Source organism: Mesorhizobium argentiipisi (SeqCode), assembly GCF_037179585.1.
Classification (GTDB): Bacteria; Pseudomonadota; Alphaproteobacteria; order Rhizobiales; family Rhizobiaceae; genus Mesorhizobium; species Mesorhizobium argentiipisi.
The window spans coordinates 55,812-110,555 of the sequence record NZ_JAPYKO010000009.1 but is presented as its reverse complement, the minus strand read 5'-3'; the positions used below and the strand labels follow the sequence as shown (position 1 = coordinate 110,555).

General features: G+C 63.5%; 60 protein-coding genes and 2 pseudogenes (2 of these 62 running past the window's edge). 17 read left to right on the top strand and 45 right to left on the bottom strand.

Annotated features, from left to right (window positions below):
- The 5 genes in view from ptsP to O7A05_RS14980 are tightly spaced (at most 53 nt apart) and all read right to left on the bottom strand, a layout consistent with a single transcriptional unit that may run on beyond the window.
- A protein-coding gene (ptsP, locus tag O7A05_RS15000) for a phosphoenolpyruvate--protein phosphotransferase (RefSeq protein WP_337093851.1) crosses the window boundary here: on the bottom strand, positions 1–289 show its beginning. 1,691 nt of this gene lie to the left of the window's left edge; only the first 289 of its 1,980 coding nucleotides appear in the window; it begins with the start codon at positions 287–289; its stop codon lies beyond the left edge, outside the window.
- A gap of 47 nt (positions 290–336) precedes the next feature.
- Positions 337–717 carry a PTS glucitol/sorbitol transporter subunit IIA gene (locus O7A05_RS14995; protein WP_337093850.1) on the bottom strand — a complete coding sequence of 127 codons (381 nt, stop codon included), beginning with the start codon at positions 715–717 and terminating at the stop codon, positions 337–339.
- A 26-nt stretch (positions 718–743) separates the two neighbouring features.
- Positions 744–1,748 (bottom strand): PTS glucitol/sorbitol transporter subunit IIB, encoded by a 1,005-nt coding sequence (srlE, locus tag O7A05_RS14990; RefSeq protein WP_337093849.1) that lies wholly within the window; start codon positions 1,746–1,748, stop codon positions 744–746.
- A gap of 15 nt (positions 1,749–1,763) precedes the next feature.
- Positions 1,764–2,531, bottom strand: a complete 768-nt coding sequence (gene srlA / locus O7A05_RS14985; protein WP_337093848.1) for a PTS glucitol/sorbitol transporter subunit IIC — start codon at positions 2,529–2,531, stop codon at positions 1,764–1,766.
- A gap of 53 nt (positions 2,532–2,584) precedes the next feature.
- A complete protein-coding gene (locus O7A05_RS14980; protein WP_337093847.1) occupies positions 2,585–3,022 on the bottom strand; it encodes a transcriptional regulator GutM in 438 nt (145 codons plus the stop codon).
- A 190-nt stretch (positions 3,023–3,212) separates the two neighbouring features.
- On the opposite strand from O7A05_RS14980, the gene O7A05_RS14975 reads away from it, so the two are divergent.
- Together O7A05_RS14975 and O7A05_RS14970 are read left to right on the top strand one after the other, a co-directional pair.
- Positions 3,213–3,854 carry a hypothetical protein gene (locus O7A05_RS14975; protein ID WP_337093846.1) on the top strand — a complete coding sequence of 214 codons (642 nt, stop codon included), beginning with the start codon at positions 3,213–3,215 and terminating at the stop codon, positions 3,852–3,854.
- A gap of 91 nt (positions 3,855–3,945) precedes the next feature.
- Positions 3,946–4,620, top strand: a complete 675-nt coding sequence (locus O7A05_RS14970) for an HAD family hydrolase (protein WP_337093845.1) — start codon at positions 3,946–3,948, stop codon at positions 4,618–4,620.
- 83 nt (positions 4,621–4,703) lie between these two features.
- On the opposite strand, the gene O7A05_RS14965 is transcribed toward O7A05_RS14970, so the two are convergent.
- The 7 genes from O7A05_RS14965 to O7A05_RS14935 form a co-directional block, all read right to left on the bottom strand.
- Entirely contained in the window at positions 4,704–5,867 is a 1,164-nt protein-coding gene (locus tag O7A05_RS14965; protein WP_337093844.1) for a DUF930 domain-containing protein, read from the bottom strand.
- A 134-nt stretch (positions 5,868–6,001) separates the two neighbouring features.
- On the bottom strand, positions 6,002–7,423 hold the full coding sequence (locus tag O7A05_RS14960) for a pyruvate dehydrogenase complex dihydrolipoamide acetyltransferase (protein WP_337093843.1): 1,422 nt from the start codon (positions 7,421–7,423) through the stop codon (positions 6,002–6,004).
- Positions 7,424–7,426: 3 nt separating this feature from the next.
- Positions 7,427–8,425, bottom strand: a complete 999-nt coding sequence (locus tag O7A05_RS14955; protein WP_337093842.1) for an alpha-ketoacid dehydrogenase subunit beta — start codon at positions 8,423–8,425, stop codon at positions 7,427–7,429.
- A complete protein-coding gene (locus O7A05_RS14950; RefSeq protein ID WP_337093841.1) occupies positions 8,425–9,456 on the bottom strand; it encodes a thiamine pyrophosphate-dependent dehydrogenase E1 component subunit alpha in 1,032 nt (343 codons plus the stop codon). Before O7A05_RS14950 ends, O7A05_RS14955 begins: the two co-directional genes overlap by 1 nt.
- A 2-nt stretch (positions 9,457–9,458) precedes the next feature.
- Positions 9,459–10,787, bottom strand: coding sequence for an NAD(P)H-dependent oxidoreductase (locus O7A05_RS14945; RefSeq protein ID WP_337093840.1), 1,329 nt, complete (start codon positions 10,785–10,787; stop codon positions 9,459–9,461).
- A gap of 250 nt (positions 10,788–11,037) precedes the next feature.
- The gene (locus O7A05_RS14940) at positions 11,038–11,496 is read right to left on the bottom strand and encodes a YbaK/EbsC family protein (RefSeq protein ID WP_337093839.1); all 459 of its coding nucleotides are present in this window, start codon (positions 11,494–11,496) and stop codon (positions 11,038–11,040) included.
- A 255-nt stretch (positions 11,497–11,751) separates the two neighbouring features.
- On the bottom strand, positions 11,752–12,018 hold the full coding sequence (locus O7A05_RS14935) for a helix-turn-helix domain-containing protein (RefSeq protein ID WP_041006389.1): 267 nt from the start codon (positions 12,016–12,018) through the stop codon (positions 11,752–11,754).
- Positions 12,019–12,312: 294 nt separating this feature from the next.
- On the opposite strand from O7A05_RS14935, the gene O7A05_RS14930 reads away from it, so the two are divergent.
- The 3 genes from O7A05_RS14930 to O7A05_RS14920 all read left to right on the top strand — a co-directional run bounded on the left by O7A05_RS14930 (position 12,313) and on the right by O7A05_RS14920 (position 14,157).
- Complete coding sequence (locus O7A05_RS14930) at positions 12,313–12,921, top strand: hypothetical protein (protein ID WP_337093837.1); 609 nt, start codon at positions 12,313–12,315, stop codon at positions 12,919–12,921.
- A gap of 222 nt (positions 12,922–13,143) precedes the next feature.
- Positions 13,144–13,320, top strand: coding sequence for a hypothetical protein (locus tag O7A05_RS14925; protein ID WP_337093835.1), 177 nt, complete (start codon positions 13,144–13,146; stop codon positions 13,318–13,320).
- Positions 13,321–13,896: 576 nt separating this feature from the next.
- Positions 13,897–14,157 (top strand): hypothetical protein, encoded by a 261-nt coding sequence (locus O7A05_RS14920; protein ID WP_337093834.1) that lies wholly within the window; start codon positions 13,897–13,899, stop codon positions 14,155–14,157.
- 76 nt (positions 14,158–14,233) lie between these two features.
- Here O7A05_RS14920 and O7A05_RS14915 read toward each other — a convergent pair whose 3' ends face one another.
- The 7 genes from O7A05_RS14915 to O7A05_RS14885 all read right to left on the bottom strand — a co-directional run bounded on the left by O7A05_RS14915 (position 14,234) and on the right by O7A05_RS14885 (position 19,010).
- Positions 14,234–14,536 (bottom strand): glycine zipper domain-containing protein, encoded by a 303-nt coding sequence (locus tag O7A05_RS14915; RefSeq protein WP_337093833.1) that lies wholly within the window; start codon positions 14,534–14,536, stop codon positions 14,234–14,236.
- 91 nt (positions 14,537–14,627) lie between these two features.
- A complete protein-coding gene (locus O7A05_RS14910; protein WP_224582182.1) occupies positions 14,628–15,167 on the bottom strand; it encodes a MerR family transcriptional regulator in 540 nt (179 codons plus the stop codon).
- 130 nt (positions 15,168–15,297) lie between these two features.
- The gene (locus O7A05_RS14905) at positions 15,298–15,621 is read right to left on the bottom strand and encodes an integration host factor subunit alpha (protein WP_040983242.1); all 324 of its coding nucleotides are present in this window, start codon (positions 15,619–15,621) and stop codon (positions 15,298–15,300) included.
- 104 nt (positions 15,622–15,725) lie between these two features.
- Positions 15,726–16,697, bottom strand: a complete 972-nt coding sequence (locus O7A05_RS14900; RefSeq protein ID WP_337093832.1) for a beta-ketoacyl-ACP synthase III — start codon at positions 16,695–16,697, stop codon at positions 15,726–15,728.
- A 9-nt stretch (positions 16,698–16,706) separates the two neighbouring features.
- Complete coding sequence (gene plsX / locus O7A05_RS14895; RefSeq protein WP_337093831.1) at positions 16,707–17,777, bottom strand: phosphate acyltransferase PlsX; 1,071 nt, start codon at positions 17,775–17,777, stop codon at positions 16,707–16,709.
- A gap of 130 nt (positions 17,778–17,907) precedes the next feature.
- Positions 17,908–18,456: a YceD family protein gene (locus O7A05_RS14890; RefSeq protein ID WP_337093830.1), complete on the bottom strand. Its 549-nt coding sequence runs from the start codon at positions 18,454–18,456 to the stop codon at positions 17,908–17,910.
- A gap of 11 nt (positions 18,457–18,467) precedes the next feature.
- Positions 18,468–19,010, bottom strand: a complete 543-nt coding sequence (locus tag O7A05_RS14885; RefSeq protein WP_337093829.1) for a ubiquinol-cytochrome C chaperone family protein — start codon at positions 19,008–19,010, stop codon at positions 18,468–18,470.
- A gap of 117 nt (positions 19,011–19,127) precedes the next feature.
- Here O7A05_RS14885 and O7A05_RS14880 point away from each other — a divergent pair, with 117 nt between their 5' ends.
- From O7A05_RS14880 to O7A05_RS14870, 3 genes are all read left to right on the top strand, one after another.
- A complete protein-coding gene (locus O7A05_RS14880; RefSeq protein ID WP_337093828.1) occupies positions 19,128–19,652 on the top strand; it encodes an outer membrane protein assembly factor BamE in 525 nt (174 codons plus the stop codon).
- A gap of 138 nt (positions 19,653–19,790) precedes the next feature.
- Entirely contained in the window at positions 19,791–20,336 is a 546-nt protein-coding gene (locus tag O7A05_RS14875) for a dTDP-4-dehydrorhamnose 3,5-epimerase family protein (RefSeq protein ID WP_337093827.1), read from the top strand.
- A gap of 1 nt (position 20,337) precedes the next feature.
- Complete coding sequence (locus tag O7A05_RS14870; RefSeq protein WP_337093826.1) at positions 20,338–21,333, top strand: glycosyltransferase family 2 protein; 996 nt, start codon at positions 20,338–20,340, stop codon at positions 21,331–21,333.
- A 91-nt stretch (positions 21,334–21,424) separates the two neighbouring features.
- Here the strand turns inward: O7A05_RS14870 and O7A05_RS14865 are convergent, their stop codons facing one another.
- The 5 genes from O7A05_RS14865 to osmF all read right to left on the bottom strand — a co-directional run bounded on the left by O7A05_RS14865 (position 21,425) and on the right by osmF (position 27,793).
- Positions 21,425–23,566, bottom strand: coding sequence for a sodium-translocating pyrophosphatase (locus tag O7A05_RS14865; RefSeq protein ID WP_337093825.1), 2,142 nt, complete (start codon positions 23,564–23,566; stop codon positions 21,425–21,427).
- A gap of 256 nt (positions 23,567–23,822) precedes the next feature.
- A complete protein-coding gene (locus tag O7A05_RS14860) occupies positions 23,823–24,572 on the bottom strand; it encodes an ABC transporter permease (protein WP_337093824.1) in 750 nt (249 codons plus the stop codon).
- Complete coding sequence (locus tag O7A05_RS14855; protein WP_337093823.1) at positions 24,569–25,507, bottom strand: ABC transporter ATP-binding protein; 939 nt, start codon at positions 25,505–25,507, stop codon at positions 24,569–24,571. Before O7A05_RS14855 ends, O7A05_RS14860 begins: the two co-directional genes overlap by 4 nt.
- Positions 25,504–26,667 carry an ABC transporter permease gene (locus O7A05_RS14850; RefSeq protein WP_337093822.1) on the bottom strand — a complete coding sequence of 388 codons (1,164 nt, stop codon included), beginning with the start codon at positions 26,665–26,667 and terminating at the stop codon, positions 25,504–25,506. The genes O7A05_RS14855 and O7A05_RS14850 overlap by 4 nt, the downstream gene beginning before the upstream one ends.
- Before the next feature lie 214 nt (positions 26,668–26,881).
- The gene (gene osmF / locus O7A05_RS14845) at positions 26,882–27,793 is read right to left on the bottom strand and encodes a glycine betaine ABC transporter substrate-binding protein OsmF (protein WP_415927014.1); all 912 of its coding nucleotides are present in this window, start codon (positions 27,791–27,793) and stop codon (positions 26,882–26,884) included.
- Positions 27,794–28,031: 238 nt separating this feature from the next.
- On the opposite strand from osmF, the gene O7A05_RS14840 reads away from it, so the two are divergent.
- A complete protein-coding gene (locus tag O7A05_RS14840; protein ID WP_337093821.1) occupies positions 28,032–28,604 on the top strand; it encodes an NADPH-dependent FMN reductase in 573 nt (190 codons plus the stop codon).
- 53 nt (positions 28,605–28,657) lie between these two features.
- Here the strand turns inward: O7A05_RS14840 and O7A05_RS14835 are convergent, their stop codons facing one another.
- The 14 genes and pseudogenes from O7A05_RS14835 to O7A05_RS14770 form a co-directional block, all read right to left on the bottom strand.
- Positions 28,658–29,878, bottom strand: a complete 1,221-nt coding sequence (locus tag O7A05_RS14835) for an MFS transporter (RefSeq protein ID WP_337093820.1) — start codon at positions 29,876–29,878, stop codon at positions 28,658–28,660.
- Entirely contained in the window at positions 29,875–30,369 is a 495-nt protein-coding gene (gene nusB, locus O7A05_RS14830; protein WP_095767684.1) for a transcription antitermination factor NusB, read from the bottom strand. The genes O7A05_RS14835 and nusB overlap by 4 nt, the downstream gene beginning before the upstream one ends.
- Positions 30,366–30,860 (bottom strand): 6,7-dimethyl-8-ribityllumazine synthase, encoded by a 495-nt coding sequence (ribH, locus tag O7A05_RS14825; protein ID WP_337093819.1) that lies wholly within the window; start codon positions 30,858–30,860, stop codon positions 30,366–30,368. Before ribH ends, nusB begins: the two co-directional genes overlap by 4 nt.
- Before the next feature lie 139 nt (positions 30,861–30,999).
- Positions 31,000–31,701, bottom strand: a complete 702-nt coding sequence (locus O7A05_RS14820; RefSeq protein WP_337093818.1) for a methyltransferase — start codon at positions 31,699–31,701, stop codon at positions 31,000–31,002.
- A 106-nt stretch (positions 31,702–31,807) separates the two neighbouring features.
- A pseudogene (locus O7A05_RS34600) lies at positions 31,808–31,966 on the bottom strand (methyltransferase family protein); the annotation flags it as partial.
- 122 nt (positions 31,967–32,088) lie between these two features.
- Entirely contained in the window at positions 32,089–32,706 is a 618-nt protein-coding gene (locus O7A05_RS14810; RefSeq protein ID WP_337093816.1) for a riboflavin synthase, read from the bottom strand.
- 61 nt (positions 32,707–32,767) lie between these two features.
- Positions 32,768–33,895: a bifunctional diaminohydroxyphosphoribosylaminopyrimidine deaminase/5-amino-6-(5-phosphoribosylamino)uracil reductase RibD gene (gene ribD / locus O7A05_RS14805; RefSeq protein WP_337093815.1), complete on the bottom strand. Its 1,128-nt coding sequence runs from the start codon at positions 33,893–33,895 to the stop codon at positions 32,768–32,770.
- Positions 33,896–33,897: 2 nt separating this feature from the next.
- Positions 33,898–34,377 carry a transcriptional regulator NrdR gene (gene nrdR / locus O7A05_RS14800; RefSeq protein ID WP_337093814.1) on the bottom strand — a complete coding sequence of 160 codons (480 nt, stop codon included), beginning with the start codon at positions 34,375–34,377 and terminating at the stop codon, positions 33,898–33,900.
- Positions 34,378–34,521: 144 nt separating this feature from the next.
- A complete protein-coding gene (locus O7A05_RS14795) occupies positions 34,522–35,109 on the bottom strand; it encodes a hypothetical protein (protein ID WP_337093813.1) in 588 nt (195 codons plus the stop codon).
- Positions 35,110–35,215: 106 nt separating this feature from the next.
- Positions 35,216–36,529 (bottom strand): serine hydroxymethyltransferase, encoded by a 1,314-nt coding sequence (glyA, locus tag O7A05_RS14790; RefSeq protein WP_337093812.1) that lies wholly within the window; start codon positions 36,527–36,529, stop codon positions 35,216–35,218.
- A 296-nt stretch (positions 36,530–36,825) separates the two neighbouring features.
- Positions 36,826–38,079 (bottom strand): L,D-transpeptidase family protein, encoded by a 1,254-nt coding sequence (locus tag O7A05_RS14785; RefSeq protein ID WP_337093811.1) that lies wholly within the window; start codon positions 38,077–38,079, stop codon positions 36,826–36,828.
- A 475-nt stretch (positions 38,080–38,554) separates the two neighbouring features.
- Positions 38,555–39,070 (bottom strand): transcriptional regulator LdtR, encoded by a 516-nt coding sequence (gene ldtR, locus O7A05_RS14780; RefSeq protein WP_040983294.1) that lies wholly within the window; start codon positions 39,068–39,070, stop codon positions 38,555–38,557.
- A gap of 301 nt (positions 39,071–39,371) precedes the next feature.
- Positions 39,372–39,794 carry a DUF6163 family protein gene (locus tag O7A05_RS14775; protein ID WP_337093810.1) on the bottom strand — a complete coding sequence of 141 codons (423 nt, stop codon included), beginning with the start codon at positions 39,792–39,794 and terminating at the stop codon, positions 39,372–39,374.
- Positions 39,791–40,834, bottom strand: a complete 1,044-nt coding sequence (locus O7A05_RS14770) for an enoyl-CoA hydratase/isomerase family protein (protein WP_337093809.1) — start codon at positions 40,832–40,834, stop codon at positions 39,791–39,793. Before O7A05_RS14770 ends, O7A05_RS14775 begins: the two co-directional genes overlap by 4 nt.
- 163 nt (positions 40,835–40,997) lie before the next feature.
- Here O7A05_RS14770 and O7A05_RS14765 point away from each other — a divergent pair, with 163 nt between their 5' ends.
- From O7A05_RS14765 to O7A05_RS14755, 3 genes are all read left to right on the top strand, one after another.
- Positions 40,998–41,810 carry a DUF2066 domain-containing protein gene (locus O7A05_RS14765; protein WP_337093808.1) on the top strand — a complete coding sequence of 271 codons (813 nt, stop codon included), beginning with the start codon at positions 40,998–41,000 and terminating at the stop codon, positions 41,808–41,810.
- 128 nt (positions 41,811–41,938) lie between these two features.
- Complete coding sequence (gene hemB, locus O7A05_RS14760; RefSeq protein WP_337093807.1) at positions 41,939–42,970, top strand: porphobilinogen synthase; 1,032 nt, start codon at positions 41,939–41,941, stop codon at positions 42,968–42,970.
- Between the two features lie 149 nt (positions 42,971–43,119).
- A complete protein-coding gene (locus tag O7A05_RS14755) occupies positions 43,120–43,764 on the top strand; it encodes a dihydrofolate reductase family protein (RefSeq protein WP_337093806.1) in 645 nt (214 codons plus the stop codon).
- Between the two features lie 191 nt (positions 43,765–43,955).
- Here O7A05_RS14755 and ppk2 read toward each other — a convergent pair whose 3' ends face one another.
- The gene (gene ppk2 / locus O7A05_RS14750; RefSeq protein ID WP_337093805.1) at positions 43,956–44,876 is read right to left on the bottom strand and encodes a polyphosphate kinase 2; all 921 of its coding nucleotides are present in this window, start codon (positions 44,874–44,876) and stop codon (positions 43,956–43,958) included.
- A 262-nt stretch (positions 44,877–45,138) separates the two neighbouring features.
- On the opposite strand from ppk2, the gene O7A05_RS14745 reads away from it, so the two are divergent.
- Entirely contained in the window at positions 45,139–46,182 is a 1,044-nt protein-coding gene (locus O7A05_RS14745; protein WP_337093804.1) for an aldo/keto reductase, read from the top strand.
- Between the two features lie 5 nt (positions 46,183–46,187).
- Here O7A05_RS14745 and O7A05_RS14740 read toward each other — a convergent pair whose 3' ends face one another.
- Entirely contained in the window at positions 46,188–47,159 is a 972-nt protein-coding gene (locus O7A05_RS14740; protein ID WP_337093803.1) for a glycosyl transferase family 90, read from the bottom strand.
- A gap of 116 nt (positions 47,160–47,275) precedes the next feature.
- Positions 47,276–47,941 (bottom strand): GntR family transcriptional regulator, encoded by a 666-nt coding sequence (locus tag O7A05_RS14735; RefSeq protein WP_337093802.1) that lies wholly within the window; start codon positions 47,939–47,941, stop codon positions 47,276–47,278.
- A gap of 116 nt (positions 47,942–48,057) precedes the next feature.
- Between O7A05_RS14735 and O7A05_RS14730 the strand changes: the two genes are divergently transcribed.
- Together O7A05_RS14730 and O7A05_RS14725 are read left to right on the top strand one after the other, a co-directional pair.
- On the top strand, positions 48,058–49,305 hold the full coding sequence (locus O7A05_RS14730; protein ID WP_337093801.1) for an MFS transporter: 1,248 nt from the start codon (positions 48,058–48,060) through the stop codon (positions 49,303–49,305).
- Positions 49,306–49,342: 37 nt separating this feature from the next.
- Entirely contained in the window at positions 49,343–49,717 is a 375-nt protein-coding gene (locus O7A05_RS14725) for a DUF423 domain-containing protein (protein ID WP_337093800.1), read from the top strand.
- Positions 49,718–49,736: 19 nt separating this feature from the next.
- On the opposite strand, the gene O7A05_RS14720 is transcribed toward O7A05_RS14725, so the two are convergent.
- Both O7A05_RS14720 and O7A05_RS14715 read right to left on the bottom strand, forming a co-directional pair.
- Entirely contained in the window at positions 49,737–49,868 is a 132-nt protein-coding gene (locus tag O7A05_RS14720) for a hypothetical protein (protein WP_337093799.1), read from the bottom strand.
- 58 nt (positions 49,869–49,926) lie between these two features.
- Positions 49,927–50,070: a hypothetical protein gene (locus O7A05_RS14715; RefSeq protein ID WP_337093798.1), complete on the bottom strand. Its 144-nt coding sequence runs from the start codon at positions 50,068–50,070 to the stop codon at positions 49,927–49,929.
- A gap of 173 nt (positions 50,071–50,243) precedes the next feature.
- Between O7A05_RS14715 and O7A05_RS14710 the strand changes: the two genes are divergently transcribed.
- Complete coding sequence (locus O7A05_RS14710; protein WP_337093797.1) at positions 50,244–51,323, top strand: LacI family DNA-binding transcriptional regulator; 1,080 nt, start codon at positions 50,244–50,246, stop codon at positions 51,321–51,323.
- A 28-nt stretch (positions 51,324–51,351) separates the two neighbouring features.
- Here O7A05_RS14710 and O7A05_RS14705 read toward each other — a convergent pair whose 3' ends face one another.
- Positions 51,352–52,569, bottom strand: a complete 1,218-nt coding sequence (locus O7A05_RS14705) for an OpgC family protein (RefSeq protein ID WP_337093796.1) — start codon at positions 52,567–52,569, stop codon at positions 51,352–51,354.
- Between the two features lie 198 nt (positions 52,570–52,767).
- Between O7A05_RS14705 and O7A05_RS14700 the strand changes: the two genes are divergently transcribed.
- Entirely contained in the window at positions 52,768–53,433 is a 666-nt protein-coding gene (locus O7A05_RS14700; RefSeq protein WP_337093795.1) for an alpha/beta hydrolase, read from the top strand.
- Between the two features lie 118 nt (positions 53,434–53,551).
- Here O7A05_RS14700 and sthA read toward each other — a convergent pair.
- Positions 53,552–54,744: pseudogene (gene sthA, locus O7A05_RS14695) on the bottom strand (Si-specific NAD(P)(+) transhydrogenase) (it continues 195 nt past the right edge of the window).

Below are 54,744 nucleotides of genomic sequence, written 5' to 3'. Positions count from 1 at the left end.
CCTCATCACCCGCCTCGTTCTGGTCGTCGAGGCCGGCGCGGGGGTTCTCAAGATAGCCGATCAGCGCCTCGATCGCCTCGATCGCGTCGGCACCGTTGGCGCGCACGGTGACTTCCTGGTTCTCCTTGACCGCCAGGAGCATCAGCTTGACCGAGCTCTTGGCGCTAACCGCCTTGCCGTCCTTGACCAGCTCGACATCGGATTCGAAACCCTTGGCGAGTTTCACGAACCGCGTGGCGGGACGGGCGTGCAAACCTTCGTGCACTCTGACGATGGTCGAGCGTTCCATGGCAATACTCTAGGTTTGGGCGCCGTCGACAGACAGCACGGATATTATCAGGCGACGATGGTGATGACAGCGCCTGGCGTCAGCGCCGCCATGAGCGCCCCGGTATCGACCGCGGATGCGCAAACCTCGCCCGGCCTTTCGGCCTCGGATGCTCCGTTGAAGGAGATCACGACATGACCCATTTCGCGGACCTTGCTCCAGGCCGTGGAGCCGACCGCCGTTATCGTCGCCGAAACCGGTCCGAGCGTGATCGAGGCGCCTGTCGCCGGCGCATCGTCGCTCGGGCCTTCTTCCGTCTTATGCAGCACCGAAACTTCCGCCAGTTCGGGAGGCGAGCCATCCGCGAAAAGGATGACCACGCCGCCCTCGGCGAGGTCCGCCACCTCGGGTCCTATTGCTGTGACCCGTGTCTTGAGAAGAACCGACATATGGCGAACCTCGTTGTTACGCGTTTTTAGAACACGATCAGGGAGACGATCCATGCGATCAGCACGGAGACCGGGCCCATGATCTGGCGGCTGATGAGCACCGCCGGCACGCCGATTTCGATCGTCTTCGGCTTGGCCTCACCGAGCGCCAGACCGACGGGAACGAAGTCGCAGCCCACCTGGGTGTTGTAGGCAAACAGCGCCGGCAGGGCCATTGCGGGCGAGATGGTGCCGTTGGCGATCTGCGGGCCGATGATGGCGACGCCGATGACCTGGGCGATAACCGCGCCCGGTCCCAGGATGGGCGACAGGAACGGCAGGCCGCAGATGGCCGAGATGACCAACAGGCCGACGATGTTGTTGGCTAAAGGCCCCATCGGCTGCGCCAGCACATCGCCGATGCCGGTATAGAGGATCAGGCCGATCAGCATGGTCACGAAGGCCATGAAGGGCAGCACGTTGCGGACGACCTGATCGATGGTGCGGCGGCCGGAATTGAAGAAGATGCCGACCACACGGCCCATGACGCGGCCGATCGAGCTGATCAGGCCGATAAGCCCGCCTTCGCTCGGCAGCGGCTCGGCCGCCCTGGCAGTGGTGTTGTTGCTTGAACTCATCGATGCTGCTCCCCCCGCAGTGGTGACCGCTTCGGATCCGTCCGCCATTGTGACGTTGGCCGGCTTCACGCCCGAAACGTAGATGTCTTCCGTGATGAATTGAGCGAGCGGACCCGCCTGGCCGACCGGCGTCAGGTTGACGGTCGGGATACGCTTGCGCGGATAGACGCCGCAGCGGGCGGTGCCGCCGCAGTCGACGACGACGACCGCCATCTCGCTTTCGATCGGCGGCGACTTGAAGCCGTCGACGGCCTGGGCGCCGGTCATGTCGGCGATCAGCTGCGCCACCGGATGAATGCCGCCGCCGGTTACCGACACGACCTTATTGCGCCGTTCGGTCGGCTCGATCACCAGAGGCCCGCCCCAGCCGGTCGAACCCTTCGAGATCTTTACTGCCTTGTATGTAGTGGCCATGGTGTCCTCCCGCCCTTAGAGCTCGACGCCCTGGCGGCGTGCCATGATGGCCGTGATGCGCTCGGTCAGGATGCCCTTGAGCAGGATGACGACGAGGCCGACGATGGCGTACCAGATCGCCACCTTGATGTGATAGCCGTTGGCGATGACGCCCCGCTTCTCGAGGTCGAGCAGCGCGACCAGCATACCGCCCCAGACGAAATATTCGCCGGGGTTGATGTGCGGGAAGAGGCCGAGCGGCGGATGCACGTAGGACACTGCCGCATCATAGAAGGCAGGCTTGTGCTTTTCCTCCAGGAAGGAGCCGAAGGTGTAGGCCATCGGGTTGGTGAGGAAGAACACCGACAGCACAGGCAGCACCGTGTAGCGGGTTAGGGCGATGCGGCCGGCGCCGCGCGCCAGGCCGTGGACACGCTCTTCGCCGACCAGTTCGGTGACAGCGTAGAAGGCGGTCATCAGCACGACCAGGGTCGGGATGATGCCGGTGACGAAGCCGGCGAACACTTCGCCGCCCTTCTGGAAGATGCCGATGAAATACTTGCCGATCGCGGTCAGCCAGCCGAGCTGCTCTTCCTGCTGCACGTTCTTCAGCTGTTCCTTGAGCTGATCGGCGGTGACCGGCGCGTTGTCGGTCGTCGCCTGCGCCAGGACCACGAGATGATCGGTGGCATGCTCGACGCCGAGCTTGCCGTGCCAGGCAGCATCCGAGACCATGGTGCCTGCGACATGCAGGTTATGCACCGCCAGGTCGGCATGCTGCGCCAATAGTGCAATTACAGACATTTCTCCTCCTTATGACCCCTGCCGGTCATTCCCAGCCGGCTGCCGGCGTCCGTTTAAGCCCTTGCTACGTTCAAGCCGGACAGGCCCAGCTTCTTCCCCGGCTCCGACCGCGCGCGGTCGATCTGCTCGATCGCCCGTTTCACGGCCTCGGCCACACCGGGTTCCCCCTCCCCCATGATCGCAGGGTTGGACCGGAGTCGATCGAGGGGGATGCCCTCGAATTCGTCATGTCGCTTGAACTTGGTCAGCACCGAACGACCGCTCATGACCATCATGCGGCGCACGATGAGGTCCGGCGTCACGACAATCAGCGCAATCGTGCCCTTGGCCAGCCGCCCGCGGAAATTACCAGCGCCGACGAAGCCGTCCTTGAACTCTCCCGTGACACCTTTGAAGACGTCCGAATAATGCCGCATCTGCAGCCAGACACCGAGCGATTGCAGCGCCCAGACAACAAACAGCAGAAGCAGCGCCCACTGCCAGATCGCCATTTCGGTTTCCTCCCGATTCTCTTCCTCCGGCACATATTGGACGGAGGCGAGATGACCCGAAAGTGAGAACATTTGTTTCCTGGAATGTCAACATGTATTATATTAGCCGCCGTAACGCTCCACAGGCGGGCTGACCGATTTCGGCATCGGCAGCGCCTGTGCTAGCCTGTCGTCAAACGGGATTAGAGACATGGATCTGCCTTTCAGGCACGAACTCGCGCTTATGCCGGACCTTCGTCACCGGCTGCGGCAGCTGCGCTGGTTCCGCGCCACCTTCCGCAGCAGCGCGAAGGTGGTGTCGGAAACCTTCGGCGTTCGTTTCGAGATCGACGAGGCCAAGCTGACGCGCGCCTTTCTCGACTGGATCGAAGTCATGGAGGCGCAGAAGCGATTCGCGGCGATAGACCGCGCCGACTTCATCGTCTTCGCCGCCGGGCTGGTTCTGCGCGAGCTGATCCGGCAGGCGCCGGCGCGGGAGATCTCAGGACTCACCGAAATGATCGAGACCGAAACCAATGCCGGCACGGCGGAAATCGTGCGCTTCTGGCCGGAGGGATTTCTCTATACCAACTATTGCGTGTCGGCGATCCTGGCCGTGCACGAGCAGGAGTTCGGCACGGCGCCCAGCATCGACAAATGCGCCGACGACCTGCGCACCTGGTGGTCCTACCGAGAGAACGCGACGGAAATGCCTGCCTATGCCGTCGCCTTCCTCGACCGCTTCCTCGGCGCCGAGCCCAACTGGATCACGCCCGATCGCGCGCAATCGCGCCAGGCCATGCAGCGCGCGCTTGGATCCTCGCCGGTCAGCGAGGCGCTGCGTCAGCTCTGAAGCGTTGGGGACGTAGCCGCCTTACTATTGAACATCTGACTTTTTATCGATAGCGATGTGCAACATCTGACATCGAAGCCGGGAGAGGCGCGTGGCGCGATCCAGACTGATGATTTTCGACTGTGACGGCGTTCTCGTCGACAGCGAGCCGCTGGCCGCCAAGGCCTACGAGCGGGTTTACGAAAAACACGGCATGCCCGGCGTCCACGGCGGCATCATCGCGCAATGCATCGGCATGAAGCAGTCCGACATCATCGTCAAAATCAAGGAACTGACGGGACATCAGTTCCCGCCCGCCGCCGACGGTGACATCTGGGCCGAGACCAAGCTGCTTTTTTCCGAGGAACTGAAGCCGACACCGGGGATCGTGCCATTCTTCAGCGCGCTTGCCGGCGACCGCTGCGTCGCCTCGTCGTCCTCGGTCGAGCGCATCAACCACAGCCTTTCGGTGACCGGACTGTCACGCTTCTTCGGCGAGGCGATCTTTTCCTCTTCCATGGTGAAGAACGGTAAGCCGGCGCCCGACATCTTCCTCTACGCCGCCGAGAAGATGGGCGCGAAACCGGCCGATTGCATTGTGGTCGAGGATTCGCCGTTCGGCGTCCAGGGCGCGGTCGCGGCCGGCATGATAGCGATCGGCTATACTGGCGGCGGGCATACCTATCCCGAGCACGGTGCGCGGCTGAAGGCTGCCGGTGCCGATTTCGTCTGCGCCGACTGGCACGAAGTCGGCCGGGAGTTGGCGGGGCTTGGTGTCCCGGCCTGAGCTAACTCTTGTTGGAGCATGATCTTCTGCGAAAACCGGTTCCCACTTTTTGCATTCGCTGACCTTCGGTTCGGGATCATGCCCTAGCGAAGACTGGGAAAGCGACGCCGGGTCCAGTCACCGGGCGGGACCAATCCCCCCACGCGGAAGTTGAAGGACAGGACCCGCGTTGCATCGGCGTCGACCTCGCAGCGGAAGCTCAGATCATACCACTGGGTCATCGTGCTGAAGGCGGCCTGCGGAGGGTTAAGAACATTGCCTTGCTTCAGGGGAATGGTCGGCAGCCATTTCGGCGAGTAGTCGGCACTTTGCAATTCCTGGTTCAGAACATTGGCGCAAAGATTGGCAATGCGCTGATCGCGCGGCACGTTCTCCATTGAGCTTGTGGCCAGCGCGTTGCCGGTTGCACCCGGCGAGTAGAGCTTTCTGACACCCGGCAGGCCGGAATAGATAGGCGATCCCGCGACCTCGTTGTCGGCGGGGCTTGACCTTCCCGGGTTCCCGCTTGGCGCTCTCAAAGCTCTTGCGGATTTGAACTTCATCGCCTTGGAAGGCTTAGGCTTTGCCTTTTCGGCCGGTGCAGACTTGTCGCCGGCTTCGGGCGCCAATGGCTTGGGCGCTTCGGCAGGTTGCTTTTCGGCGGGTTGCGGAGCTGCCTCCTGCTTTTCCGGCTGCCTATCGGTGTCCTCGGTCGCCTGCTTCTCTTCGCTTTGCACGGGTTTTTCCTCCGGCGCGGCGGTTGCCGGCTTCTCTTGGGCCTTGCCGGAGTCCGCCTGATGCTCGGGCGTTGCAGGCTGAGCGGGCTGGTTCGGCGCCGGCTGCGGTGCGACCGGCGGCTTCGCGGGCTCATCCTGGGCCGGCGACGGCGCATTGGCCGGCGCGCTGCCGCCGTTGAGAGATTTCTCCGGGCCGGTATCCTTCTCGCCATACTGGAAGACGCGCTTCAGAACCGGGATATCCTGCGGTTTCGGCGGCTGCGGAGGCGGTGGCTTTTGCACGGCCTGCTCGGGCGGCTTTTCGGCCTTCTTTTCAGGCGTCGGCTCCGGCGGCTTCGGAGCGGGCTTCGGCTTGGGCTGATCGGGCGGCGGCACGATCGCGACGTTGATCGGCTGTTCCTGCTGATCCGGCTGCTGGTCGGGTCTCGGCAAGCCGAAGAACAAGAACGCTGCAATCAGGGCATGCAGGAATAGCGATGCGGCCAAGGCCCACCGCCAATTCCGAAACCATTCCCGCATCTTGCCGTTCATTGCGCCCGATGTGGAACGAAATGACGGCGGCTTCAAGCATTTGCCGGGATTCACGCGAACTGCAGGCCTGACAAGTCGGTGATCGGAGGGCCTGTGGCGTAAGCAAGCCGGATCAAGGCCCTGCAGGGATTGGCTTACACCAACATGCTCATCGGATTTTCAATCAAGCGCTTGAAGGCGCCGAGCAGCTCCGCGCCAAGCGCGCCATCGACGGCACGGTGATCGGTCGACAAGGTTACCGACATCACCGTGGCAATCTTGATCTCGCCCTTCTTCACCACCGCCCGCTCCTCGCCGGCGCCGACCGCCAGGATCGTCGCATGCGGCGGGTTGATGACGGCGGCAAAGTCCTTGATGCCGAACATGCCGAGATTCGACACCGCCGTCGTGCCGCCCTGATATTCTTCCGGCTTCAGCTTGCGGCTGCGGGCGCGGCTTGCCAGGTCCTTCATCTCGTTGGAGATGACCGACAGCGTCTTTTCATCGGCATGGCGGATGATCGGCGTGATCAGGCCGCCGGGGATCGACACGGCAACGCCGACATCGGCGTGCTTGTGCTTGACCATGGCGCTGTCGGTCCAGGAGGCGTTGGCCTCCGGCACCGCCATCAGCGCCATGGCCATCGCCTTGATGACCATATCGTTGACCGAGAGCTTGTAGGCCGGAACCTCGCCCTTGTCGGTCTTCCGCATCGGCGCCGCGGCATTGAGCTGCGTGCGCAGCGCCAGCAGCGCGTCGAGCTCGCAGTCCAGCGTCAAATAGAAATGCGGGATGGTGGACTTCGCCTCGACCAGGCGGCGCGCGATGGTCTTGCGCATATTGTCGTGCGGTACGAGCTCGTAGGAGCCTTCGGCGAACAGCTTCAGAACGTCCCCCTCCCCCTTGAGGGGAGGGTGGCCTGCCGCAGGCAGGTCGGGTGGGGTCGCTTCGGCTGGGCTCGGCGCCAAATGGGCGGTGCCTCCTGAGACGACCCCCTCCGTCCGCTTCGCGGACACCTCCCCCTCAAGGGGGGAGAAAATCGCTGCCTCAACGTCGGCCTTGGTTATACGGCCATACGGCCCGGAACCTGATAAGGCAGAAAGGTTCAGACCAGCCTCACGAGCCAAGCGACGAGCCAGGGGCGTAGCGCGCACAGCCCCCTGCGATTGGCCAATCTCTGCCCCCGAGGGAGAACTTCCCGGCAGGCCAGAGGGGGGCGCGACGGAATGAGAGGTTGGCGGGACAGCGCCTCCCTCTGTCGGCTTCGCCGACATCTCCCCCACGAGGGGGGAGATTGGCGCTCCATTCTGCGGCGTCGTTCCTGATTCATAGACCTCGTCATCGGCATAGATCCAGGCGACGGGCTCGCCGACCGGAATGTCGACGCGCTCCTTGCCGGTGACGTTGCGCAGCGTGCCGCTGGCCGGCGCGTCGATCTCCATCGCCGCCTTGTCGGTCTCGATCTCAAACAGGACGTCGCCTTTCTTGACGCGAGCGCCTTCCTCGGCGAACCAACGCGAGATCTGGCCAGTCGCCATGTCCATGTCGACCTTGGGAAGAATGACTTCGGTCGGCATCGCTCAGCGGATCCCTTGCACGAGGTCGCGCGCGGCGGTGATGATGTCGGGAACCTGCGGCACCGTCGCCTTTTCCAGATCCGGATTGTAGGGGATCGGTGTCTCGGCTCCGCCAAGGCGCACGATCGGCGCATCGAGATAGTCGAACGCCTCGCTTTCGGCGACCATGGCGCTCACTTCCGCGCCGATGCCGAGCGTCTTCACTGCTTCGTAGACGCAGAGCAACCGCGATGTCTTCTTCACGCTGTCGATGACGGTCTGCCTGTCGATCGGGCGGATCGTGCGCAGATCGACCACCTCAATGTCGATGCTCTCGCCTTCGAGCGCGGCGGCGGCATCGAGCGCCTTCTGCACCATGATCGATGTGGCCACGATGGTGAGGTCGCGGCCCGCGCGGCGGATCTCGGCCTTGCCGATCGGCACGGTGTAGTGGCCCTCGGGCACATGGCCCTTCATCTTGTAGAGCAGCTTGTGTTCGAAGATCATGACCGGGTCCGGATCGGCGATCGCGGCCAACAGCATGCCCTTGGCATCGTGCGGCGTCGCCGGCTGGATGACCTTAAGGCCGGGCACATGGCCGAGCCAGGCCTCTAAGCTCTGGCTGTGCTGCGCGGCGGCACCGGTGCCGGAGCCGGCCGGGAAACGCATCACCACCGGCACCGAGACCTCGCCGCCAAGCATGAAGCGCATCTTGGCCGCCTGGTTGACGATCTGCTCCATGCCGAGCGTTGCGAAATCCGAGAACTGGAATTCGAAGATCGGCCGCATGCCGGTGACCGCCGCGCCCACCGCCACGCCAGCGCCGCCCAGTTCGGAAATCGGCGTGTCGATCACCCGGTCGGTGCCGTAGCGCTCGACCAGATCCCCGGTCACCTGGAAGGCGCCGCCATAGACGCCAATGTCCTCGCCCATGAGGAAGACGCGCTCGTCCATATCCATGGCGATTGCCATGGCTTCCTGGATCGCCTGGGCGTAGCTCAGTTCACGCAGCGCGGCGTCCATCACGCTTGCTCCGTGTAAACATAGTTCTGCAGGGTGGCGATCTCCGGCGCAGGGCTCGCCTTGGCGAACTCGATGCCGTCGGCGATCTCCTGGGCGACCGCGTCGCGGATCGCCTGGATCCCCTGGTCGTCGATGAAGCCGAAATCGCGGAGTTCCGTCTCGAAGAGCGTGATCGGATCGCGGTTCGCCATCCAATCCTCGATCTCTTCCTTGGTGCGGTAACGGTTGCGGTCGCTCTTGGAATGGCCGCGATGACGGTAGGTCTTGGATTCGATCAGCGTCGGCCCCTCGCCCGCGCGCGCCCGCTCGACCGCCTTGAAGGACGCCTCGGCGACCTCGGAGAAGATGTTGCCGTTGACGATGACGCCCGGCATCGAATAGGCGGCCGCGCGCTCGGCGATGTTCTTCACCGCGGTCGAGCGCGCCGTCGAGGTCGACATGCCGTAGCCGTTGTTCTCGCACACGAAGATCACCGGCAGCTTCCAGATCGCCGCCATGTTCAGCGCCTCGTGGAAAGCGCCTTCATTGTTGGCGCCGTCGCCGAAGAAGGAGACCACGACCTTGCCGGTCTTCATCATCTTGGACGAGAGCGCAGCACCCACCGCGATCGGAATGCCACCGGCAACGATGCCGTTGGCGCCGAGATTGCCCTTGGCGACATCGGCGATATGCATGGAGCCGCCGCGGCCCTTGCAGTAGCCCGTGGTCTTGCCGAAGAACTCCGCGAACATGCGGCTGACCTCGGCGCCCTTGGCGATGCAATGGCCATGGCCGCGATGCGTCGAGGTGATCTGATCATCCGCAGCGAGCGGCATGCAGATGCCCATGGCACTGGCTTCCTGGCCGATCGACAAATGCATGGTGCCGTGGATGAGGCCGCGCGTGTAGCACTCTTCCGCGCCCTCTTCGAAGCGGCGGATCAGGTACATCTTGTGAAGCACCTCCCTGAGCTGCTCCGGACTGTGCTGGCGATAGACGAAAGGCAGGTTGGCCCGGCTATCCACGACAGCGGCTTTGCTGGCTCCGGCCATGATCACGCCTCCACGGCGCCGTAAACGAGCTTGTCCTGGCGGGCACGCAGCTCGGCGATCTTCGAGCCCGGCGCGGGCGCCGCGTTGGCATAGGTGATGAGCTCGCCCTTCTTGATGGGCACAGTCACAGAGCCGCCCTGCAGCAGGCCGCAAGGGACGGCGCGCGCGGCATGGGCTTCCGGCGCCGTCATGATCCAGGCGCGGTAGCAATATTCGCCGATGGCATCGAGCTTGTCGCCGGGCTTCAGATCCTTCTTGGCGACGGCGCAGACCTCGGCCACGGGTTTGGCCAGCGGCACCATGTCGGCCTTACCGTAGAGCACGACACGTGCGCAGGTGAGCGGCACTTCCAACGAGGTCAGGTGATAGGGGCGATGAAAGGTGAAGTACGGGCCCTTGCCCATCTTCAGATCTTCCATGCGTTCCGAAATGCGCGGATGCGACATGTCGGCTACGACGAAGACGCCCGGCGCCACGCCCTTGCCGATCGAATAGTCGACGACGCCGATCTTCGACAGCACGCCGCCATCCTTCTCGGGCACCAGAACCTTCGACAATTCGCCGAGCGTCGCGGACGGGCCATGCATGCCCGGCTTGTCGGGGACCAGCCCGGTCGCGTTGGCGATCGCCGCCATCTCGACCATGGTCTTCGAACCGTCGACGAATTCGACCAGCATGCGCACATTCATATGCCGGCGCTTCGCCTCCTCCTCATAGTCCGGAGGCGTGGCGTCGATGTTGAGCGGGTTGTTCTTGCCCTTGCCGGCGGCAACGATCGGGTGGCCCATGGCGGAGACGAACTCGATCAGCTCCATGCAGGAAGACGGCTCGTCGCCGGCGCCCAGCGAGTAGGTCACGCCGAGGCGGTCGGCTTCGCTCTTGAGATAGGCGCCGATGGTGACGTCGGCCTCGACATTCATCATCACCAGGTGCTTGCCATGCTCCATGGCGTGGAGGCCGATCTCGGCGCCGACCGCCGGAACGCCGGTCGCGTCGATGACGACGTCGATGAGGTCGTTGCCGATGATCAGGCTGGAATCGCTGGTGACGGCGATCTTGCCCGTCTCCATGGCCGAATTCATCGCCGAGGCGGTCGACACCTCGCGCGCATGGCCGGTTTCCTGGAAAGCGATATCGACGGCCTTGCTGGCCGCGGGCAGGTTCAATTCGGAGATGGCACCGATCTCGATGCCGGACATATGGGCGACGCGAGTGACGATGTCGGTGCCCATTTCCCCGGAGCCGATCAGGCCGATGCGGATGGGTTTGCCGGACTTGGCTCGTTCCTCGAGATCGCGGGCAAGGCCCGTCAACGAAATATTGGACGCCATACCGTGTATTCCTCCCATATCGCATGCTGTTCGGCTGCTTGACGCGTATTGAACATATGTATTTCTGTCAAGACTAATGTCCATAATTTGGCCATTGGTCGACGCTTTTCGAATTGGCCGGGTCGCAACGGCGAAACGCCTTGACAGCGATCGCCCTGTGCCGAGCCAAATGCGAGCGCTCGCGGCCGGCTGCCGGTCAAAGCCGCGCGGCAGTCCTTGCCGACCGCGAAAGGATATCAGGCGGGAAATGTTACTGGCAAACGTCGACCCATACGGCGCCGACCAGACCGGCCATGCGCTGCGGCGGGATGCGCACCGCGGCATTGGTGGCGCCGGCGGCGGGAACGACTTCGTCGAAAGGCTTGAGCGACAGATCGCAATAGATCGGCAGCGGCGCCGGCAGGCCGAACGGGCAGACGCCGCCCGGCGGATGGCCGGTGACGGCCAGCACCTCCTCGCCGCCGAGCATGCGCGGCTTGCCGCCCATCCTGTCCTTGAATTTGCGATTGTCGAGCCGGGCGACGCCGCTGGTCACGACCAGCATGGTCTCCTCGCCGATGCGCAGGCAGATCGTCTTGGCGATCTGCGCCGGCGTCACGCCATGCGCCTCCGCCGCCAGCGCGACAGTAGCCGAGCTTGCCTCGGTGACGATGACCTCCACATCCGGCGCGTGCTCGGCAAAGAAGGCGCGAACCGATTCCAAGCTCATGTGAATTCCTCGTCAGGCCTGCCTAGTGTGTTTCGCCGTTTCGCGGAAACGGCGAAACGCACTATCTCTTTGTCCTTACCCAATTCCGGACGGAAAACCGCTCACACTTTTCCTGGGAATTGCTCGAGCATCAGCGATGGCGAATCGCATGATGCAGCCGATCTTGGCAAGAGCCAGCCCCTGCGCTGTGCAGGCACCAAAAAAGCCCACCGGGCGAAATCCCGGCGGGCTCTTCGATGGGCGCTTTTCGCGTCTCTATTGCTGGGTGGGCCGATTCTCTTCGGCCGGCACACTGATCAATTCCTCTTCCGGCATCTGCAGCGCCGAAGCGATGCGCCGAAGCTTGGCGGGGTCGGCGTCCTTGCCGTCCTCGATATCGATGATCTCGCCCACGGCCAGGCCGCAGGTCAAAGAGAGTTCCTCGATCGTATATCCCCTCGTTTCACGAGCGGCTTTCAACGGGTTGAGGCCGGACGCGGCAATGATGTTGTTCGAAACAGCGTTTCGTGCGGTGTTGGGCATGGCAACTCCTTGGGATGAAACAGGGTCTGATGAAATGGTGTTGCCTGAGACGGGCGGGAGAATGCTCGTTAACGAATGATTTGCCAAGAGCACCGATGCGGCGTCACGCCATCGTGAAGCGGCGTTCAGGCCGTGCCTCAGGTTCCGCAAATGTAAGATCGCGCAGCGCTCAATCAAGTTCTTTTGAAGGTCCGAGACGGGATTCGCCGGCATTTTCGACGTTCCGATTCGTTAGCTTTCCGTCACCGGCAGCCGACAGACGGCGCCGGAAGTTTCTCGGAAGGACCGGACGTCATGAATTTGAAATCATTCTCAATTGTGCTTGGCACAATCTCAAGCGTCATCGGCGCGACGCAAGCATGGGCGACGGATGCCGCACGTATTCGAGGCACTGTCGTCAGCCTTGTCGGATCGACGTTGACGGTGAAGGACCGCAACGGCAAGACCGATGCGATCATGCTTGCCGACGGCTGGAAGATTTCGGGTGTGGCCAAGGCATCAGCAGCCGATATCAAGCAGGGTGATTTTCTCGGCATCGCCTCTATATCCAAGGCTGATGGCGGCAGCGGCGCGCTGGAAGTCGTGATCTTTCCCGCCGCTCTGAAGGGCACGGGTGAAGGCGACCGCGACTGGGATTTGCAGCCCAACAGCCGCATGACCAACGGCACCGTCGCCGATGTCACCGAGATCGAGGGCCGCACGGTCACGCTCAGCTATGACAACGGCCAGAAGAAACAGATCGCGATCCCGCAGACCACACCGATCGTGACATTCGCCAGCGCCACGCCGGCGGATCTCACGCCGGGCGTCGCAGTGTTCGTCAACGCCGAGCATGGTGCCGACGGCAAGCTCGTCGCCAATCGGGTCGTGGTCGGAAATCACGGCGTCGCGCCGCCTATGTGAGGCCAAGCGGCCACACCCTCGGATTTCGAAAGATCGCGTAATCTTCACCCGTCAGGGCGGGCGCGGCGCAAGAGGGCCTCTCAGAAATAATCCAGAAACAAAAATCTACATTTGGGAAAAATTGTCGAAAAAAACCAGGAGGATAGTCCTTATCGCGAGGCATGGGTCACCGATTTGCTCCGGTGGATCTCGGAACGCCCCGTGTAAAAAGGAAACGAAGTCATGAAGAAGTCCCTACTCTCCGCGCTCGGGCTGGCTCTGGCTCTGGCGTTCACCATGCCGATCCTCGGCGCCACCAGCGCCGACGCGGCTCCGATGAAGAAGCACCATCATTATCGTCATCACCACAGGCATCATCACCGCCATCATCACACGACGATGGCTCCGAAGAAGTACTGATCCTTCCCTTTTGCCGATGGGAAGGCAGGCCTTCGCCGCCAGAGCGGACCGGCCTTCCCATCGGATCTTCTGCTTGAGCATCCGGTGATGTCGAACCGCGCTCCGGAATATACATGATGAGGCCTGCGCTGATCCGCCGGCCGGACACCGCCTGTTCCGGCGGTGGCTCGTGTCGGCCTGGCGCTTCGCCATCCGGCTCCCGTTCCCCGCTTCGCCCTGAAGTTCGGCTCTCTGCCAAATCCCCGCCACCCCGACGCGCTATACAGAACGATGTTGTGGCGGAAGATCGTCGACCGCAATCCGCAGTTGGTGACGCTGACCGACAAGCTGGCGGCCGAGTGAGCCGCTTCTATGCCGAGGCGCCGCGCACCGGATGCGTGCCGCGTGCCGCCAACGAGCGTCGCATCCGGACTCTTCCAGTCCGTTGATTTGTCCGGCCAAACGAAAAAAATCGCACGGCATATGAACCCTTCCGTTGGAGGCAGCACTAAGCGCTCATGGGCGCCGCGAAGGCGCTCCTCAACCCAACGGGACGCCTGGATGGCGATCCAACAACCAATGGAAGGAAATGCACAAATGACCAATTTCAAGCATATCACCCTGGCCGCGGCTCTCGTCGTCTCGGCTTTCGGCTCCGTCTCGGCTCCTGCCTTCGCGGGCACGCATCCGACCGGCGACGGCGGCGCGGTCTGTAAGGGCCACGGCTCGTGCCTGGTGCTGCAGCTCGACTGCAAGGGCACCTATACCGACGCCACCGACAAGAACGGCACCGTCTACGGCAAGTGCAGCCAGGTCATGAAAGTCGACCCTAAGACCCGGCTCAGGCTCGCGAACTGATCGCCTTTAGCCAAAGGGCATGGAAATGGCGGCTGTCGCGACGGCCGCCATTTCTGTTTCAAATCCCGCCGATCGATCAGCGCCGGCTGATCAAAAGGCCGGCAAGCAAACCGACCACGACAAGGCCGACGGCGGCGGCCGTCGCCGGATGATCGCGCGCCGTACGCTCGATCGCCCTGCCCCTGCGCCTTATTGCCGGCAACGCCTCTTGGAGGCGTTCGGCAAGTTGCGAATAATAATCGGACGCCGCCTCGCGGCTATCCTCGTAATAGGCGTCACCGCGCCTGGCCAAAACTTTCTTGAGGTCGTGCAATTGCCGCGAAAGCGCCGCGACCTGCTTGTCGATATCAAGGTCGGAGAGGTCCGAGAACGATGCCATGCCTGTTGTCCTTCTCTTCGAGAAGGCCTAACGCATGGACGGCGAGCCAGTTCCTCCAGGCCGACCGCGCATCAAGTCGAAGATGACCCGTTCAACGAACCTGGTCGAGCAGGCGCTTGCATTCCAGCAGATCGAACAGGGCCTCCTGCAGCAAGGCGCGATTGTCACGCGACAATTTCGAAGAGTCGGGTTGAACCGGACCTTCGTCGTCGCTCTTGCCGAGGCCGAAGAAACGGCGGCTGGGCTTCACCTTCGGCTGACCGACCAGCGCGTCCTCGTCGCCGCGCGGCTGCGCGGCCGCCGTCAGCGGCACCTGCTCGGCCTGGCGACGCTGGGCGATCGCCTCCACGGCCGCCATGTCGCCACTGCCGATCGCGACGAGAAAATGGTTGCCGTTCTCGCGCAACAGCTTCTGCACGCCTTTGATCGTATAGCCCTGATCATAGAGCATATGCCTAATGCCCTTGATCAGTTCGACGTCCTGCGGCCGGTAATAGCGCCGGCCGCCGCCACGCTTCATCGGCTTGATCTGGGTGAAGCGCGTCTCCCAGAAACGCAGCACGTGCTGCGGCAGATCGAGGTCTTCCGCGACTTCGCTGATGGTGCGGAAAGCATCGGGGCTCTTGTCCATGGGCCAATCCTCCACACTGGACCACGATCCGGGCATGATGCCGAATCGCGCCTTATTTCAGCGATTTATGAAACGATATTCAAGCCCGGCTTCAAACCGCCGGCAGTTTTCAACCGCATTCGCCAGCAAATTATTTGCCGCCCTTGCCCTTGCTGTTCTGGTGCGAACGCAGGATCCGGTTCTTCAGCACGTTCGACGATTTGAACGTCATCACCCGGCGCGGCAGGATCGGCACTTCCTCGCCCGTCTTGGGGTTACGGCCGATGCGCTCGTTCTTGGAACGGACGTGGAAGGTGGCGAAGGAAGACAGCTTCACCGTCTCGCCGCGAACGATGGCTTCGCAGATCTCATCCAGGACGGCCTCGACGAGCTCCGCCGATTCAGTCCGCGACAAGCCGACCTTCCGGTAAACGGCCTCAGCTAGGTCGGCACGCGTAAGTGTCTTTCCCCCCATGCGACCGTCCCATCTGCTCGCAAAAACGTAAATCGATACAGGCAACGGCAGAGCCTAAGTAATTGATCCGGCAAGGTCAAGAACCGAACCGGCGAGTTCGGCACTTACCAGCGGAGCAACACCGCGCCCCAGGTGAAACCTCCACCCATCGCCTCGAGAAGCACGAGGTCGCCCTTCTTGATGCGGCCGTCGGCGACCGCCACCGACAGAGCGAGCGGCACCGAGGCAGCCGAGGTGTTACCGTGTAGATCGACGGTGACCACCACTTTCTCTTCGGCAATCCCGAGCTTCTTGGCGGAAGCGTCAATAATCCGTTTATTGGCCTGATGCGGCACGAACCAGTCGAGGTCCTCGGCCGTTATGCCGGCCTCGCCGAAGGTCGCCTCGATGACATCGGTGATCATGCCGACGGCATGCTTGAACACTTCACGGCCTTCCATCCTGAGATGACCGACTGTTCCCGTGGTCGAAGGGCCGCCGTCGACGAAGAGCTTGTCCTTGTGCACGCCGTCCGAGCGCAGGCTTGCCGCCAAAACGCCGCGATCGGTGATCGCGCCGGCACCGTCTTCCGCTTCGAGAACCAGCGCGCCGGCGCCGTCGCCGAACAGCACGCAGGTCGAGCGATCACTCCAGTCCAGGATGCGTGAGAATGTTTCCGAGCCGATCACCAGGACGCGTTTGGCCAGGCCGCCACGAATATAAAGATCGGCGGTGACAACGGCATAAACGAATCCCGAGCACACAGCCTGCATGTCGAAGGCAAAGCCGTGATGCATGCCGAGCCGGTTCTGGATTTCGACAGCGGTCGCCGGGAACGTGTTGTTGGGCGTCGAGGTCGCCAGGATGATGAGGTCGATATCGGCAGGCCTCATGCCGGCGCTGCCGAGCGCGGCGCGCGCCGCCGCCTCTCCGAGCGAGGCTGTCGTCTCGTCGTCGGCCGCGACGTGGCGCTGGCGGATGCCGGTGCGCTGGACGATCCACTCGTCGGAGGTCTCGACCATGCCTTCGAAGTCGGCATTCTTCATGATGCGGCGGGGCAGCGCGGCACCGTTGCCGCGCACGACTGATCTGATCAAGGCTCTTTCCTATTCCTCGGCGTCGACGGCGACACCGGATTTCCTGTTTGCCTGCGCAGTCGGGTTGCGCGCATGGAACAGATCGAGGTCGGCCTCGATCCGGTCAAGCAAATTGTTGCGTACCATGTCGTAGCCGAGCTCGATGGCGGCCGCGAAGCCATCCGAATCTGCGCCGCCATGGCTCTTCACCACAATACCGTTCAATCCCAGAAAGACGCCGCCGTTGGAGCGACCGACATCCATCTTCTCGCGCAGCCTATCGAAAGCGCCTTTGGCGAAGACATAGCCGATCTTGGCCATGAGCGTGCGGCTCATGGCGGCGCGCAGATAGCCGGCGATCTGCCTTGCGGTGCCTTCGGCCGTCTTGAGTGCGATGTTGCCGGCAAAACCCTCGGTGACCACCACGTCGACCGTGCCCTTGCCGATATCGTCGCCCTCGACGAAGCCGCGATAATTCATCGAGGCCATGTTGGCCTCGCGCAGCATGCGGCCGGCTTCCTTGACCTCTTCCTGGCCCTTGATCTCCTCGACGCCGACATTGAGCAGGCCGACGCTCGGGCGTTCGATGCCGAACACCGAGCGCGCCATGCCGGTGCCCAGAATGGCGAAATCGATAAGCTGATGCGCATCGGCGCCGATGGTGGCGCCGACATCGAGCACGACGCTTTCGCCGCGCGTCGTGGGCCAGAGCGCCGCGATCGCCGGGCGGTCGATGGTGGCCATCGTGCGCAGGCAGAATTTCGACATTGCCATCAGTGCGCCGGTGTTGCCGGCCGAGATGCAGGCCTGCGCGCCGCCGTTCTTGACCGCCTCGACGGCCTTCCACATCGACGACTTCCAGCGCCCGTGGCGCAGGGCCTGGCTCGGCTTGTCGTCCATGCGCACGGCAACCTCGCAATGGACGAACTCGCTCACCTCGCCGAGTTTCGGGAACTTGGTGAGCTCGGGACGCACCACGTCCTCGCGGCCGTAGATGACGAAGCGGATATCAGGACGGCGGATGGCGACGGTCATCAGCGCCGGGATGATCACGCTCGGTCCGTGATCGCCGCCCATGGCATCGATGGAAATCCTGATCACGTAGTATTTTTCTCACGGTTTGCCTGGCTTGCGGCGAACGCCTGCCGAGGTAAGGGGGCTCGCGAAGGTTCGGCGAAAATAGCGGTTTTGCGCCTGCGCACAACCAACTTTTCCAAAAGCCGGGTCACTCTCAGGATTTTCCAAGCAGCGAACGCAGCTTTTTCTGGAATTCGCTTTCCTCAGCTTGGTCGTCGCCGGCGACATCCAGCGAGGCTCCAGGCTTGCGCGGATAGGGGTCGATCGCCAGGCCGAAAAACTGTTCGGCCAGCGCGCCGACGTCGATGGTGTCGCCGGAAAATGTCTCCGGACTGTCCGGTCCGTCGGCGTCGAGGATGATCTCGCCTCCGCTCTCGAAACCCTCGCGCCCAAGCTTCGACTGCTCCGGCAGAAACAGCGCCTCGACAGGCTCGTCGATATGCGCAGTCACCGGCTCCAGGGTGACGATGCAGGCTTGCGTGATGTCGGCCTCGACGCGACCGGTGACCTTGACGCCATTGCGCTTCCAGGAGGCCACAAGCAGTTCGGCACGATAGCTTTCGACCGAAAGCAGGTCGTATTCGGCGGCAAGCGCTTCACGCTGGCGCTCATCGGCCTCGACCAGGACAGGCAGGCCCTTGTGCGGCAGCCGCGCGACATTGGCGGCAAAGGATACCGGGCTGGGCAATTCGGCGTCTTTCATCACGGCCTCCTTCACGCGACGCCGGCGGCCGGGAACGCGGCGGTGCCGGCGATGATCGATTCAGTCGGCTGCGCGGCAAGCTTCTGCGAGGCCTCGCAGACATAGTCCGCCAGAAGCGGCGCCTGCGGCCAGGGACCGGCGTCCGGCCTGACGTTGCGAGCGAGCGCAGCGGCAAGGGCCACCCGATCGTCCTGCTTGAGCGCGTCGTCATAAGCGGCCGTGCGGCCGTAAAACATCTTTGCCAGCTTCTTCATGCGTTTGGGCACGCCGACATCGCTGATGCCGAGCTCGCGCAGCGAATGCTCGACATCGAGGAAGAACTCGTCGATCAGCACTTGTGCGACCTCGGCGGCCACACCTTGCTCGCCATGCAACCGATGCTGGATGAGATACATATGCAGCGACAGCATCTCGAAGCGGCCGAGCGGCGTATCCGGCACATTCCAGTCGGAATAAAGAACCGTTTGCCGCGCCGCCGCCACGATTTGTGCGTAGAGCGCGTCGGTGATAGCGCGATTGGCGTTGCGTTCGCGGCCAAAAAGGCGCTGGAACATTGAGGGCGGTCTCCCGGGGACCTGTTGTTTGATTTGGCCTTGTTGCATCGGCATCGAAGCTGGTTTACCGGTTTTGCGGCCCAGCGCAAGTTGCGGGGATGTGATGGAGAATTGTTGTTGGGTGCGCTGAAATTCAAGTCGTTCTTTGCGCCCGCCCCGGTGGGCGTGGCCTCGCTGCTGGTCGTCGTATCAGCGCTTTCCGCCTGCAATTCGTCCAAGATGTTCGGCGATCTCCATCCAAGCGAGACGCTGACGAAAGGCTATGTCATCGACCAGCAGGCGATCGATTCGGTACCGGTCGGGTCGAGCCGCGAGCAGGTGCTTTTGGCGTTGGGCACGCCGTCGACGACGGCGACCTTCGACAACGAGGCCTTCTATTACATCTCGCAAACGCGCAAGCGCTACGTCGCCTTCGACAACCCCCGCATCGTCGACCAGCACGTGCTTGCGGTCTATTTCGGCGCCGACGGCCGTGTCACCCAGATCGCCAATTACGGTCTCAAGGACGGCAAGGTCTTCGACTTCATTTCGAGGACCACCCCGACCGGCGGCAAGGACCAGAACTTCCTCAGCCAGATCATCAACGGCGCCAGCAAGCTGGCGCCCGGCATCCCCGGCGGCGGTGGCGGCGGCACGCCCTGAGTTCGCTCGCCCGGCAACCTGACTGAACGAAAGACCCCGATCGACGGTCTTTCGTCGCCTGCCGGCGACCGGCCGACTGCGCTTGCCTATGCCCGCATAGCCACGTATGACGCTTTGGCGATTTCCGGGGGGCTGGATATGAGCAACGACGATCGTACCGTACCACAGGGCTGGATGGCGACCGGCACGCCTGACCAACAGACGGTGACGCCGGACTGGCTCGCCGTCGATGCGCCGCCGATCGATGGCGTCACATTCAAGGAAATCAGACCCGTCGCGACTTCCAACGGCTACCTGACCGAGATCTTTCGCGAGGAATGGACTCTCGATCAGTCGCCGATCGGGCAAGTGTTCCAACGCACGATGTATCCGGGCGCGGTGACGGGCTGGCACGCACATGCAGCGACCCTCGACCGCCTGTTCTGCTGCGCCGGCAGCGTGCGAATATCGCTTTTCGACGGACGCAAGGCCTCGCCCAGTTTCGGCACGGTCTGGCACAAGATCGTCGGTGCCCTGCGACCGGCAATCGTCACCATTCCGCCTGGCGTCTGGCACGGTGTCGTCGCCCTCGGACCGGAGACGGCGTTGCTGCTCAACCTCGTCGACAAGGCTTACGCCTATGACGCTCCCGACCATTGGCGCCTGCCGCCGGACACGGAGCAGATCCCCTACAAGCTGGTGTAGCGTGGAACCGGCCGGCCCCCTCACGCTAACCGGACGGCCCGAGCCGCTGGTTTCGGTCGTGATAGCGACGCACAACCGTCCGGCGGTGCTGCATCAGGCGCTGAAGAGCCTCATTCGTCAAACCCTGCAGGACTGGGAAGCCATCGTCATTGGCGACGCGTGCCGGCAGGACACCGCGACCACGATCGCCGCTTTCGGCGACGCCCGCATCTCCTATATCGATCTTCCCGTGAACTTCGGCGAGCAGTCGGGGCCGAACAATATCGGCTTTGCCAGAGCACGCGGCCGTTTCGTTGCCATATTGAACCACGACGATCTCTGGTTTCCCGACCATCTGACGTCCATGACCGGCTGGATCGACGCCACCTGTGCCGACGTGGTGATCGCCCGAGGTGCAGCCATCGAATCGTCCGCGAGCAAAGGCTCCAGGCATATGATCCTCGGGATGGGGCGGAACGGCTTCTACGACCCGGTTACCACAGTCGGATTCGGCTCCGCGCAAATGATCCGGCGGGCGTCGCTGCCGAGGCTTGGGCCATGGCGCCCGGCCAGCCAGTGCGTTTGCGAGAGTTCCCAAGACTGGCTGTTTCGTGCCTGGCGCAAGGGTGCGGTGATTGCGACAATGCCCCATCTGACTGTGCTCATGCTGCATTCGGGAAAGCGCGAAGGCAGCTATGCGCGAGATACGGCGCGCGAGCAGGAAGAACTGATGGACGCGATGAATGCGCCAGACGCGTTGCGCGTCAGGATACTCGGCAACGCCGAGGAACCTGCTCCCCTCAAGCGCTCCCGCTATCTTAAACGCAGGCTTCTGGCCATGTTTGGCATACATCCGCGGGCGCGTTCCTTCCGCCGCCAATATCGCCGCGGCGCGTTCATTGCCATGCTGCGCCAGACACGCGGCTTACCGCCAATGCCCGAGCGAGAACCAGACGCCGACGCGTTGCTGGCCCGCTCTCGCCATCGCCATAGCAGCGAAAGGCCCGAAGCCAGCTGAGTGCCCCACTGGGACGCGGAACGCATGATGTCATGCCGAAAAACAAAGCCCGCGGGATCGCTCCCGCGGGCTTTGGCTGGAATAGCCGCAATCAGCCGTGCGCGAGCACGGCGAGCAGAAGCAGCGCGACGATGTTGGTGATCTTGATCGCCGGGTTGACGGCCGGACCGGCGGTGTCCTTGTAGGGATCGCCGACGGTGTCGCCGGTGACCGAGGCCTTGTGAGCCTCGGAGCCTTTCAGGTGCTTGACGCCGTCCTTGTCGGTGAACCCGTCCTCGAACGACTTCTTGGCGTTGTCCCAGGCGCCGCCGCCGGAGGTCATCGAGATGGCGACGAAGAGACCGTTGACGATGACGCCGAGCAACGAGGCGCCGAGCGCCGCGAAGGCCGAGGCCTTCGAGCCCGAGATCAGGAGCACGCCGAAATAGACGACGAGCGGCGCGAGCACCGGCAGCAGCGACGGGATGATCATTTCCCGGATCGCCGCCCTGGTCAGGATGTCGACGGCGCGCGCGTAGTTCGGCTTGGAGGTGCCGGCCATGATGCCGTTGTCCTCGCGGAACTGCTTGCGCACTTCCTCGACGATGGAGCCGGCGGCGCGGCCGACGGCGGTCATGGCGATACCGCCGAACAGATAGGGGATCAGGCCGCCGAAGATGAGCCCGGCGACGACATACGGGTTGGAGAGATCGAAGGAGATCTCGCCCATGCCCTGGAAGTAGGGGTACTTGTCGCCGTTGGCGGCAAAGAACCTGAGATCGTTCGAGTAGGCCGCGAACAGCACCAGCGCGCCGAGGCCGGCCGAGCCGATGGCATAGCCCTTGGTGACGGCCTTGGTGGTGTTGCCGACGGCGTCGAGCGCATCGGTCGAGTGGCGCACTTCCTTGGGCAGGCCGGCCATTTCGGCGATGCCGCCGGCATTGTCGGTGACGGGGCCAAAGGCGTCGAGCGCCACGATCATGCCGGCAAGGCCGAGCATGGTGGTGACGGCGATCGCGGTGCCGAAGAGACCGCCGAGCTGGTAGGTGGCGATGATGCCGCCGACGATGACGATGGCCGGCAGCGCCGTCGATTCCAGCGAGACCGCTAGGCCCTGGATGACGTTGGTGCCGTGGCCGGTCACCGAAGCCTGGGCGATCGAGTTCACCGGGCGCTTGTTTGTGCCGGTGTAGTATTCGGTGATCACCACGATCAAACCGGTCACCAGCAGGCCGATCAGGCCGCAGATGAACAGGTTCTTGCCGATCACGGCGATGCCCCCGACGGTGCCGACCTCGCCCCAGCCGACCGTGGCGGAGGTGGCGGCGGCGAGACCGATGATCGACAGCAGACCGGTGACGATCAGGCCCTTGTAGAGCGCTCCCATGATCGAGCCGTTGGAACCAAGCTTGACGAAGAAGGTGCCGACGATCGAGGTCAGGATGCAGGCGCCGCAGATGGCGAGCGGATAGAGCATAGCCGCACCCAGCGCGGCTGTGCCACCGAAGAAAATGGCGGCCAGAACCATGGTGGCGACGACGGTCACCGCATAGGTTTCGAAAAGGTCCGCAGCCATGCCGGCGCAGTCGCCGACATTATCGCCGACATTGTCGGCGATGGTGGCCGGATTGCGTGGGTCATCCTCGGGAATGCCGGCCTCGACCTTGCCGACGAGGTCGCCGCCGACATCCGCACCCTTGGTGAAGATACCGCCGCCGAGACGGGCGAAGATCGAGATCAGCGATGCGCCGAAGCCGAGCGAGACCAGCGAGTCGATGACGACCCGGTCATTCGGCTGCAGACCCATCGGGCCGGTCAGGATGGCGTAGTAGATCGAGACGCCGAGCAGCGCCAGGCCCGCGACCAGAAGGCCGGTGATGGCCCCGGACTTGAAGGCGATGTCGAGGCCGGCGGCGAGGCTGTTGGACGCGGCCTGCGCGGTCCGCACATTGGCGCGCACCGAGACATGCATGCCGATGAAGCCGGCGGCGCCCGAAAGCACGGCGCCGATCAGGAAGCCGATCGCGGACGTGATGGAGAGCAGCCACCAGGCAAGCAGAAGCACGACGATGCCGACGACGGCGATGGTGGTGTACTGGCGCGCCAGATAGGCCTGGGCGCCTTCGCGGATGGCCGCGGAGATTTCCTGCATGCGCTGATTGCCCTGATCGGACGCAAGGACCGAACGTGTCGCCCAGATGGCGTACAGAACTGACAGCAAGCCGCAGGCGATGACGGCGGTAATGATGGTCATTGCCGGATTTTCCTCGATTGTTGGCCCAAAAGAACCCCTCCCTGGGCCGTTGGAACGGAGACGGATGCCGCGCACGGATTCCACCCCTTGGCTGGGGTGTATGCGAAACAGGGCTTGGAACGTCAAGATATTGTTCGGTTTTTGCCCGGCTTTCGCCCAAAAGAAGAGGGCAATAAACGTTGTGCCAGCGCGAGCCCGGAATTAGATCGATTGAAATGACGTTGGGGCACCTTTCGCCCAACCCGCAGACGTAGCGTTATTCCGTCCCCTGCCCCATGCGCCGCGCGGCGTAGCGTTCGACCGCCGACAGACCGTCATAGATCAGCACGGCAAGCGCCGCAACGATCAGGCCGCCCTGCAGCACGAAGGCAAGGTTGTTCGAGATCAGGCCGGCGATGATCACCTCGCCCAGCGTCTTGGCGGCTACCGTCGAGCCGATGGTTGCCGTAGCGAGGCTTATGACCACCGAGAGCCGGATGCCGCCGAGGATCACCGGGGCGCTCAGCGGCAGTTCGACCTTCATCAGTCGTTGCCAGCTGGTCATGCCTGCACCCCGCGCCGCTTCCATAACGTTACCGGGCAATGTGGCGAGCGCCGTCAGCGCGTTCTCGAAGATCGGCAGCAGCCCATAGAGGAAGAGCGCGATCAGCGTCGGCTTCTCGCCGAAACCCACGGCTGGCACGGCAAGCGCCAGCACGGCAACAGGCGGGAAGGTTTGGCCGATATTGACCAGGCTGCGCGACAAGGGCAGGAACTCGGCGCCGGCCGGCCTGGTGACCAGGATGGCTAAAGCCACCGCGACGATCGTCGCCGCCACCGTCGCCATCAGCACGATCCGCAAATGCTGCAGGGTCAGCGTCAGCAGGCTGCCCTGGTTGTAGATCGCCGGCGCGCCATTCTCCGTCAGCGGTTTCAGCAGCGGCTCGAACCAGTTCGGGCTGGTAATGAAGACCACCAGCAGCGCCAGGACGGCCAGCCTCAACAGAGCGGGCAGCCAGGCTTTCATTGCGGCCTCGCCGCGCGTTTCACCAGGCCTTCGACGGTGACGCGGCCAATGAGCTTGCCGTCGCCGTCCTTCACCGGCAGTGCGGGGCGGCCCGACCACAAGAGCTCAGCCAGCGCGTCGCGCTGCGTGGCGTCACCGGGGATCGCCTCGCCTTCGGCGCCACCCGGCTCCACGGCATCCCGCACAGGCCCCAGCGACAGCAGCCGGAACGGCCTTTCGCTGGCGCCCACCAACGTCTCGACGAAGCCGTTCGCAGGCCTGGCCAGAATCTCCGCCGGCTTTGCGTATTGCACCAGCTTGCCCGCATCCATGACGGCTATTTTGTCGCCCAGATGCACGGCTTCTTCCATATCGTGGGTAACGAGGATGATGGTGGTGCCGAAGCGCTTCTGGATCGCCAGCAGATCCTCCTGCGCCTTTGTGCGGATGATCGGGTCAAGCGCGCCGAAGGGCTCATCCATCAAAAGCACATTCGGCTCGGCGGCCAAAGCGCGGGCAACGCCGACGCGCTGCTGCTGGCCGCCGGAAAGCTCATGCGGGTAGCGCGGCCCGTAAGCCTGCGGGTCGAGCTGGTAGAGCGTCATCAGCTCGTCGACGCGCGCCTTGATGCGGTCTCGGTCCCAACCGAGCAGCAACGGCACGGTGGCGATGTTCTGCGCTACCGTGCGATGTGGAAACAGGCCATGCCCCTGGATGGCGTAGCCGATGCTACGGCGCAGCTGATAGCCGGGCACCGAGCGGTTGTCGGCGCCGTCGAGCTTGACGACGCCGGCGCTCGGCTCGACCAGCCGGTTGATCATCCTGAGCAGCGTCGTCTTGCCGGATCCCGACGTGCCGACGATGGTCGCGATGGTTCGGGGCTCGATGACCATCGAAACATCATCGACTACCGTTGTGCTTTCATAGCGCTTGGTGATGCCTTCGATTTCGATCATGCCGTTTCGACCGTGCGCTTGGTGGCTGTCATCTCGATGACCGCGTCAAGGATGATCGCCGCGGCAAAGGCCAGCGCCACGGTGGGCAGCGCGCCGAGCAGCACCAGGTCCATCGCCGTCTGGCCGACACCCTGGAAAACGAACACGCCGAAGCCGCCGCCGCCGATCAGCGCGGCAATGGTGGCAAGCCCGATATTCTGCACCAGCACGATGCGGATGCCGGTCAGGATCACCGGAAAGGCGAGCGGAAACTCGACATCGAACAGGCGCTGGCGATCGGTCATGCCCATGCCGCGCGCGGCGTCGTTGGCGGCGCGTGGGACGCCGGCAAGGCCGACCACGGTGTTGGCCACCACCGGCAGCAGCGAGTAGAGGAAGAGCGCGACGAAGGCCGGCGCGGTGCCGATGCCCCTGATGCCGATCGCGGCGGCACCCGGCACATACAGGGCGACCCAGCCGAGCGGCGCGATCAGCAAACCGAAGAGCGCGACCGACGGAATGGTCTGGATGATGTTGAGCACATTGAGCACCCCTGCCCGCAGCTTCTCGACGCGATGGCAAAGGATGCCGAGCGGAATGCCGACGATCACCGCGCCGGCCAGCGAGCCGAGCGCCAGCGTGACGTGCTTGGAAGCTTCGGCCCAGAAACTGTCGGCGCGGCTGGCGTATTCCTTGAGGATGGAAAGACTGTCCCAACGTCCCGAAACGAGCAACGCGGCAATGGCTAAAGCGGCCAGCACGAGCACGCCGACGCGCGCCCAGGGCGACAGGTTGAGCCGGGTCAACACGTCCGCGAGAAGCAAGGTAAAGGCAAAGATCAGCAGCCAGAAACCGGAGGCCGGCGAGACGCGGGCGAAGGTGTTGCCGGCGGGCGTCAGAAAACCGCCGGCAACACCGATCAGGATCGTAAGCGCGACCAGCGCGGCGCCGCTGGCCGCTAGCCTGAGGAAGAGCGGCGTCCTCAGCAGGGCGACGGCGGCGGCGGCGATCACTATCACCAGCAACAGCATGCCAGGCGCGGGCGGCAGCGCTTCGAGGATCGAACGCGCCTGACCCGGCACGATGCGGTTGGCCCGGAACGTCGCGAACGGAGCGAGGAACGCGGCATAAGCCACGATCGCGGCAATGACGACGCCGAGCTTGTCGAGACGGCGGGTCATGACGCGCGTTTGCGCGAGGCGCCCCCCTCTGGCCTGCCGGCCATCTCCCCCTCTAGGGGGGAGATCAGATGTCGCGTGGGTCTTCGCCAATAACCAAGTCTGGAGAAGGGAGCGAGGCGCAGCAACTGCCAATCTCCCCCCTTGAGGGGGAGATGTCCGGCAGGACAGAGGGGGGCGCCTCGCACGGACTTCTCGCTTTTCAAGGCAGGCTTATCTACTTCAAGAAGCCGTTCTTCTTGAGGAAATCCTCCGCCACGCCCTTGGCAGGCTCACCACCTAGCTGCACGCGGCCGTTGAGCTGCTGCAGCGTGGTAAGGTCGAGCTTGGCGAAGACCGGCTTCAGCAGCGTCTCGATCTCGGGATGTTCCTTCAGCACCTTCTCGCGGATGATCGGTGCCGGCTGGTAGACGGGCTGCACGTTCTTGTCGTCTTCGAGCACGACGAGGCCGGAGGGCTGGATGCCGCCATCGGTACCATAGACCATGGCGGCATTGGCGCCGTTGGTCTGGTTGGCGGCGGCCGCTATGGTCGCCGCAGTGTCGCCGCCGGAAAGCGTGATCAGCTGGTCGGGCTTCAACTTGAAGCCATAGGTGGTCTGGAAGGCCGGAAGGGCGGCCGCCGAATTGACGAACTCGGCGGAAGCAGCCAGCACCACCTTGCCGCCGCCCGAGACATATTTGCCGAAGTCCGTCAGGGTGACCAACTTGTTCTCGTCGGCCACTTCCTTGCGCAGCGCGATCGCCCAAGTGTTGTTGGCCGGCGACGGCGACAGCCAGACGATCTTGTTGGCGTCATAGTCGAGTTTCTTGGCGGTTTCGTAAGCCTTGGCGGCATCCTTCCAGACCGGATCGTCGGCCTTCTGGAAGAAGAAGGCGGCATTGCCGGTGTATTCGGGATAGATGTCGATCTCGCCAGCGGTGATCGCCTTGCGCACCACGGGCGTCGCGCCGAGTTGGATGCGATCGGTGGTCTTGATGTTGTTGGCGTTGAGCATGAGCTGGATGATGTTGCCCAGCACCCCACCCTCGGTATCGATCTTCGAGGAGACGACCACCTGGGCGCTGGCCGAGGCCGTGGCAATGCCGAGCGCGATGGCTGCTACGGCGAGCTTTCCAATTGAAAACATTGTGAAATCCCTTGCTATGAACCGATCGATCGGTGGCTGCATATGAGCACGGCTTCAACGGCCAGTCGGGGCATACGGTTTCATAACTAAGGGGTCAGGCGCAATAATTTTGTTCGGCCGGAGCCAGCGCCTGTTTCACCCGACACCATGCGATGCCGACCTAAGGCCGGCTGGCGGCCCGCCCTGTTCTGGGGGATACTTCGAAAGGCGGGCTCGGCGGCCAAAACAGGAGTGTGTCATGGCCAAGCACAAAGTCGGGTACCTCATTGGCAGCCTCGCCAAGGGCTCCATCAACCGCAAGCTTGCGAAGGCTCTCGTCAAACTGGCGCCGCCGGAACTTGAGATGACGGAAATCCCCTTCAAGGACCTGCCGCTCTACAGCTACGACTATGACGCCGCCTTCCCACCTGTCGCCCTGGAGTTCAAGAAAGCCATCGCGTCCGTCCAGGCGGTGCTTTTCGTCACGCCGGAGTACAACCGATCGATCCCCGGCGGTCTGAAGAATGCAATCGACTGGGCCAGCCGGCCCTACGGCAAGAACTCTTTTGCCCGCAAACCTACCGCCGTCATCGGAACATCGCCGGGCGCGATCGCAACCGCCATCGCCCAACAGAGCCTGCGTAGCGTGCTCAGCTTTTGCAACGCGCCCCAGATGAACTCGCCCGAAGCTTACATTCAGTTCAACCCAGGACTGATCACCGAGGATGGCGATGTGACGGTGGCGTCAACAGAGACATTCCTGCGCAATTACATGCAGGAGTTCCACATGTTCATCGCGCGGGTCCTTCAAGTACTCCCGCCGGATGCCTGATGCTGGCCGTTTCGTGCGAACTGTCCGTGCGGCCAGAGGAACCCAGGCCCAGTTTAGAATTTGGGAGCGCCCGCCAGCTTCAACGTGCCGAGCGCGACAAAGCAGAGCAGGACGACCGGGAACACAATCCAGTTCAGCATGGCCCAGCCCCAGGCGTTGTAGATCGCGCCCGACATCAGCGAAGCAAAGGCGACGGAGCCGAACAGGACAAAGTCGTGGAAACCCTGGACCTTGCTCTTCTCGGAGGGCCGATAGCTGGCGGCGACCATTGCGGTTGCGCCGATGAAACCGAAATTCCAGCCGAGCCCGAGCAGGATCAGCGCTGTCCAGAACTGCCACAGCGCCAGGCCGGAAAGCGCCACGGCGCCGCAGCCGATCAATAGGACAAGGCCAGTGGCGACGATGCGCTCGGCACCGAAGCGATGGATCAGTGTACCGGTGAAGAAGCTCGGTCCGAACATAGCCATGACGTGCCAGGAAATGCCAAGCGTGGCATTGTCCTCCGACAGGCCGCAGCCGACCATCGCGAGCGGCGCGCCGGTCATGACGAAGCTCATCAGCGCGTAGCTGCCGACGGTGCAGAACAACGCGGCGACAAAGCGTGGCTGGGTGACGATCTCGATCAGCGGTCGGGCATCGCTTGCGGCGACTTCGGTCACGGCGTTCGCATGGGCGGAAACCCGCAGGAACGACAGGATGAGCGCGCCGACCGCCGCCAACGGCAAGATCGAGGCGAAGGATCCCGCGAACATCACCGGGGCCAGCAATTCGCGCGTGTAGATCACGATCTGCGGTCCGAGAATTGCGGTGATGATGCCGCCGGCCAGCACGAAGGCGATGGCGCGCGCCTTGAACTCCGGCGGCGCATTGTCGGCGGCCGCGAAGCGGAATTGCTGGACGAAAGCGCCGCCGACGCCAATGACGCAGAGGCCGAAGGCGAATAGCCAGAAGCTTGGCTGGAAGAGCGCGAGCGTCGCGACCAGGCCACCGAGCGCAGTGACGATAGTGCCTGTCATGAAGCCGCCGCGATGGCCGAGCCGGCGGATGATGGCGGCGGCCGGCAAGGCTCCCAGCGCCACGCCGATATTGAAACCGGTGACCGGCGCTGTCGCGAGCGACTTGTCTGGACCGAGCAGATATTGCCCGGCAAGCGCGCCCAGCGAAATGGCGATCGGCGCGGCCGAACCGACGATCGCCTGCGCTGCGGCAAGCAGCACCGCCGTGCGACGCCCTTCCCTGCCGGTCTCGGCGACCGCGGCCGTTGCGGTCGTCACGAAGCGTCCTTGCCGCGCCCCTCGCCGCGAACCCGGCGCGAAACGCGATCCAGTACGGCGTTCACCAGCTTCGGCTCGTCTTCCTCGTAAAATGCCTTGGCGATGTCGACATATTCGGAGACGATCACGGCCACCGGCACGTCCTCGCGCTTCATCAATTCATAGACGCCGGCGCGCAGGATGGCGCGCAGCGTCGAATCCAGCCGCGACAGCGGCCAGTCCTCGGTGAGCGCCTGGCGGATGACAGGATCGATGGTCTTCTGGTTCTCGACGACGCCGGTCAGGATGGCGCGGAACCATTGCGCGTCGGCCTCGCGATAGAGCGCGCCGTCGACTTCCTTGCCGAGGCGGAAGGCTTCGTATTCGGCCGTGATCTCGAAGACGCCGCTGCCGGCCACATCCATCTGATAGAGCGCCTGGACGGCGGCAAGACGGGCGGCACCGCGCTTGTTGGCGTGGCGCACCGCACCGGTCGAGGCGGGATCGGTCACGATTGGGCTCCGAATTTCTCTTTGAGCGCGATCATGGTCAGCGCCGCGCGCGCGGCGAAGCCGCCCTTGTCGCCTTCCGTCCTCCTCGCGCGCGCCCATGCCTGCGCGTCGTTCTCGGTCGTCAGGATGCCGTTGCCGATCGCGATCGCCTCCTGCACCGAAAGGTCCATCAGCGCGCGGCTCGATTCATTGGCCACGATATCGAAATGATAGGTGTCGCCACGGACGACGGTGCCGAGCGCAACAAAACCGTCGTAATGCGTGCCGCCTTCGCCCGCGCCATCGAGCGCGAAGGTTATAACGGCCGGTATTTCGAGCGAGCCGGGAACCGTGACCACGTCATAGGTGGCGCCGGCCTCCTCAAGCGCGCCGGTCGCGCCTTCGAGCAGGGCGTCGGCGAGATCATCATGAAAGCGCGCTTCGACAATGAGCAGATGCGCCTTCGCCTTCGGGCGAATGAACGCTTTGCCGTGTTGGGATGTGCCAGCCATAAAAGTCTCCGGGGGGTTGCCGGTGACTTAGGCCGAAGCCGGGTTGACCGCAAGCGGAAGATTGGCGGACCGACACCAACGCTCCATCTCTCGAAGGATTCAGGTCCCGGACAGCGCGATGTTTCGGTACTTTGTTTGGCTAGGCAGGCGAAGCCTCAAGGACCGAAATCGGTGCGCTGGTGTCGATCACTCGCTCGAGCTTCAGCCCTGCGGCCTCGAACAGCCTGGCGTATTGCGCCTCGGTCCGCTCAAGGCCGCCGGTGACCGCGAGCATGACCACATCGATGACCTTGATCTGGGCCGGTTCGTCGCCCGCAGGGACGAGCGTCTCGGCCACGAGCACCCTTCCATGCGTTGGCATAGCCTCGCGGCAACGGCGCAAGATCAACTCCGCGCGTTCATCGTCCCAATCGTGGATCACCTTCTTGATTACATAGACGTCGCCGACGGGGACGCTGTCGAAGAAGTCGCCGACGACGAAGTCGGTGCGCGACGCATCGCTCCCGGCCTCCTGGCGCGCCGCCGCCACTCCGGAGGCGAGATCGAGAAGAACCCCGCTCAAATGCGGATTACGGGCAAGGATGGCCCAGAGAAGCTGTCCATGCCCGCCGCCGACATCGACGACCCGCGTATATCGGCTGAAATCGTAGGCGTCGGCGACCGCCTCGTTGCTGCCTTGGCCCTGGGCAACCATAGCTCGCTGAAACAGGGCAGCCTGTTCCGGGTGGGCCGAAAGCCAATCGAATCTCGGGCTTCCGAACACCTTGTCGAAGGCCGGCTTTCCGGTGCGGACGGAAAACAGAAGCTGCTCGAACGCAAGATAGGCCTCGCCGTTGATCATCCGGATGAAGTCGCGCGGTCCGGGCCGATCGGAACGAAGCGCCCGCGCCGACCTCCGTCAAGGCAAATTGACGAGGGCGAACTTCAGTGAAGATTCCCTCCGGCGCCAGAAGCCGCATGACGCGATAGAGCGGCTCCGCATCCGTCTTCGTGCCGGCTGCCAAATCTTCAACCGACTGCTCGCCGGAGGCCAGAAGATCGGGGATGCCGAGTTCGATGACGACGCGCAGCGCCTGTGACACGGCAAATCCGAAACCCAGCCTCATGACTTGTTGCGACGGGTTGGTCATGGCTTTCCCCTCCGGCCAGTGAAAAGCTTACGAGGGGCGAGAGCAGAAGTGAAGCGGGACGCAGTGTTGAACGACGCGCCCTCACAACCTGCTTTTAGTCAGAGCCCCTCTTTCGCGGCCTCCGCTAGGCGCGCTGCGTAACGCGCCATGGTGTCGATCTCAATGTTGACGCGGTCGCCGGCCTGGCGCTCGCCCCAGGTGGTGACGCTCAGCGAATGATGGATGAGAAGCACGTCGAAGCGGGTGCCTTCGACCTTGTTGACGGTGAGCGAGGTGCCGTCGAGGGCCACCGACCCTTTCGGAGCGATGAACTTCGCCAGATGGCGCGGCGCTTCGAGGGTGAAGCGCACGGCATCGCCCTCCTCCTTGCGCTCGACGATCTCGGCGGTGCCGTCGACATGGCCGGAAACGATATGGCCGCCGAGCTCATCGCCGATCTTCAGTGCCCGTTCCAGATTGATCCGGGTGCCGGATTTCCAGCTCGACGCGGTGGTCAGCCTGAGCGCTTCCTCCCAGGCCTCGACCTCGAACCAGCGCGCGTTGGAGCTATGCTCGGGCAGCGCCGTGACGGTGAGGCAGACGCCGCCGCAGGAAATCGAAGCGCCGATCGCGATCGTTTGTGGATTATAGGCGGTGTCGATGCGCAGGCCGATGCCTTCGGCGAGCGGCTTCACGCTCGCAACCGTACCGACATCAGTCACAATTCCCGTAAACATCAGAGAGCGTCTTTCGTTTCGACCGTGATCTTATCCAAAATCCGGTGCCCACTTTTTGGGCTCATGGTCTTACCCACTCGGCGTAACTGTCCTCGCCGAAGCGCATGTCACGCAGCTTGCGAAATCCAGCCGGGATATGGTCGGCGTCGACGGGCGATGCAATGCCGTCCTCGCCAATGGCGTCCGGGCCTTGGAAGAGGACAATGCGGTCGACAATATCTTCCTCGAGGAAGGCCTTGGCCACCGTGGCTCCGCCTTCAACCAAAACGCTCGCCATGCCAAGCGCGGCAAGGTCTTCGAGCAATTCCGGCAAGGCGACGACGCCATCATAGGTTTCGGTGCCGATGAAGCGCACGCCGGCGCGTTCGAGCGCTGCCCGCCGGTGCGGGTCGGCTTCCAGACATGCGGCGACATAGAGCGGCACGCGGTCGACGCCGGAAACCAGCTTGGACGTCTCCGGCAGCCGGATCTGCCGATCGAGGATGATGCGCGCCGGCGAGCGGTTCTCCAGTCCCGGCAGGCGCACGGTCAGCGCCGGATCATCCTCCAGCACGGTGCCGATGCCGACCAGGATGGCGTCGGACTCGGCGCGCATCAGATAGACATCGCGCCGTGCGATCTCGCCGGTGATGGCAACCTGGCCGGCGCCTTTGCGGCCGATCTTGCCGTCGCTCGAAAGCGCAAGCTTCAGAGTCACTTCCGGGCGTTTTTTCAAAGAACGAGTCAGATAGCCGGCCATCTGCTCGGCGGCCTCGGCGGCCAGCACTTTCTCCACCACCTCGACTCCGGCGGTGCGCAGGATGGCGTAGCCCTTGCCGGAGACGCGCGGATCGGGATCGCTCGCCGCACCGACGACGCGCGCGATGCCGGCATTGACCAGCGCGTTGGCGCAGGGCGGCGTGCGGCCGTGATGGGCGCAAGGCTCCAGAGTAACGTAAGCCGTGGCACCACGCGCGAGCTCGCCGGCTTCGGCCAGCGCCTCGGTCTCGGCATGGGGGCGGCCACCGACCGCCGTCACGCCGGTGCCGACGATCATCGGGCCGGCGCCGTCGTCGCGCACGATGATGGTGCCGACGGAAGGATTGGTCGAAGTGCGGCCGGCATTGCGGCGCGACAGCCTGATGGCCGCGGCCATGAAACGGCGATCAAGGGCCGCCTGCGCGGCCTCGTCCAGTCGCGGTTCCGCCATGATCAGCCGGCGCCCTCTTCGCTTTTTTCCTCGTCGCCCTTCAATTCGCCCAGCAGCTCGTGAAAATCCTTGGCCTCGCGGAAATTGCGATAGACCGAGGCGAAGCGGACATAGGCGACGTCATCCAGTGACTTCAGCGCCTCCATGACCAGCCGGCCGACCTCGCCTGAAGCAATCTCGGTTTCGCCGGAGCTTTCGAGCTGGCGCACGATGCCCGTGACGGCGCGGTCGATGCGCTCAGGATCGACATTGCGCTTGCGCACGGCGATCTCGACGGAGCGCAGCAGCTTGTCACGGTCGAAAGGCACCTTGCGGCCGGACTTCTTGATGACGACGAGGTCGCGCAACTGCACGCGCTCGAAGGTGGTGAAGCGGCCGCCGCAATCGGGGCACACCCGCCGCCTGCGGATCGCCGCGCCGTCCTCAGCGGGACGCGAATCCTTCACCTGCGTATCTTCGGACTGGCAATAGGGACAGCGCATGGAGAGCCTTGGGTTCGCGATTCTCAGATGGCGGAAGGCTTAGTGCCTTTTGCCGTCTTGGCAAAGGAAAGACCTTTTCGCACCTCAGAGATAGCGAGGCGCGAGCAAGATTGCCAGCGCCCCTGCCCGGCCGGCCAACAAGCGTCAGGGCGCGACGTCCTTGGTCGAAAACCCACAGGACGTGCCGAGATTGCGATATGCCCTGGTGAAGCCATCCATCGGGATGCTGGCGACGGCCTGCTTGCCGAAGACAACATCGAGCGAGGTGACCTTGCGCATGGCGCGCAGCAAGGCAAGGCTGGTCTTGGCCTGGTTGTCGACCATCCAGCTGGGGCGACCACCGGCGGCCGCGTTGGAGCTTACGGTCGCGGCGACCTTCACACCGGGGTCGCCGAAGGTCGCGGCGATCTTGTTGCCGGTCGGCAGGGTTTTATTGTCGATAATCAACATGATGGTCGGATACGCATCCGGCGGCAGCGCGTCGCCGGTGGAGATCGACAGGGTCAGAGAGCCCGCATTGCCGTTGCCGTCGAGGAAAGCCGTCGAGGCGGCGCAGGTCTTGTGCGCGTCCTGCCCGGTATCGAGCGTATCGATGATGGTGGTCCACCTGCCGAAGGTATTGGTGGCGGGCAAATCAGCATCCGGCTTCGTTTCGTCCTGGGCCATCACGGCGGAGGTGGCGAAGGCGGCAAGCGAGCCAAGCAAAGCCGCGGCGAGACGGGAAGTACGCATCATCGGATCTCCAATAAGCCGCGCCGCCCAGAGGAGCGGCGCAAGCGCAGGATAAAAGATGACGCGCGGCGCCCGGTCAACCGAGGGCGGGCAGCCGGCAGAAGGATCAACCGAGGTAAGGGTAAAGCGGGAAGCGATCGGTCAGCGCCGTGACCTTGGCCTTCACCGCAGCCTCGACCGCAGCATTGCCGTCATCGGAATTCGCCACCTTCAGACCGTCCAGCACCTCGGCGATCAGCTTGCCGATCTCGCGGAATTCAGCCTGTCCGAAACCGCGCGTGGTGCCGGCCGGCGTGCCGAGCCGTACGCCCGAGGTGACGAACGGCTTTTCCGGATCGAACGGTATGCCGTTCTTGTTGCAGGTGATGTTGGCGCGGCCGAGAGCCGCCTCAGCGCGCTTGCCGGTGGCGTTCTTCGGACGCAGATCGACCAGCATCAAATGATTGTCGGTGCCGCCCGAGACGATATCGAGGCCCGTCTCCTGCAAGCTGGACGCCAGCGCCTTGGCGTTGGCGACGATGCTTTCGGCATAGGCCTTGAAGCTCGGCTTCAGCGCTTCGCCGAGCGCCGCCGCCTTGGCGGCGATCACATGCATCAGCGGCCCGCCCTGTAAGCCCGGGAATACCGCCGAGTTCATCTTCTTGGCGATTTCCTCGTCATTGCACAGGATCATGCCGCCGCGCGGGCCGCGCAGCGACTTGTGGGTCGTCGTGGTCACGACATGGGCGTGGGGCAGCGGCGACGGATGCATGCCGCCGGCGACGAGGCCGGCGATATGCGCCATGTCGACCATGAGATAGGCGCCGATCGAATCGGCGATCTCGCGGAAGCGCTTCCAGTCCCAGATACGCGAATAAGCGGTGCCGCCGGCCAGGATCAGCTTCGGCTTGGTCTCATGCGCGGTCTTCTCGATCGCGTCCATGTCGAGCAGGTGATCGTCCTTGCGCACGCCGTAGGAGACGACCTTGAACCACTTGCCGCTCATATTGACTGGCGAGCCGTGGGTGAGATGGCCACCCGAATTCAGATCGAGGCCCATGAAGGTGTCGCCGGGCTGCAGCAGCGCCAGGAACACCGCCTGGTTCATCTGGCTGCCGGAATTCGGCTGGACATTGGCGAAGTTGCAGCCGAACAGCTTCTTCGCGCGCTCGATGGCCAGTTCCTCGGCCACGTCGACGAACTGGCAGCCCCCATAGTAGCGCTTGCCTGGATAGCCCTCGGCATATTTGTTGGTCATGATCGAGCCCTGCGCTTCGAGCACGGCGCGCGACACGATGTTTTCGGAAGCGATCAGCTCGATCTCATGGCGCTGGCGACCGAGTTCGTTGCGGATGGCGCCGAAGATTTCCGGATCGGCGTCGGCAAGCGTGGTCTCGAAGAAGGATTCGAATTTGCTGGAGGCTGCCGCTGCATTTGACATGGCTTGCTTTCCCTTGGGGCCGGAGGTCTGCGAGGTCGCCGCGCATTAACACAGTTGTTTTCGGGCCGCCACGTTTGCGGCGCGAAATTTGCTGGCCGGTTTGCGCCAAGGCAAGCGCACCCGGTTCTAATCCCTCGGTTCGCGGTGCTTGAGCATCGCTTCGGAGAGGGTGATCTCGGTAACAGCTTGCGCGCCGTGTGGTCGTTGATTTCGCCACGACGAAGCATGGCCTGCAGTTCTGGCCTGAACAAAAAAGACCGCTACGAGAGCGGCCTTTTTCTTCTTAGATCGGATGCTTAAAGCGCGGAGCTGATCTGCAGCTCGCTGGCGCCGTCGAGGCCGTAGATGTCGTCGCGGAACTGCACGACGCCCGGAGCGGTCGACCACGCCGACAGATAGAGGAAATGAACCGGCACTGGGTTGACCACGTTGATCGGCGTGTTCTCGCCGGTCTTGATCGCTGCCTCAAAATGCTGGCGGTCCCAGCCAGGCGTGTCACGCAGGATCCAGGTGACGAGGTCGCGCACGTTCTGGACACGCACGCAGCCTGAGGAATCGAAGCGCATCAGCTTGCCGAACAGGCTCTGCTGCGGCGTGTCGTGCATATAGACGCCGTCCGGGCTCGGGAAGTTGATCTTGACCGAGGCCATGGCGTTGCCGGCGCCGGGATCCTGGCGGAAACGGTATTTCGCGGCGTCGTCCGTCGACCAGTCGATGGTCATCGGATCGACCTCGCTGCCGTCCGGCGCGAACAGGCGGATGTGGCTGTCCTTGAGGTAGTTCGGGTCCTTCCGCATCAGCGGAATGATGTCCTTGCGCACGATCGAAACCGGCGCGTTCCAGTACGGATTGACGATGATCTCGTTGATCTTCGAGTTCACGATCGGCGTCTGGCGGTCGATCTTGCCGACGATCGCGGTGTGGCGCAGCACGACACGGTCGTTCTCGACCGCTTCGACCTGGGCGCCAGGAATGTCGACCAGCACGTAGCGGTCACCCAGCGTACCGGCCTTTTCCTTCAGGCGCTGCAGGTTGGTCTGCAACTGGCCGAGCCGGACCTGCGCCGACACGTTCATGGCGGCGTAGGTGTATTTGCCCATGGCGCCGTCGGCCGGCAGGCCGTGACGGAGCTGGAAGCGCTTGACCGCCGAGTCGACATAGGAATCGAAGGCCGTCGAAATGCCGGCGCTTTGCGGCAGGTCGCCCGAGACCATCAGGCGCTTGCGCAGCGGGACGACATCCGGATCGTCGTCGCCGAGCTGCAATTTCTTGGTCGCCGGAACCTGTTCCCAGCCGCCTTGGGAGACGATGTTCTGGTACTGCGCCACCGCCTGCTCGGTGAAGGCGACCGTCTGCTGGCTGAAGATCGGCAGCGTCGAGGCGACCTTGTTGGTGTCGTTGCCGCGGGCGTCGAATTGGTCGTCCCAGTTGCCGCGGGTAGAGGATTTCAGGATGTCCCCGATCACGTCCTGGGCGCTCGCATGGCCGGCGACTACTGCGGCGGCGAGCGCGGAGGCTCCGGTAAGGAAGAAACGGCGGCTGGTTCTCATGGCAGACATTCTTTGCTTAATCGCTCTCGCTCAATCGCTTGCCGGGCGGCTTGTCCGCACTCTAGGGGTAGCAAACTTAACAATTCGCCAACCATGACCCGTATGGTCGGCCGCCAGAAACGCGCCGCCGTAACGCAGGTTCCAAGGAGCACAGGGCATAGGCCCGCATCACCCGCAATCGGCATTGACCGCGATTATGGCGGCAACGTGGCCCTGGCCGGCGATTTGCATGCGGCGCACTGTGAAGAAATCATAGCGATGCCTTTTTGCATCGCAGCGACATCGTCGTGCCCTTGTGAAGTCTGCGCCCTCCCCGTCAGGCGCGAAACTTCAATGCGTGCGGAGCGACGGTCAAACTCCCGCAGATGCCCGCCGTCGAAAAAGAAAGAACCGGCGCGCTTCGGCGCCGGCCCATCTTCTTTCCCCCGAGGCCGTGCTTCTTCGGCGCGGCTTTCCCGTCCCAGTTCCGTAGCACTTACATCCGGTAAGCGATCGTGTCGTTCCAGAAGCGATCCAGGCGCTGCAGCGCGCGGTTCATCTGCTTGAACTCGTCGGTGTTGATGCCGCCGACCGCCTCGATCGAGCCGACGTGGCGCTCGTAGAGGCCGGCGACGACGTCGGCCACCTCGTTGCCCTTCGGCGTCAGCGAGACGCGGACCGAACGGCGGTCGATACGCGAGCGCTGGTGGTTGATGAAGCCGAGGTCCACCAGCTTCTTCAGATTGTAGGAGACGTTCGAGCCGAGATAGTAGCCGCGCGAACGCAGCTCGCCGGCGGTCAGCTCGGAGTTGCCGATGTTGAAGAGCAGCAGCGCCTGGATGGCGTTGATGTCGGAACGGCCGTTGCGGTCGAACTCGTCCTTGATCACGTCAAGCAGGCGGCGGTGCAGACGCTCCACCAGCTGCAGCGATTCCATGTAAAGCGAGCGGATAGCCTCGCGGCGATCGTCGGATACGTTTGCGGTCTTCGCCGCCGGACGCGAATTGATCATTGTCTTTGCCTCTCGTTTGTCGCCTTGGTGATTTTTTGTTTTTCACCTTGATCGCGACACTATCGAATACTCATAAAATTCGACTTAAACGCCAGGGCTAACAAGAGCTTACCGGTAAGAGGTTTCGGAAGACGCTTAACGATCGGTCACCCGAGCAAGAACAATTAACCTAAAGATTTAGCCAATGGATTTTGCGGTGAAAACGGGCTGCGAAACCGGCCCTGAAGGCCGGCCCTCGGCCGGCTTTATGGGTGGAGCATGATGTCATCCGAAAACCGCGTCACACTTTTCGGCATCATGCTCATTGGCGAAGTCGGCGCTTCTGCAGCCAGATGGTGACGCGAAAGACGATGTAGAGCAAGGCCACGCAGGCGTGCGAGATCACGATCAGCAGGCGGTGGCCGAAGAGATCGGGAAAGCCGGCATACATCACCGTCTCGGTCACCGCGCAGATGAACCAGATCACCGGTCCCCAGGACGCCAGCATCCAGAGGCCGGCGGCCGCGAAAGGAAAGAACACTGCGAGCATGGCCGCCGCCACCTGCCAGTGCACCGGCATCAGGTCGAAGCGCCACAGCTCACCCGGATAGATGCCGATCAGGCGGATCCAGTAGAGAATACCGAACAAGAGGCAGTAGCCGGCGATGACGCGCTGGAACCAGGCGAAGATGACCTCGGTGGTCGAGGGTTGCAGCACCACGCGCCTGGAGGTGACCTCGCTCACAGGGCGAGTTCCTTATCACCGAGCGGCGCGAAATAGGCGTCGATGTCGGCCTTTCGAACCTCATCCAGTTCTGCCGGCCGCCAGGCGGGCGTCGAGCCCTTGTCGATGATTGCGACACGGATGCCTTCGTAGAAATCATGGCCGGCCAGCATGCGGTTGAGGATTCGAAATTCCATCTTCATGCATTCATCCATCGACAGCGTCGATCCTGCGCTGATCTGGCGCCAGGCGACGTGGAGGCTGGTCGGCGAGCGGGCTTTCAGCGTCGCCAGCGTCTTTGCGGCAAAAGGATCTTCGGCCCCTGCCCGCTCCAGGCTGTCGATGGTGCCGGCGAGCGAGCTCTGCGAAAAATGGCGCGCGATCGCCTCCAGGTCCTGGCGGTCGGTCTCGCGTTTGGCCGGCACGAAGAAATCGCGCAGCTCCGCATTGGCGTCGCCGCTCGTCGCCAATTCGTCGAGCAGGCCCGCCTGGTCCTCAGCCTTGATGGTATGGGTGGCGAGCCCCGACCACAGCGCGTCGCCATAGCGGATGCGGTTTCCCGTCAGTCCGAGATACATGCCGAAAGAGCCGCCCAGGTCCGGCAGCAAGTGGCTGGCGCCGACATCGGGGAAGAAGCCGATGCCGACCTCCGGCATGGCGAACTGCGCGTTCTCGGTCAGCACCCGATGCGAGCCGTGGAAAGAGATGCCGACGCCGCCGCCCATGACGATACCGTCGATCAGCGCGACATAAGGTTTCTTGAAACGGGCGATGCGGGCGTTGAGCCGGTACTCGTCGGCGAAGAAGTCGACGGGCGGCTTGCCGGCCCGGCCGGCCTCATAGATGTGCAGGATATCGCCGCCGGCGGAAAACGCCCTGCCCTCGGCCTTGACGACGACGACCCCGATGCCCGGATCCTGTTCCCAGGCGTCCAGCGCCTTGCCGAGCGCCTTGACCATGTTGTGCGTGACGGCGTTGAGCGCTTTCGGCCGGGTCAATGTGACCACGCCCGCTCTGCCCAGCCGCTCGAAGCGGATCTCGTCGCCTCCGCCAAAATCCATCACCAGGAAATCTCTCTCTCCGTCCGCCGGGGGAGAGAAGTGCTAAAGGCGGCATGCGGACGCGTCAATGGTGGCGCTCCTTGCGCTGGCGGGCGGCCACGCCAGATGTTAGGTAACCGGCAAAGCACTGCGCCCGCATCCGACCGGTTTCGAGCAGATCGACATGCCTGGAATTTCCCGCTTCGTGGTTGGATTGGTCGGTCTCCTGTGTCTGGGACTGCCCCTCCGCGCCGCGACAATCGCCGAGCTCTACCAGGCGCAAACGATCGCCACCGGCACCGGAGAGGTAAACCGGCAGATCGGCTTCAAGGATTGCCTTGACAAGGTCCTGGTCAAGGTGTCGGGCGACCAGCGGCTGACGCAGAAGGCGGAGATGCTGGCGCTGCGCGACAAGGCAGCCGACTTCGTCCAGTCCTTCCGCTATCACGACCGGCTCGAAGGCATTCCGATCCATGACGAGCAAGGCACGCATGACAGGCCGCAGGATCTGACCTGCATCTACAAGCCAGCCGTCGTCGACAAGCTCCTGGCGCAGCTCGGCAGCAGGCCCTGGCTCGGCGAACGGCCGCCGATCGCCGTCTTCATGACCGCCGAGCAGGGCTCGCGACATTTTATGCTGACGCTAGACGAGCAGCGCGGCGACGCGATGCGCGAATCCTTCGCCAATGCTGCCGGTCCGCTGCTGATGCGCGTCACCTTTCCAAAGACCGGGCAGCTTGGCGGCCTGGATGAAAAGGCCCTTTCCGCGGCCGATATGGCAAGACTCGACAAGCTTGCGAGAAAAGCGGGAGCGGCCCGGGCGCTCGCCGGCAGCATCGTGTGGAGCGACAAGGACCTTGGCTGGATCGCCGACTGGCGGATGGCCGATCGCGGCAAGACCTATCGCTGGCAGGCGCGCGGCGTCAGCTTCGACGAGGCGTTCCGTGTGGCGATCAGGGGCGCTGCGCAGATCCTGTCGGGGCACGGGCAGCCCTGACAGCATTTCCTCGCCCCCATGAAATGGGGAGAGGTGGCTCGTTCGCGCTTCGACGCTGGCACAATCGTGTCGCATTGGTCAGCAGCGGAGACGCGTGGTAAAAGCCGCCGCAAAAGAGAGTTTCGGCGATGAACAGATTCACTCCCGCAAAGCCCGCCGGCGCGCGCAGCGTCGACGAGATCACCGGCAGCCGGCGGCTGCGGCGCATGCGCAAGGCCGACTGGTCGCGACGGCTGGTGCAGGAGAACCAGCTTTCGGTGAACGACCTGATCTGGCCGATCTTCGTCATCGACGGCAAGAACGCGCGCGAGCCGATCGCCGCGATGCCGGACGTCTATCGCCTGTCCGTCGACCTCGCGGTGAAGGAAGCCGAGCGCGCGGCCAAGCTGGGCATCCCGGCCATCGCCACCTTCCCCAATGTCGAGCTTGCACTGCGCGACCAGACGGGATCGCACATCCTCGACCCGGACAATGTCATCAACCGCGCCACGCGCGCCATCAAGGACGCGGTGCCCGAGATCGGCATCATCACGGATGCCGCGCTCGATCCATTCACCAGCCACGGCCATGACGGCATCCTGCGCGACGGCATCATCGTCAATGACGAGACGGTGGAGCAGGTCGCCGCCGCGGCCGTCATCCAGGCCGCCGCCGGCGCCGATATCATCGCGCCGTCGGACATGATGGACGGACGCATCGGCGCGATCCGCGACGCGCTCGACGCCAACGGCTTCCAGGACGTGGCGATCATGTCCTATGCGACTAAATTCGCCTCGGCCTTCTACGGCCCCTATCGCGAGGCGGTCGGCACCGCCGGCCTGCTCAAGGGCGACAAGAAGACCTACTACATCGACCACGCCAACTCCGACGAAGCGGTGCGCGAGGCCGAGCAGGACCTCGCCGAAGGCGCCGACATGCTGATGGTGAAGCCCGGCCTGCCCTATCTCGACATCATCCGCCGGCTGAAGGACGAGCTGCAGATGCCGACCTTCGCCTACCAGGTGTCGGGCGAATATTCGATGATCAAGGCAGCAGCCGCCAATGGCTGGATCGACGGCGAAAAGGCGATGCTGGAATCGCTGCTTGCGCTGAAGCGAGCCGGTTGCGACGGCGTGCTGACTTATTTTGCGCCGTTGGTGGCGCAGATGCTGAAGGGCTAGGCCTCCCTCTCCGACTGATCTGATACCTTTGCTGGATGACCGGCAGGCCCATCTGCCGGGCGAATTTTGTTCGCCCGAAGAATACCGATTGCAAAATGCAATCAGTTAAGCTATTCCGCTTGCATATTGCAACTGATCGGGAGGAAACCGTGTCCAAACTCCGTGTTAATTGCTTTACGCTCTCGCTCGACGGCTACGGCGCTGGCCCCGACCAAAGCTTCGAGATACCCTTGGGCGTCGGTGGCGAAAATCTGCACAAATGGATGATCAAGACCCGCTCCTTCCACCAGATGATCGGCAAGGATGGCGGGACCACGGATACAGATAACGAGTTTGCCGTGCGCAGTTTTGAGAATGTCGGCGCTTGGATCCTCGGCCGCAACATGTTCGCGCCGAGCCGCGGCGAATGGCCGGACGACAACTGGAAAGGTTGGTGGGGCGCCAACCCACCCTATCACGTGCCGACCTTTATTCTGACGCATCACAAGCGCGCGCCGATCGAGATGGAAGGCGGCACGATTTTCTATTTCGTCACCGACGGCATCCATTCGGCGCTCGAACAGGCGAAGGCGGCGGCCGGCGGCAAGGATGTGCGGGTCGGCGGCGGCGTTTCGACCGTCCGTCAATATCTGCAGGAGAGCTTGATCGATGAGATGCATCTGGCTGTCTCGCCGCTTCTGCTCGGCTCGGGCGAGCATCTGTTCGCCGGGCTCGACATGCTGAAGCTGGGATATCGTTGCACCGGGCAGGTGGCGACCGCCGATGCGACGCATGTGATGATCGGGCGGGCGTAGTTACAGCTTTTTCTCCCCGTCACTATACGGGGAGAAATGCCCGGCAGGGCAATGAGGGGCAGCGCTGCCGGTCGCAGATTGGTGATAAGCTATCGATGGCGAATTAGGGGCCAACCACCCGCGCCGCGCCGCCCCTCATCCGCCCTTCGGGCACCTTCTCCCCGTGGAACGGGGAGAAGGAAAAATGGCGCTCAATACTTCTCCGGCACATAGAGTTCGCGCGGCAGGACCTGACGTTCATATTCCGGGTTGAAGACACGCTCCGGCAGCGTGATATCCTCATGCGGTACCTCCTCATAGGGCATCTGCTGCAACAGATGGTCGATGCAGTTCAGCCGCGCCCGCTTCTTGTCGTTGCCCTCGACGATGAACCAGGGAGCTTCCGGAATATTGGTGCGGGCGAAGGTCTCTTCCTTGGCCTTGGTGTACTGCTCCCAGCGCACGCGCGACTGCAGGTCCATGGGCGAGAGCTTCCACTGCTTCATCGGATCGTGGATGCGCATCAGGAAGCGCATCTGCTGCTCCTCGTCGGTGATCGAGAACCAGTATTTCACCAGCGTGATGCCGGAACGAACCAGCATGCGCTCGAATTCCGGCACGTCGCGGAAGAACTCCTCGACCTGATCCGGCGAGGCAAAGCCCATCACGCGCTCGACGCCGGAGCGGTTGTACCAGGAGCGGTCGAACAGCACGATCTCGCCGCCTGCCGGCAGATGCGGCACATAGCGCTGGAAATACCATTGCGACTTCTCACGCTCGGTCGGCGCCGGCAACGCCACGACGCGCGCGATGCGCGGATTGAGCCGCTGCGTGATGCGCTTGATGACGCCGCCCTTGCCGGCGGAGTCACGGCCCTCGAAGACCACCACCAGCTTCTTCTTGTGGTAGGCGACCCAGGACTGCAGCTTGATCAGTTCCGACTGCAGCCTTAGCAGCTCTCGGAAATAGGTCATGCGCTCCATGGAAGGCGGATGCGACTTCTTGTAGATTTTGGCGATCTCGAGCGAGAGCGCCGGTTCGGAAATCTCCAGCTCATAGTCCTCGTCGAGCGTGTCCTCGAGTTCGGCTTCGAGCCAGTCCTTCGCCCCGGAATTCGGTTTCAATTCATTCATCGCGCAACTCCGTCCTGCCTGTCAGCCATCATCGCTTCGGAATGCCGCGCCGGCTCCGGACGGACATTCCTTAAGCCGACTGAGATACAGAGGCGCAATGACGGTTTTATTGCAATCGACCGGTAGCGAGGTCGATATAGCAGATATGTGATCGACCCGTATCGATAGCGGGGCGACAAGCGGCGGAATTGTCCTACAAATCCCCTCGCCTCTTTCCGGCGCTCGCCACGGCGCTTTTTCAAAACAAATTGCGAGGACCGACATGGAATACCGCACGCTGGGCCGATCCGGCTTGAAAGTCTCGACATTGACGCTTGGCACCATGACCTTCGGCGGCGCCGGTCCGTTCGCCGCCGTCGGCAATTCCGACCTCGCGGAGGCCAAGCGCATCATCGACACCTGCATCGATGCCGGCATCAACCTCATCGATACCGCCAATGTCTATTCCAATGGCCTGTCGGAAGAGATCATCGGCGAGGCGCTTGGCGGCAAGCGCAAGAACGACGTGCTGATCGCGTCCAAGGCGCGCATGCGCATCGGTAGCGGCCCGAATGACGAGGGTCTGTCGCGACACCATCTCATCCGTGAATGCGAAAAGAGCCTGAAGCGGCTCAGGACCGATGTCATCGACGTCTATTTCGTCCATCAATGGGACGGGCTCACCCCGGTCGAGGAGACGATCGCGGCGCTCGACACCTTGGTCAACCAGGGCAAGATCCGTTACATCGGCTGCTCCAACTGGTCGGGCTGGCAGGTGATGAAGGCGCTTGCCGTCAGCGACAGCCGCCATCAGGCCCGGTTCGTCACCCAGCAGATCCATTACACGCTGGAAGCGCGCGAAGCCGAATATGAATTGCTGCCGATCTCGGTCGACCAAGGCCTCGGCGTGCTGGTCTGGAGCCCGCTGGCGGGCGGACTGCTCTCCGGCAAATACCATCGCGATAGCCCGACCGCGCGCCAGATCGGCGGCTGGACGGAACCGCCGATCCGCGACGAGGATCGTCTGTGGCGAATCGTCGACGTACTCAACGACATCGGCAAGGCACGCGGCGTCTCAGGAGCGCAGGTGGCGCTTGCCTGGCTGCTCGGCCGTCCGGCTGTAAGCTCGCTGGTGATTGGCGCCCGCAACGAGGCGCAGCTCAAGGACAATCTCGCCGCGGCCAGCCTGTCGCTCAGCGAAGAGGAGCGACAGAGCCTCGATGAGGTCAGCCGGCCGCCGGTGCTTTATCCCTACTGGCACCAGCATTTCACCGCCAGGGACCGTTTCGGGCCTGCCGACAAGGTGCTCGACCGCTCTCACGCTTAAAACGCTCAGCCAGCGATAAAGCGCCAGACTTCCGGGTCGGGCTTAAGCTGCCCGCTCAGCACGAAATATTTATAGAGGACGAGCAGTGAAATCGCCTGCTCGTCCTGTTCATTGCTGAATTTGCGGCAATAGTCGTTGGCGGCGGCGGTTATCCGCCCCGCCTCGGCCGGGTGTTTTTCGAAATAGGCCACCTTGTCGACCAGGTCGGAGAAATCCGGCTGCAGCGGCACATAGTGAACGTTGGGCTCGACCTGGGCTTCCGCAAACCAGGTTTCGTAGGTCGGTTCCGGCATCAGGCAGAGCGAATTGGAGCTCATGATCCATTTCAGATTCGTCGCGACATCATTGCCCTCCAGCGAGACGATGTAGCGGTAGCGCCGCTGCTGCTCGATGTTCAGGTACGGCTTGCGGTATCCGTCGGGCGCGTCGGCCCTGTGGGAACCCGCATCGCAAATCGGCAGGTTGGCGGCCTTTTCCACGAAGCGGGTGCGAAGCGGATTGTTGAGATGACCGCGCCAGACCACCATCGGGCGCTTGTCGGCGAAAGAAAGCTCGTCGGGCGGCATGTAGAAGTGACGGAACTTGTTCAGCTTCATCAGCACGCCGTTGGCATTGTCGTCGCCGATGGGCCGGTCCTTGACGATCCTCGGGAGCTCCGGAACGCCGACGACGTCGCCGAACTCGAAATCGATCAGCAGGCCGGGATCGAAATAGCGGGCGAATTCCTTGAGGTCATAATAATACATGCTGGAAGAGGTCGGCAGCTTGCCGACGGCTATGGCGTCGAGGCTGGGCACGAACGGCTCTTCCAGCTTGTTGTAATAGTTCAGTCGCTCGCGAACCGTCTTGCCCGAAAGCCTAGCTTGCTCGAGCCGGCTGGCCAGACGGCCGCGAAACAGGGATTGCGGTGAGCGGTCACGCGCGAAATTGCGCGCGTAGTAGAACAGCTTTGCGGCGGTTCGAGAGAATGTGGCCATGCGTCCGGGAGTTCAGCAAGATGGTCAATGGTAGTCGGCCTTCATCCCCCCTCGTCTCCTACAGCATTCTCCCGGCCATGTTGCAAGCCTGCTAATGCGATTGGCCACAGGACAACTTACGCCGCGACGACGGCGAACCCTCTGGCGCGCAATCCGCGCCGGTCGTCATGCAAGGAACTGACAAGCCGATCGCGACTGCCGGCGATGTGAGCGGCAAGCAGCCGCGCCGCTTCCTCGGCATCGCCGCGCTTGACGGCGGCAAGGATAGCGTGGTGCTCGGCCCAGGCGCGGCCGAGCGCCTTCTCATCGCGCACCTCCAGCCAGCGCGCGCGTGACAGTCTCGTCATCGCATCGCGAACGGCCCTGAGCAGAAACTCGTTGCCGGAAAGCCTCGCCAATTCGATGTGGAAATCCAGGCCGACGCGATGCCATTCCTCGCGCGGCGTCTCGGCATCGCAGGAATCGAGCATCGCCGCGATCACGTCGATCCCGCTACGGTCTTCGAGCGCCGCCGTCAGGCGAACCGCAGCGACCTCGACCGCCTCGCGGTAGACGGCGATCTGCCCGAGTTCGGCGAGGTTGATCGGCGCTACCGTCCAACCGCGGCCGTCGCGGGCGATCAGTCCTTCCGTTTCCAGGCGCAGCAGCGCCGCCCGCACCGGCGTGCGCGAAGCGCCGAACCGGCTCTCGATCCAGCGCTCGGTCAAACGCTCACCCGGGCCGATCTCCAGCCCAAGGATCATCTCGCGAAGCTGCCTTTCGACATTCTGCATCTGCGACATTTGTCGTCCCACTTTCTAAAGCCGCATTGACAGCGGCAAGTGTCAGGTCCATGACCGATACCAGCTTGGTATCCCAAATTGGTATCCGCAACAACCCCAGCATTGGCACGCGTGACATGACGCCCAACGAATCCGAACAGAGCGGCTTCAACATCCATTGGCGGCGCAACCTCGCCGTCTGCTTCGCCGGCTCGTTCAGCACGCTTATCGCCATGACGCTGCTGCTGCCGTTCCTGCCGCTTTACGTCGAGCAGCTCGGCGCCGAGGGCCACGCCGCGATCGTGCAGTGGTCGGGCATCGCCTATGGCGCGACCTTCTTCGCGGCCGCGCTGGTCGCGCCCTTGTGGGGACGGCTTGGCGACCGCTATGGCCGCAAGCTGATGCTGGTGCGCGCTTCGTTCGGCATGGCGATCTGCATGTCGCTGACCGGCATGGTTGAGAGCGTCTGGCAACTGGTGCTGCTTCGGCTGCTGATCGGCTTTGCCGGCGGCTATTCCTCGGGCTCGACGATCCTGGTGGCGATGCAGACGCCCAAGGGGCGCTCGGGCTGGGCGCTGGGCGTGCTGGCGGCGGGCATCACGGCGGGCTCGCTGGTCGGACCGCTGCTCGGCGGCCTGCTGCCGCCGCTGATCGGCATTCGCGCGACCTTCCTGCTCTCGGGCGGCGTCATCTTCCTGGCGTTCCTGGCGACGACTTTCCTGATCAAGGAGAATCCGCCGGCGCCGAAGCCCGCCTCGACGGCGAAGCCGAAAAGCGGCTGGTCGCAGATCCCCGACAAGCGGCCGATCGTCGCCATGCTGGCCACCGGCATGCTGCTCGCCTTCGCCACCATGTCGATCGAGCCGATCATCACCGTCTATGTGCAGCAGCTCGTCGAGGACCAGAGCAAGGTGACCATGGTCGCAGGCGTCGTCATGTCCGCGGCGGCGCTCGGCACTATCCTGTCCTCGTCCTGGCTGGGGAAACTCGCCGACCGCGTCGGTCACTGGAACGTCGTGGTCGGTGCGCTGGCGGTCTCGGCATTGCTGCTCATTCCGCAAGCCTACGTCACCAATGGCTGGCAGTTGATCGGCCTGCGCTTTCTGATGGGCCTGGCGCTGGGCGGACTGTTGCCCTGCATCACCAGCGTGATCCGCCACAACATCCCCGACGGGATCGGCGGCAATGTGCTTGGCCTGGCGATCTCGGCGCAATATGTCGGTCAGGTCGCGGGGCCGCTATCTGGCGGCTTCGCCGGCGGGCATTTCGGCATGCGCTCGGTGTTCCTGGGCACAGCTGTGCTGATGGCGCTCGGCGCGGTCTACAACTGGACTGTCCAGTCGCGCCGGGCGAGGCATATGCTGCTCGAAGCCGGCGAATCCTAACCGGCGCCTCACCTGACCGTGGCATGGAGCATCCAGGATGAGCCTTACCGGGCAAGCATCAGACGACGGGAACCGCCTCCTCGTTCTGGCAGGCGGTCTCGTTGGCGCGGCCGGCGTGGCGCTGTCGGCGACGGCCGCGCATGGCGGCGGCGCCTTCACCGGCACGGCGGCCAATTTCCTGCTGATGCATGCGCCGGCATTCCTTGCCATCGGCCTTGCCGGCGGCAACTGCTGCCTCAGGATCGCCAGCCTCGTCCTGCTCGCGGGCCTGCTTCTGTTCTGCGGCGATCTGCTCGCCCGCGACTTTCTCGGCTCGCGGCTGTTCCCGATGTCCGCTCCGATCGGCGGCACACTTTTGATTGCCGGCTGGGTAGCGATCGCCGTCTCGGCGCTATGGCGTCCTCGACCGTAGGTATTTCCGGCGACTGTTTTTAATCGGCGCGCCGCTTGCGCTTGCGCGCAGGCAGGCCGTTGGCGCGGCGCCGCTCGGGCTGCTCGGTTCCGCGCGTGATGCCCCAATAGTTGCGGTAGATGTCCTGAAACAGATGACCAATCGGATGCATGACTGCTTCTCCTCAAGTTGAATCGATCCAATACATGGATGCGGAAAATGGCTCCGGTTCAGCCGGGCTTGCGCTCCACGAGGAAGCGCAGCTCGCGGCGCCAGGGACCCGCTCTTCCGCGCCGCTTCTGGTTAACGGCGGCCGAGGCGATGCCCCAGTCGTTGCGGTAGATGTCCTCGAACAAATAACTCACCGGATGCATGGCACCTTCCTGTGGGACCGCTCCATCAAAAAGTGGATGACTTGGATCGATTCAAATGTAGGTCTTAATCACGCCACGTCAAGCGGAATTTGAATCGATCCAACAAAAATGTTAGATAACCGGCAACAATTCGCCGGTCATGTTCTTTCCGTGACCGGATTCGGAGGAACGACATGGCATCACTCCTCGAAGGCCAGGCAAGACCGATCAGGCTGGCCGACATCGCCAGGGCCGCCGGCGTCTCGCATGGTACGGCCTCGAACGTTTTCAGCCGCCCCGAGATCGTGCGCGCCGAAGTGCGCGAGCGGGTCAAGGCGGTGGCGGAACAGATGGGTTATGCCGGTCCGGACCCGAAAGGCCGACTGCTGCGCGCCGGCAAGGTCAACGCGATCGGCGTCGCCACCACCGAGCCCCTCTCCTACTTTTTCGACGATCCATTCGCCCGCGTGATGATGGCCGGCATTTCCGAAGCCTGCGACGCCACCGGCGCGGGCATCGCGCTGGTGTCTGCCGCCAATCAGGAAAAGCTCGCCTGGAACGTCCAGAGCGCGCTTGTCGACGGTTTTATACTGTTCTGCATCGAAGGCGGCTCGCGTCTTGTCGACCTGACACGCGAGCGCAGGTTGCCCTTCGTCGCGCTGGAACTCGGTTTCCAGGACGAGACCGTGTCGGCCATCGGCGTCGACAATGTCGCAGGCGCGCGGCTCGCGGCGCGCCATCTCGCCGAGTTCGGTCATCGCCGCTTTGCCGTGCTGTCGCTCGGCTTCGCCGACAATCGCACCGGCTTCGTGACGCCGGAGGTGGTTCGCAGCGCCGTCTATACCGGCACGCGCGATCGCCTTGCCGGCTATTTCGAGGAGCTTTCGGGCTTCGGTATCGATACGGCGAAAATCCCGGTCTATGAGACCGAGAACGAGGAAAAAAGCACCAGGGCCGGCCTCGAGGCGATCTTCGCCAGGGGCGAACCGCCGACCGCGATCCTGGCGATGTCGGACCGCATGGCCCTGATCGCCATCGACTGGCTGAGAGCAAGGGGCTTGGCAGTGCCCGACGATGTTTCCATTGTCGGTTTCGACGGTGTGCCGGACGGCGCGCTGTCCACGCCGCCGCTGACGACGATCGCCCAGCCGATCACCGAGATCGGCCGCCGCGCCGCGCGCATGATCCTCGATCATGACGGCGCCGTGCGGCGCGAGACGATGGGGGTCGAGTTCGTCGTCAGAGGCTCGACCGGTCCGGCTCCGAAAGTCTGAGCAGGCTCAGGCGATTACGTGGGCTGCGTCAGTAACCGCCCACCCTCGCCGGCACTGGGTGCGCGCCGAATGGCGCACGCGCGGGCTCCTCGCGCACATGCTTGGCGCGGGACGGGCCGAGGCCGGCAAGCCATTCGAGATAGAGCGCAAGCGCGAGCTGCATGGCGATGCCGGCTGCGATCAGCAACGTATCGTAGGCCAGGCCTCCCGGATTGATCAGCTTCAGCACCTGCGCCGCCATGGCAAGCAGCGTGCCGGCGACGAACACAGGCAGCGAGCGCTTGCCCAGGATCGCCAGGGGATTGTCGGGCCGGACGCGGAACAGGTTGGAGACCGCCGGCAGCGCCACGATCAGATAGCTGACCGACAGAATGTGCAAGAGCCGCGGCAGCGACAGGAAGGTCTTGTCGAAGCCGCCGATCACCACCGGCAGGTTGAACCAGGTGATCTGGCCCCAGAGCGGACTGTGCACCCAGATCGCCGCGCCGACCACATAGATGCCGGCGGCACCAAGCAGCCACGGATTGGCCGGGATGCGCCCGCCGCGCTTCACATGCAGCATGGCGGCAAGGCCGATGTTGAACAGGAACTGCCAGGACAGCGGGTTGAGGAACCAGAGGCCGGGCTCCGGATAGTTCGGCGGCGCGATCTGCCAGATGCCGGCAGCGAGCCAGAGCAGGCCGGACACGATCAGCGCCGGCACCGGCCGATAGCTGACGAACAGCACGAACGCAGGCGCCGCCAGAAGCAGCGCCGCATAGACCGGCAGGATGTTGTTGTAGCCGAGTTGGTGGCCAAGCATGACGATGCCGAGCAGCGCCTGCGGCGTGTTGCGCATCAACGGCTCGATATTAATCATCGTCAGCATTTCCGGCCGGTGCACGAACAGCGCGGCCGCGCAAAACAGCGCGATCACCACCATCGTGATGACGATGTGGGAGATGTAGAGCACACCGGCGCGCCGCCACATCTTCAGCGTCGCGAGCAACCGGCCGCCCGGCTCGAACTTCGTGCCGTAAGCCAGCGCCACCGAGATGCCGGAGATCAGCACGAAAGCTTCGGCCGCATCGGAGAAGCCGAAATTCTTATAGGTCCAGTTCTCGAAAACCGTGCCGGGGACATGGTCGACGAAAATGGTGAGCAGCGCGAGCGCGCGCAGCACGTCGATACGGGTGTCACGATCGTTGATACGCGTATCGCGCTCTCCGACACGCTTATCGCGGTCGTTAGGAACAGGGGTGGTCATCGACAAAAGGCCTCAAAGCTGGTTGTTCATAGCCAGCAATGCGACCCCCGGGGCGCACCGCTTCGATTCCTCCCGTGGGGAGTGTATCGCCGCAGAAACGGACTGAAATGCGCCTGGTTCAATCAACTTTCGCGGAGCGCGAAAACATTCCGTTTTGAAGCCGGCAAATCAACAAATCTCTCATGGAATCAAATCGATATGAGCGCTTCCGAATATAGCGACGAAAACAGCATCCTGCGCGGGGATCTCACCTTCCCCTACCGTCTGCTGAGGCCGGCAAACGTAAGCGGCGAGTGCCTGTTCGTGCTGCACGGGTCAGGTGTCGACGAGACGACGATGCTGCCGCTGGCGAGGCAGATCGCGCCGGACGCGGTTATCGTCGCAGCGCGCGGCCGCATCCGCCAAGAGGACGGATTTCGCTGGTTCGAGCGAATCACGCCGACCAGCTTCGAGCAGGTCTCCATCCGTGCCGAGACATCAGCCTATGCTCAGTTCGCAACGGAAGTCTCGCGCCGCCATGGGCTCAACCTGCAGCATGCGACCTTCCTTGGCTATTCCAACGGCGCCAATGTCGTCTCCAGCCTGATGCTGCTCCACCCCGGCCTGGTCAGGCAAGCGGCGCTGTTGCGGGCGATGCCGGTGCTCGACAAACCGCCGATGACCGACCTCGGCGGCAGCCGCGTGTTGATCATTGCCGGGGCCGCCGACCAGACCTATGGCCCTTTCGCCCCTGCCCTGGTGACACTGTTCAGCGCACGCCATGCGGAGGTCGACGCGCGCATCGTCGCCTCGGGCCATGAATTCGGCGACGCGGACGCCGCGATCGTGCGGCAATGGCTGGCAGCGCCCATAGCGGTAGCCTGACCGGGCTGGCCAGGCGGGCTTCGGTGCGGCAATCAAAAAGGTCGAGCCCGCTCGCAATACGGGTCGTCCAGACACGCCTTGAGGGACGGGTGCTCGAGCAGCTTCCCGGGGAAAGCCCTCACCCCTGCCCCATCCGGTTCCAGGCGTCCAGACCGGCGATCTTGTAAGCCTCGGCCAATGTCGGGTAGTTGAAGGTGTTGTTGACGAAGAAGTCGACCGTGCCGCCGAGATTGATCACCGCTTGGCCGATATGGATGAGCTCGGTAGCGCCCTCGCCGACGATATGGGCGCCGAGCAGGCGGCGCGTCTCGACCGAGAACAACAGCTTCAGGAAGCCGCTTGAGACGCCCATGATGTGACCGCGCGAGGTCTCGCGAAAACGCGCAAGGCCGACCTCATAGGCGGCGCCGCTTTCGCGCACCTGCTCTTCTGACAGACCGACCGTCGAGATCTCCGGCACGGCGTAGATGCCGTACGGAAAGCTCTCGGGCGGCGGCGGCAGTTTGACGCCGAAGGCATGGCAGGCCGCCACCCGGCCCTGCTCCATCGACGTCGAGGCAAGGCTCGGGAAGCCGATGACGTCGCCGGACGCGTAGATGTTCGGCACGCTGGTCTGAAAGGTGTGCGGGTCGACCTTGATGCGGCCGCGGGCGTCGGCCTCGATGCCGACCATGTCGAGGCCGAGGCTGGCGACATTGCCGGTGCGGCCGGCGGCGTACAGCACCATCTCCGAGCGAATGGTGCGGCCATCCGCCAGCGTCACCTCGGCGTGGTCGGGTTCGAAGCGATCTCCTTCACCGTGCTGCCCAACCGGATGGTCATGCCGCGGTCGCGCATCTGGTGAATGAAGTCATCGACGATCTCGCGATCGATGAAGTCGAGGATGGTGTTGCGTGGCTCGACCAGTGTGACCGGCACGTCGAGCGCGGAAAAGATGGTGGCGTATTCGACGCCGATGACGCCGGCGCCGATCACTGTCAGGGTGCGCGGCAGATGATGGAGCTCCAGCATCTCATCGCTGTCGAAGACCCGCTTCCTGTCGAAGGGCACGTCGGCCGGACGATGCGGCCTGGTGCCGACGGCGATCAGCGCGTTGGCAAAGCCGACCTCACTGTAGTCGCCATTGTCGGCGGTCAGGCTGGCCTTGTTCGGCGTGAGGAACTTCACTGCGGCGCGCGCGCTCTTCACCGTATTGCGCATGAACTGATGCTGCAGCACCTCGACCTCATGGTCGAGCGTCTTGTGCAGCCTGTCGACCAGATCGGAGATCGAAATGTCCTGCTTGACCCGATAGCCGCGTCCGTAGAAGCC

Bases quoted from the DNA above. Each gene is read 5' to 3' on its own strand.
- O7A05_RS14905 (WP_040983242.1), bottom strand. From the start codon at position 15,621: ATGGGGGGAAAGACACTTACGCGTGCCGACCTAGCTGAGGCCGTTTAC.
- O7A05_RS14860 (WP_337093824.1), bottom strand. From the start codon at position 24,572: ATGAAAGCCTGGCTGCCCGCTCTGTTGAGGCTGGCCGTCCTGGCGCTG.
- O7A05_RS14940 (WP_337093839.1), bottom strand. From the start codon at position 11,496: ATGAGCTTGGAATCGGTTCGCGCCTTCTTTGCCGAGCACGCGCCGGAT.
- glyA (WP_337093812.1), bottom strand. From the start codon at position 36,529: ATGTCAAATGCAGCGGCAGCCTCCAGCAAATTCGAATCCTTCTTCGAG.
- O7A05_RS14910 (WP_224582182.1), bottom strand. From the start codon at position 15,167: ATGGACAAGAGCCCCGATGCTTTCCGCACCATCAGCGAAGTCGCGGAA.
- O7A05_RS14920 (WP_337093834.1), top strand. From the start codon at position 13,897: ATGACCAATTTCAAGCATATCACCCTGGCCGCGGCTCTCGTCGTCTCG.
- O7A05_RS14820 (WP_337093818.1), bottom strand. From the start codon at position 31,701: ATGATCAACGGCGAGGCCTATCTTGCGTTCGAGCAGCTTCTGTTTTCC.
- srlA (WP_337093848.1), bottom strand. From the start codon at position 2,531: ATGTCTGTAATTGCACTATTGGCGCAGCATGCCGACCTGGCGGTGCAT.
- ribD (WP_337093815.1), bottom strand. From the start codon at position 33,895: ATGGCGGAACCGCGACTGGACGAGGCCGCGCAGGCGGCCCTTGATCGC.
- O7A05_RS14740 (WP_337093803.1), bottom strand. From the start codon at position 47,159: ATGGCCACATTCTCTCGAACCGCCGCAAAGCTGTTCTACTACGCGCGC.
- O7A05_RS14735 (WP_337093802.1), bottom strand. From the start codon at position 47,941: ATGTCGCAGATGCAGAATGTCGAAAGGCAGCTTCGCGAGATGATCCTT.
- O7A05_RS14730 (WP_337093801.1), top strand. From the start codon at position 48,058: ATGACGCCCAACGAATCCGAACAGAGCGGCTTCAACATCCATTGGCGG.
- O7A05_RS14745 (WP_337093804.1), top strand. From the start codon at position 45,139: ATGGAATACCGCACGCTGGGCCGATCCGGCTTGAAAGTCTCGACATTG.
- O7A05_RS14950 (WP_337093841.1), bottom strand. From the start codon at position 9,456: ATGGCCGGAGCCAGCAAAGCCGCTGTCGTGGATAGCCGGGCCAACCTG.
- ldtR (WP_040983294.1), bottom strand. From the start codon at position 39,070: ATGATCAATTCGCGTCCGGCGGCGAAGACCGCAAACGTATCCGACGAT.
- hemB (WP_337093807.1), top strand. From the start codon at position 41,939: ATGAACAGATTCACTCCCGCAAAGCCCGCCGGCGCGCGCAGCGTCGAC.
- O7A05_RS14795 (WP_337093813.1), bottom strand. From the start codon at position 35,109: ATGCGTACTTCCCGTCTCGCCGCGGCTTTGCTTGGCTCGCTTGCCGCC.
- O7A05_RS14725 (WP_337093800.1), top strand. From the start codon at position 49,343: ATGAGCCTTACCGGGCAAGCATCAGACGACGGGAACCGCCTCCTCGTT.
- O7A05_RS14930 (WP_337093837.1), top strand. From the start codon at position 12,313: ATGAATTTGAAATCATTCTCAATTGTGCTTGGCACAATCTCAAGCGTC.
- O7A05_RS14995 (WP_337093850.1), bottom strand. From the start codon at position 717: ATGTCGGTTCTTCTCAAGACACGGGTCACAGCAATAGGACCCGAGGTG.
- O7A05_RS14915 (WP_337093833.1), bottom strand. From the start codon at position 14,536: ATGGCATCGTTCTCGGACCTCTCCGACCTTGATATCGACAAGCAGGTC.
- O7A05_RS14785 (WP_337093811.1), bottom strand. From the start codon at position 38,079: ATGAGAACCAGCCGCCGTTTCTTCCTTACCGGAGCCTCCGCGCTCGCC.
- osmF (WP_415927014.1), bottom strand. From the start codon at position 27,793: ATGTTTTCAATTGGAAAGCTCGCCGTAGCAGCCATCGCGCTCGGCATT.
- O7A05_RS14980 (WP_337093847.1), bottom strand. From the start codon at position 3,022: ATGGCGATCTGGCAGTGGGCGCTGCTTCTGCTGTTTGTTGTCTGGGCG.
- nrdR (WP_337093814.1), bottom strand. From the start codon at position 34,377: ATGCGCTGTCCCTATTGCCAGTCCGAAGATACGCAGGTGAAGGATTCG.
- O7A05_RS14890 (WP_337093830.1), bottom strand. From the start codon at position 18,456: ATGAAAGACGCCGAATTGCCCAGCCCGGTATCCTTTGCCGCCAATGTC.
- srlE (WP_337093849.1), bottom strand. From the start codon at position 1,748: ATGGCCACTACATACAAGGCAGTAAAGATCTCGAAGGGTTCGACCGGC.
- O7A05_RS14710 (WP_337093797.1), top strand. From the start codon at position 50,244: ATGGCATCACTCCTCGAAGGCCAGGCAAGACCGATCAGGCTGGCCGAC.
- O7A05_RS14810 (WP_337093816.1), bottom strand. From the start codon at position 32,706: ATGTTTACGGGAATTGTGACTGATGTCGGTACGGTTGCGAGCGTGAAG.
- ribH (WP_337093819.1), bottom strand. From the start codon at position 30,860: ATGGCTGGCACATCCCAACACGGCAAAGCGTTCATTCGCCCGAAGGCG.
- O7A05_RS14875 (WP_337093827.1), top strand. From the start codon at position 19,791: ATGAGCAACGACGATCGTACCGTACCACAGGGCTGGATGGCGACCGGC.
- O7A05_RS14715 (WP_337093798.1), bottom strand. From the start codon at position 50,070: ATGCATCCGGTGAGTTATTTGTTCGAGGACATCTACCGCAACGACTGG.
- O7A05_RS14720 (WP_337093799.1), bottom strand. From the start codon at position 49,868: ATGCATCCGATTGGTCATCTGTTTCAGGACATCTACCGCAACTATTGG.
- O7A05_RS14925 (WP_337093835.1), top strand. From the start codon at position 13,144: ATGAAGAAGTCCCTACTCTCCGCGCTCGGGCTGGCTCTGGCTCTGGCG.
- O7A05_RS14770 (WP_337093809.1), bottom strand. From the start codon at position 40,834: ATGGATTTTGGCGGAGGCGACGAGATCCGCTTCGAGCGGCTGGGCAGA.
- O7A05_RS14850 (WP_337093822.1), bottom strand. From the start codon at position 26,667: ATGACCCGCCGTCTCGACAAGCTCGGCGTCGTCATTGCCGCGATCGTG.
- O7A05_RS14965 (WP_337093844.1), bottom strand. From the start codon at position 5,867: ATGAACGGCAAGATGCGGGAATGGTTTCGGAATTGGCGGTGGGCCTTG.
- ppk2 (WP_337093805.1), bottom strand. From the start codon at position 44,876: ATGAATGAATTGAAACCGAATTCCGGGGCGAAGGACTGGCTCGAAGCC.
- O7A05_RS14765 (WP_337093808.1), top strand. From the start codon at position 40,998: ATGCCTGGAATTTCCCGCTTCGTGGTTGGATTGGTCGGTCTCCTGTGT.
- O7A05_RS14975 (WP_337093846.1), top strand. From the start codon at position 3,213: ATGGATCTGCCTTTCAGGCACGAACTCGCGCTTATGCCGGACCTTCGT.
- O7A05_RS14885 (WP_337093829.1), bottom strand. From the start codon at position 19,010: ATGTTCCAGCGCCTTTTTGGCCGCGAACGCAACGCCAATCGCGCTATC.
- O7A05_RS14700 (WP_337093795.1), top strand. From the start codon at position 52,768: ATGAGCGCTTCCGAATATAGCGACGAAAACAGCATCCTGCGCGGGGAT.
- O7A05_RS14960 (WP_337093843.1), bottom strand. From the start codon at position 7,423: ATGCCGACCGAAGTCATTCTTCCCAAGGTCGACATGGACATGGCGACT.
- O7A05_RS14705 (WP_337093796.1), bottom strand. From the start codon at position 52,569: ATGACCACCCCTGTTCCTAACGACCGCGATAAGCGTGTCGGAGAGCGC.
- O7A05_RS14935 (WP_041006389.1), bottom strand. From the start codon at position 12,018: ATGCCCAACACCGCACGAAACGCTGTTTCGAACAACATCATTGCCGCG.
- O7A05_RS14955 (WP_337093842.1), bottom strand. From the start codon at position 8,425: ATGGACGCCGCGCTGCGTGAACTGAGCTACGCCCAGGCGATCCAGGAA.
- O7A05_RS14840 (WP_337093821.1), top strand. From the start codon at position 28,032: ATGGCCAAGCACAAAGTCGGGTACCTCATTGGCAGCCTCGCCAAGGGC.
- O7A05_RS14865 (WP_337093825.1), bottom strand. From the start codon at position 23,566: ATGACCATCATTACCGCCGTCATCGCCTGCGGCTTGCTGTCAGTTCTG.
- O7A05_RS14855 (WP_337093823.1), bottom strand. From the start codon at position 25,507: ATGATCGAAATCGAAGGCATCACCAAGCGCTATGAAAGCACAACGGTA.
- O7A05_RS14945 (WP_337093840.1), bottom strand. From the start codon at position 10,787: ATGGCGTCCAATATTTCGTTGACGGGCCTTGCCCGCGATCTCGAGGAA.